This is a genomic window from Desulfofundulus luciae (assembly GCF_030813795.1).
Lineage (GTDB): Bacteria > Bacillota > Desulfotomaculia > Desulfotomaculales > Desulfovirgulaceae > Desulfofundulus > Desulfofundulus luciae.
This window is the reverse complement of sequence record NZ_JAUSUX010000007.1, coordinates 57,672-115,342: the sequence shown is the minus strand read 5'-3', so window position 1 is coordinate 115,342 and position 57,671 is coordinate 57,672. Positions and strand designations below refer to the sequence as shown.

Sequence of the window (57,671 nt, the reverse complement as noted above, 5' to 3'; positions counted from 1 at the left end):
CGCCGTGAGGGTATCAAGCTTTACTTGAAAGGGGACCGCTGCTACACGGGCAAGTGTGCCATTGACCGGCGGCCCTATCCACCGGGCGCCCACGGGCAGGCGCGCCGCAAGATCAGTGAATACGGTCTGCAGTTGCGGGAAAAACAAAAGGCCCGGCGTATCTACGGGGTGCTGGAAACCCAGTTTCGCAATTACTTTGAGCGTGCCGAGCGCCAGCCGGGGATTACCGGCGAAAACCTGCTCCGTTTGCTGGAAAGACGCCTGGACAATGTGGTCTATCGCCTGGGACTGGCCACGTCCCGCATGGAAGCCAGGCAGCTGGTACGCCACGGCCACTTTACCGTTAACGGCCGGAAGGTGAATATCCCTTCCTACCTGGTACGGGTTGGCGACGTAATTGCGGTACGGGAAAAGAGCAAGGACTCCCCGCGCATTAAGGAATTATTGGAGCGGGCGGCCGACAGGACACCCCCACCCTGGCTGGAGTATGAAGAAAATCAGGCACAAGGTCGCGTGGTGGCCCTCCCAACCAGGGACCAGATTGACACTCCCGTGCAGGAACACCTGATTGTGGAGCTGTACTCCAGGTAATGGCCTTGGTAAACTCTTACGGCCGGAACCGGCACTTGAGGGGGTTGCCGTATGCTGGAAATTGAGAAGCCCAAAATTGAGTGCGTGGAAAGCAGTCCCGATAACACCTACGCCAAGTTTGTGGTGGAACCCCTGGAGAGGGGATACGGGATCACGCTGGGTAATTCCCTGCGCAGGATCCTGCTTTCATCCCTTCCCGGGGCGGCAGTCACCTCGGTAAAAATCGAGGGTGTGCTACACGAGTTTTCCACCATTCCCGGCGTGCGGGAAGACGTAACCGACATCATCCTCAATCTGAAGAACCTGTGCCTGAAGCTGCATACCGATGAGGAAAAAATCCTGCGGATTGAGGCCAAGGGGGAAGGTGAGGTCAAGGCCGGCGATATCATCCACGACCAGGATGTGGAGATTTTAAATCCCGACCTGCATATTGCCACCCTTGCCCCCAACGGCCGTCTGTTCATGGAAATTACCGTAGCCAAAGGGCGGGGCTATGTACCGGCGGAAAGGAATAAAAAGGGAGAGCATATCATCGGCGTGATCCCCGTGGATTCCGTGTTCACCCCGGTACGTAAGGTCAACTACACGGTGGAAAACACCCGCGTGGGTCAGCGCACCGACTACGACAAGCTCACCCTGGAAGTATGGACCGACGGCAGCATAAGGCCTGATGAAGCCACCAGCCTTTCGGCCAAAATCCTGGGTGAACACCTGCGCCTGTTCATCGGTCTCACCGAAGCAGTCAAAGATGTAGAGATCATGGTTGAAAAAGAGGAAGAAAAGAAGAACAAGATCCTGGAAATGACCATTGAAGAGCTGGATCTCTCCGTCCGTTCCTACAACTGCCTGAAGCGCGCCGGCATCAACACGGTGGAGGAACTGATCCAGCGCAACGAGGAAGACATGATGAAGGTGCGCAACCTGGGTAAGAAATCCCTGGAAGAAGTAATCAACAAGCTAAGTGAGCTGGGCCTGTCCCTGCGCAAAAGTGATGAGTAAGGGGGGAGTAAAAAATGGCGTATCGGAAGCTGGGACGTAACACCGGTCACCGCCGGGCCATGCTCAGGAATCTGGTTACGTCCCTTTTCCGCGAAAACCGTATCCAGACCACCGAACCCCGGGCTAAGGAAGTTAAAAGCATTGCCGATAAAATGGTTACCCTGGCGAAAAGGGGTGACCTGGCAGCCCGGCGCCAGGCTCTGGCTTACATCTACGATGAGCGGGTGGTACGCAAGCTCTTTAACGACCTGGCTCCCAGGTATGCCGACCGTCCGGGCGGCTATACCCGCATTGTCAAGATGGGTTACCGCCGGGGCGATGCCGCACCCATGGTGATCCTGGAACTTGTGTAAGGCAGTGATTTCCATCCGGGGGTTGAGCCATGTTTATCACCCTGGCCAGCCCGGGGAAAGAGTTGCCCTGCAAGATATTAACGGTGATATTCGCCAGGGGGAATTGCTGGCCGTCATTGGCCCCAATGGTTCGGGCAAATCTACCCTGGCCCGTCACTTTAATGCCCTGCTCCTGCCGACCCGGGGAACCGTAACGGTGAACGGGCTATCTACAGCCGATCCGGCCAACCGGTGGGAGATCCGGTGCCGGGTGGGGATGGTCCTGCAAAACCCGGACAACCAGCTGGTGGCGGCGATGGTGGAGGAAGATGTGGCTTTTGGCCCCGAAAATTTAGGCCTGCCTCCGGAAGAAGTGCGGCGGCGGGTCGACCGGGCCCTGGCCCTGGTTGGGCTTGTGGACCAGCGGCTGCGCCCTCCCCATTTGCTTTCCGGGGGACAGAAGCAGCGGCTGGCCATTGCCGGTGCCCTGGCCATGAAGCCGTCCTGCCTGGTACTGGACGAGCCTACGGCCATGCTGGACCCTGCCGGCAGGCGGGAGGTTCTTCAGACGCTCTTGAGTTTGAACCGGGAAGAAGACCTGACCGTAGTCCTGGTTACCCATTTTATGGAAGAGGCTGTCCTTGCGGACAGGGTCTGGGTCCTCTCCGGGGGCCGGCTGGTGCTGGAGGGGACACCGGCACAGGTTTTCAGTCAACGGGAAATCCTGCGAAAAATTGGCCTGGCCCTGCCCGGACCGGCGGAACTGGCCTGGCGTTTGCGTGCCGCCGGGTGGCCCATCCCAGCCGGTATTCTGACTTTAGACGACCTGGTTGCCTGTCTGGCAGATTTGTTGTCTGAAACTGGATGGGGGCAGCAGTAATGATCGTGGTGGAACACCTTACCCATATCTATGCCCCCGGTACTCCCCTTGCTCTGACGTCCCTGGAGGATGTTTCCCTGCGGATAGAGGAAGGGGAATTTGTCGTTCTGGCCGGGGCTACCGGTTCGGGCAAAACCACCCTGGTCCAGCACTTCAACGGGCTGCTTTTGCCCACCGCCGGCCGGGTGCTGGTCGACGGCCGGGATACCCGGGATAAACGGGTGCGCCGGGATTTGTGGCGCACGGTTGGTTTGCTTTTTCAAAACCCGGAACAGCAGCTCTTTGAGGAGAACGTTTTTGCCGAGGTGGCCTTCGGGTGCCGCAATCTGGGCCTGGATGAGGGGGCGATCGCGGTCCGGGTTTACCGGGCACTGGAAATGGTGGGCCTGGACCCGGCCAGGTTTGACAAGCTGTCGCCCTTTGTCCTGAGCCAGGGCCAGCGGCGGCGGGTGGCCCTGGCCGGCGTGCTGGCCTACCGCCCCCGGGTGCTGGTCCTGGATGAGCCCACCTCCGGTCTGGACCCGGCTGCCAGGGAACAGATCTGGCAAATGCTCAAAGTAATGCAGCAGCACGGCCATACGATTGTGGTGATCACCCACCACATGGAAGATGCCGCCCGGTATGCCGACCGGGTGGTGGTACTCCACCGGGGAAAAATATTCCGCCAGGGGACCCCGCGCCATGTCTTCGGCGATCCCGAAGACCTGCGGGCGGTGGGGCTGGATGTCCCCATGCCCGGCGAACTGATGTATCGCCTGCGGCAAAGGGGCCTGCCCGTTAATACCGGTGTCCTGACCCTGGACGAGGCTGAGACGGAGCTGAAAAAACTGGCACCGCCCGGTAGAGCATGCCCGGTGATATAATATGATGTTAAGCGGTATTACCCTGGGACAGTATATCCCGGGCCGGTCCTTTATCCACCGCCTGGATCCCCGGACCAAAATCCTGGCCTGTGCCGTGATGATCATGGCCGTGCTGGTGTGCAACCGGCCGGTAGGATATGCCATATTAACCCTGGGTACACTGCTGGCCCTGGGGCTTGCCGGCACGTCCCCGCGCCTTCTGGTGGGCATCCTGCGCCCCTTTTGGATTATCCTCACGCTAACCCTGATTTTGCAGCTTTTTTTCACTCCCGGGCAGGCCCTGCTGGCCCTGGGACCCCTCCATGTAACCAGGGAGGGGCTGGTCCTGGGGGGACAGATTCTGTGGCGCCTGACCCTGTTGATTGTTTTCAGTTCACTTTTAACCCTGACCACCTCTCCTTTGATGCTGACTGCCGCCCTGGAGAGCCTTTTGAAACCACTGCAGCGGGCAGGGGTGCCGGTTTTCGACCTGGCCATGATGATGACCATTGCCCTGCGCTTTGTGCCCACGCTGCTGGAAGAGGCCCAGCAGATCATCAAGGCCCAGCAGTCCCGGGGGGCGGTTTTTACCCGGGGCGGCTTGCTCCAGCGCGTCCGGGGGCTGGTGCCGTTGCTGGTGCCCCTTTTTGCCGGGGCCTTTCACCGGGCGGAGGAGCTGGCTACGGCCATGGAAATTCGCTGCTACCGGGCGGGGGCAAACCGCACCCGCATGCACCAGCTCCGCTATGAGCGGCGGGATTACGCCGTGCTGGCCGGGGCGGGGGCGTTGTTTCTGGCTACTTTGGCCTTGCGCTGGTGGGGGTAACCTTGCGGAACATTAAGCTGACCATTGCCTACGACGGGACCAATTACCACGGGTTTCAGGAGCAGCGGGGTACGGGCCTGGTGACCATCCAGGAGGTTCTGGAAAAGTGCTTGCGGCGCCTAGCCGGCAGGGAAATACGGGTGACCGGTGCCGGGCGTACCGATGCCGGGGTCCATGCCCGGGGCCAGGTAGTGAATTTTGATGCCTGCGGGTGGAGTATTCCCACGGATCGCATTGTCCTGGCCTTAAACGGCATGCTGCCCCGGGACATTGCCGCCCTGAAGGCGGAGGAGGTGGGCCCGGAGTTCCACGCCCGCTATTCGGCCCTGGCCAAGACCTACCGCTACACCATTTACAACAGCCGCATCCCTTCACCTTTCTGGCGGTTGTACAGCCACTTTGTGCCCCGCCCCCTGGACGTGGAAGCCATGGCGCAAGCAGCTCAAAAGCTGGTGGGGACGCACGATTTTGCCTCCTTTCAAGCTGCGGGCTCGCCAATAAAAAATACTGTACGCACCCTGTTCGCTGTGGATGTCTTCCGGGAAGGAATAGAGCTGGTCCACTTAACCTTTCGCGGCAACGGCTTTCTTTACAATATGGTGCGGATCATGGTTGGTACGCTGATCGAAGTGGGGCTGGGAAAACGGGACCCGGATGACATACCGGCTATTCTGGCCGCCCGGGACCGCACCCGGGCCGGTCCCACCGCGCCGCCCGAAGGTTTGTGCCTGGAGCGGGTGGAGTACTGAAGGGACTGCGGTCGGCGCAGGGCAGCGCACCGCAAAGAACGCGTTCTTGACACTGGCAAAGCGAGGCATTAAAATACTATTATGTGGGTTTTTGCCCCGGCCCGACGAGCCCCGGGGTTGGGGGCAGAAAGAATGGAAGCTCCTTTTACTTCCGGTTCTTTTTCACCCGGGTTTTGTGCCCTCTAGCCCGGGATCCGGTATTTAAACAACAACCGGGTCTCCCCAGTGTGCCGCCCACGCAAAAGGGGTGGGCAAATCCAGCCGAAAGGAGCGAAAACCTGGTCAGGGGGAGGCCGCCTGTATGCTAGGCTGTACCAGGTGAGCTGGCATGAATAAAACTTATATGGCCAAGCCAGGTGAAATAGAGCGCAAGTGGTACATTCTCGATGCCACGGATAAGCCCCTGGGGAGGCTGGCCGCCGAGGCCGCCCGTATTTTACGGGGTAAACACCGCCCCCAGTTCACGCCCCACGTGGATACGGGGGATCACGTCATTGTGATCAATGCCGAAAAGGTGATCCTTACCGGCAACAAACTCAAGAAGAAAAAGTACATCCGCCACTCCGGTTACCCCGGCGGCTTAAAGGTGACGGGATACGATGAGCTCCTGGCCAAACGTCCCGAACTGGCCGTACGTAAGGCCATTGTGGGGATGCTGCCTCACAACCGGCTCGGCGCCAGAATGGCCAAAAAATTGCGGGTGTACCGGGGAGAGAATCATCCCCACCAGGCCCAGAAACCAGAAGTTTGGTCCATGTAGCGAGGGGAAGGAGGTCAGCAATGGCTGTCATAAAGTTTTATGGTACCGGGCGGCGTAAGAATGCCGTGGCACGGGTTTACCTTGTTCCCGGCGAAGGCCGGATAATCATCAACGACCGGCCGGTGGAAGTCTATCTGGGGCGCAAGACCCTGGAGGTGCTGGTGCGGCAGCCCCTGGAACTGACAGGAACGGAAGGGCGTTTTGATGTGCTGGCCCGGGTCAAGGGCGGCGGTGTCAGTGGCCAGGCCGGGGCGGTAAGGCATGGCATTGCCCGGGCACTGGTCCAGGCCGATCCCAACCTGCGTCCCGTGCTGAAAAAGGCCGGTTTCCTCACCCGGGATCCGCGGATGAAGGAGAGAAGGAAGTACGGCCTGAAGAAGGCCCGCCGGGCGCCTCAGTACTCCAAGCGATAATGCCTGTACGGAGTTAAGATTAGTAAAGGAAGGGCAGGTTCCCTTCCTTTTATCATTTTTTGGCGCGAAAACGGGCGAAGAGGGCGGATAAAACCACGGCCGTGCCTACGCCCAGGGCCATACCGGCACTATCATTCAATCCCAGGAATACCGACCAGAAGTAATACACCCCCACTGATGCAGTTACGGTCAGCATCATGGGCAAAAAGCTTTTGCTCATGCGCGAACCTCCCGGTACAATCTGTCCCTTCTAGCATAGCAGGGAAAGAAGTCCCCGGCAAGTTAAAAGGGCCCTTTGGGAAAAAGGGCCGGGAATGGAGGTTAGAGGTTGGTTCAGGCCGTGGCCTGGTCGATGATCTTGCGATAGGGATTGCCAGCGTCATCGCCGGCCTCGAGCAACTGGTATATCCTGCCGGCAGTGTTTTCGTCAATACCCGCTTCCCCCAGCAGGGCCAGCACTTCCTCCCGGGACCAGCCCTTTACCCGGGCGGCCGGACCGACCAGGCTGGCCGCCACTGGAATGAGGGGATCTGCTTTTTCGGCCAGGGCCGTTGCTTCCGCCTTTCGGGCCGCATTCAAGGACCGGTTCAACAAGTCATGGTCCTCCGGCCTGAGTTTTTTGCGCAGCGCTACTTCCAGGCGGTTCCGGATGATCTGGGGCTGGCTTTGAATTGTTTTGGCCATTTCGCCAAGACATTTGCTGGCATAGGAGCACCAGGCGGCACAACCGGGATCGAACCTGGGATTGCCCACCAGTTGCTTGCAATTGGGGCAGCGCAAGGTTATATCATCTTTCCAGAACTCGATGCTGTAGCCGCAGTGGGGGCAGGGAGACTCAAATATATCTTCAGGTTTCCAGAAGCTGCGGTCCTGTCCGGGACACTTCCAGATGGCCATGGGACACTCCTCCTTTTTCCGGTGTTGAATTGATCATAATATTTCAGGGCAATAGAAATCTGTGAGTATGGTCACACTATCTTGGTGAATCAGGGAAAATATCAAAGATAAAAGAAAGGTGGATGCTGAAATGAAAATTGCCGTTCAGGACAACCTGGAAGAAGTAAGAAATTTTCTGGCTTCTCAGGGGTACGAGGTGGTCAGTCCTTCCAATGCCCTGGGTGCGGCCGCCATGGTCGTTACCGGGGACATCGATGCCAGGGAGGAAGAACACACCCTGGCTCTGGCCACCAACCCGACCATTACCACCTATGCTCCGGTAATTAACGCCGCCGGGAAGTCCCCGGAAGAAATCCTGCAACGCATCCGGGAAGTGACCGGGGAAAGAAAAGCCTGATCATACCTTACGTAAAGTTAAAGCCCGTTCCGGGGAAGGTGCCTGTTTAAATAGTCCCTTACCTGCACCTGATCGATTGGCCCGGGACGGGCTATCTTTTTATAGAAAATTTGCAGGATTTTCCTCCCTCCCCGTCGAAGGGAAACAGGCAAAATGAACCAAGGGGAGGGGTGGTTTTGTTGCCCATGAAGTTGCGCTTAACGTCCCTGTTATCGGCCGTGGTGGTTTTACTCTCCGGCCTGTTTTCTGGAAATGCGGCTCTGGCAGCGGGAGGGCCGTTTAAAGATATCCGGGGTCACTGGGCGGAAAAGGTCATGCTGGAAATGAACGCTTACGATATTGTGCACGGGTATCCCGGGGAGGAATTTCGTCCCAACAATAATGTAACCCTGCTGGAAGCGGTGGTGATGATCCTCAACACGCTGGGGTTAAATGAAAAAGCCGGCGGGGCAAACCTTTCCGGCCTGCAGTTTCACCCTTCGGTGACCTGGGGTAAAGGGCACCTGGCTCTGGCGGTGGAAAAGGGCATGCTTACCCGGCAGGGCCTGCCGCAAATAGCTAACCGGCGGCTGGCCAGCCGGGTGGAAGTGGCGGCCCTGGTTTGCCTGGCCCTGGGCTTGACCCCCGATTCCAGCTATGTAACCTTTTTTGACACCGGTGAGATACCCGAGAAATACCGGGGCTACGTGGGAGCCGTAGTGAAACACAACATCATGCGGGGGATGCCCGGCAACATGTTTTTACCCAACGAGCCCGTTACCCGGGCCCAATTATGCGCCATTTTATCCCGGTTGATTGACCAGAAACTGGTGCCCCCGCCGGCACCCATGAACCTGGTGGTGGGCCGGGTTGCCTCCATAGATATGGATAAACAGAAAGTCGTCTTACGCAACCTGGAGGGAGAAAAAACCGTCTATTTGCCCGTGGATATGACCGTGTTCACCGCCTCCGGGACCACTACCCTGGGGTCCCTGAATACCGGCGACCGCCTGAAGTGCATTACCGATGGACAGTACCGTGTCCGTTATGCATCTTTAGTGGAGGGTTCCGCTTCTATAAAGACCACGGTGGAAGGGGTGGTCGTTTCCTTTGCCAGAGGCAGCCGGGGTTACTCCCTCACCCTGGAAACCAGTGAGGGGAACCGGCTCACCTACCCGGTGGAGGACGATGCCCGGTTGATCAGGGCGGGCAGGGAAATCGCCGCTTCCGCGGTGGTGGAAAATGACTACGTGGAAATCGGCCTGGACGAGAACAACCGGATTGTCAGGATAGAAGTATACGCGCCGGAGAGAATCAGCGGTACCGTGGTGGAAGCGGGGAGCTCTACCTTAACCCTCAAAAGACAGGGTAAAGAGACGGAATACAAAGTGAACCCCCGGGTGCAGGTAACCAGGAACTTCATCCGCGGGATGAGCTACGGCGAATTAAAGCGCGGCGACCGGGTGGAAGTTGTGGTCATGAACAAGACCATATTCCAGATTAATCTCCTTTCCGATGTGCTTACCGGGCAGAGCGGCATGGTTTCCCGGGTGCACAGTAAGGCCATATACCTGTACGTGGGAGATGAGGAAAAACGCTACGAGCTGGATGAAAGGGTGGAAGTGATCAAGGACGGGCGCCCGGTGAGCCTGGATGAACTGCGCCGGGGGGATTACGTAAACTTTGAGGTGGACAGCCGCGGTTATATAATTACCATTGAAGTTCTGGACGAGAAAAAGGGCGATTTTGAGGGCACGTTGAAATACTTTGTTTTGTATCCCCGGCCGTGGGTAACCATTGTCACCACCGGCGGCCTGGAAATGGAATACGAAGTTTCCACAAGCGCCACCGTTTTGCGGGATGGGGATAAGATTAACTTGAGCGACATCGTTCCCGGCTCGAGGATCAGCATCCGGGTTGAAGACGGCCGGGTAACGGAAATAGAGGTGCTGGACGATCAAAACCTCACCGTGCAGTGCCGGGTGTCCAGCGTAAACCAGGAGCGCCGGCGGGTCACCCTGGAGATCAACAGCCGTTATTTCACCTATTCCCTGGCATCCCGGGCCACAATTCTAGACCGCAACGGCAAGCTGGTGGCTTTGGAGGATGTCAAAGGGTACCAGGTGGAGGTGCGCTTGAAAGACGGGGAAATAGACAGCATCACGGTACTTTAGTGTTCCTGCCTGCTGTCCCGGTCAACCCGGGATTTTTTTCTTTTCTTCCCGGCATTTGTATCGTATAATTGCGATATATAGATATTTCTCTGCCTGGAAGCCTTGCGGTTCTCCCGGCAATGAGCATCTTCTTCCCGGGGAGCCCTGGTACGGTGCGGGCAGGGGTTAAGGCAAATACTGGAACAGGGGGGGGTTGTTGTTGCCGGAAGTAGACGTTTCCCTGGGGGCGGCCTTTCTCGCCGGGCTGGTTTCGTTCCTATCCCCGTGCGTACTGCCTTTAATACCCACCTACGTGGCGTATTTAACCGGAGTTTCGGTAACGGAGTTAACGGCACCGGGGACGGTGCGCCTGCGTTTTTGGCTCCTGACCAACGCCCTTTTGTTTGTGGCCGGCTTCAGCCTGGTTTTCGTAGCCCTCGGGCTTTCCGCCAGCGCCCTGGGCAAACTGTTGCTCCGCCACCAAAACTTGCTGCGGCAGGTGAGCGGATTGTTGATTATCTTCTTCGGGCTGCACATGGCAGGCCTGTTGCGCCTTAACTGGCTGATGAGGGAAAAGAGGGTTCATTTTGTACCCCAAAAAGCAGGCTGGTTAAACTCGCTGCTCATGGGCATGGCTTTTTCCGCCGGCTGGGTGCCCTGCATCAGCCCTATTCTCGCTTCGATTTTACTGCTGGCCGGCCAGAGCGAGAGCCTTATCCAGGGAGCCTACCTGCTGGTAATCTATGCCCTGGGCCTGGCCCTGCCCTTTTTAATAGCCGCCCTGGGCGTGGGCCACCTGGTGCAGGCTTTGCGCCGCCATGCTTCCCTTTTGCCCCTGGTGACCAGGGTGGGCGGCTGGTTGATGATTGGTGTGGGTTTGCTGGTGCTTACCAATTCCTTCGCCCGCCTCTCGGGCTATGTTCCATTTTCTCTTTGATGATAGGAGGAGGCTCTGAAGGTGAATAAGAGGCTGTTTTTTGTGGTCATCCTCTCTGTGGTGATTTTAAGCCTTATTGCTGCTTACGTTTGGTCCTTTGGCAAGGAAAGGGGGAAGGACGTCACACCACCCGGCGCTGCCGTAAAAGAGGAGACCGGAGTTCAAACGGGCACGGAAGTGGGCCAGCGGGCCCCCGATTTCACCCTCACCGCCACCGGTGGGAAGGCGGTTTCCCTTTCTTCCTTTAGAGGCCGGCCGGTAGTGCTCAATTTCTGGGCCACCTGGTGTCCTCCCTGCCGGGAGGAGATGCCCGCCATCCAGAGTTTCTATGAAAAAAGGGGCCGGGAAATTCAGGTGCTGGCAGTTAACCTCACGGCCAGCGAAAAATCTGCCGCCCATGTAAAGGACTTTTTGAAAGCCGGCGGCTACACCTTCCCGGTTTTGCTGGACACCCACAACATTACGGCCCAGGAATACCTGGTGCGGGCCATTCCCACCACTTTCTTTATTGACCGGGAAGGCATCATCCGGGACATACACACCGGGCCCATGACCGTGGAGATGCTGGAGAAGGCTGTGGAAAAATTAAGCAACCAGAATAAAACTAAACTTAATTAATCCGGAGAAAACCGGATATGACCCCCTGGCCGATGGCCATTGCCGACTGCTCCTGGTAGGTTAGCTAGCCGCCCCTCCTACTCGATGCAATTGGCTCAACAATCTACCGAGCTTTTCAAACGCCGGTTAAAAACAGATAATAACCGGCATTACCTATTTAACCGGGTAATTTTTTAATAGTGTTGCTGATTCATCATTATAAAAAACAACACTGTTGTGATGCTTCATTAGTTCAATTAACTGGCCAAAACAATCAGACCTGATATCCTCAAAAATATAAGGACAGATACCAACTACAGGTAGCTTCTTCAGTACATCGTCCAAAGAACGTTCAAATTCAACCAGGTTCGGAAAATGTCCCCCGCAGGATAATAGATGCGGTGAACCTGAACCCCACATAGTTGTATAACCTAGCCCAACAGTTTTCTCAATTTCATTGGCCCATATTTGAACAGGGCCGTTTTTTCCGGAACGGTTGTATTGTGCTAATAAATCAACTATCACCAGGGAATTTTTTGCTTCAAGGTCTTCAACGGGTAATCCTCTTTGTGTCAACTCCTGCCTAACGTCATCGGGATTTTGCCACCAACATCCTTTGAACAAGCGATATCCCTTAGACAACCCTTTTTTAAAAAATTCCGCTTCTAGATTGTAAAGGTTATCTTTACTGTTTGTGATAGCCAATACATGGTCATGCTGGGGGTTAATGATATCCAGAAAACTCCGGCTCAACTGATTGACCTGGTTGTTTTCATTGAGTTTTAATTCCAAGGCTTCTTTTTTTATGCGCCATTCTTTGCCCAATTTAATACCGGGCAGTTTTCCGGCTCTTAGCCACCGGTAGATCGTATTAGTTGTTGTTCGCAAGATCTGAGCTACTTCATCGACAGTTAATAATTCTTCATTCATAACAAACGGCCTTCTCCCACTCCATTTAATGAGTTATTGTGAAAAACTTGCAATATTACCGATGTATGCTTTTAAATTAATCATACCACAGCTTATCGTACTTGGCAAGGTCAATAGACTAAAAAGGCATTTGCGTTATGAACAACTTTTTCATTCACTACAAAGAGATAATGCAGTTTCAAAGTTAAAAAATAAGCTGGAAATTACTTTAATAATAAGATATGATATATAGTTCTGTTTTAGGGCAGACTACCCCTGATTGTTTTTTAGATCATTCTTCAAACTCTATTATAAAATTTCCTTAGTTAGTTTAATCAGGCCGGCAACGAAAAGAATGACTGTTCCTATAACGTGGCCAGTATTTAACATGAGACCTCACACTCCTCGGCGGAATGCAAGGCTCGCGCTGGAGGGGTGTTTGATGAAAAGTGCCCTATATTGGTAAATCAACCATTGAATGGAAGAAAAATTTTCAATTAAAACCTTGACAAATTTGGGTAGATACTATACACTGTAATACAATATAATACAATAGAATACAATAACATTCTATGATATACATTATTATATTTTGAATGATCCTACAATAATTTGCACCCGATCGGGGCGGTGGTCTTTAGCCTTAATGATTCAATTTTGCAAAGACTTAAAAACCTGTAGTTACCAAAAAAATATTAAGACTTCTTTTAGTAGGCTGAAAAATGTTACATTCATTGCAATTAGGGGGCGATTTTCGAAAAACCCAAAGAACAGTTGTTCTAATTATCGATAAACAAAATTTAGGAAAAACAAAAAAGTCCAAGGTGCAAAACCTTGAGCATAAAGGAAGCTTTATTTCCGAGAGACTTAATTCTATAAGAAGGAGGAATTGATGTTGGTAGACTGTCATGTACTTAAGATTGGTGACGCTACGATAGGGGGACCACTGGGCTCAACAACCGGCCTGGTGGTAGGAAGTATTTTCTACGACAAACACTCTATTGTTTCCGATCCTTTTGCCGGTGAGTTTGATAAATCCCGGGCGGCAGAATTGGTGGACCGTGTAAATAAACTCAGTAAGCGATATGGGGTCCAAATGGCCTTTGACATCATTGCCGCTTCATCTAAAGCTATGGAACGTTTTTTGGAATTTGTTAGTGCGCGTACAAGCCTCCCTTTATTAATAAATGCTACTGAGGCTGAGGCCCGTATAGCTGGGCTTGAGGCGGCTGCTAAACTTGGCATTCTAAATCGCTCTATTTATGCTTCACTTAATGAGGATACCGAAGACGAAGAATTGGAAGTACTTGGTCGGCACCGCCCGGCTGCCGTCATGATTCTTGCCAGCGATGTTGGTAATCCTACCCCTGAGGGAACTTGCGAAATGATTGAAAACTATTATCACCCTATGTTAAAGGAGATTGGTGTAGCAGCTCCGATTGTTGATGTGGGCACCATGGACCCACCTTCGATAGGTTTAAATATCCGCCAAATTCAGGCTGTACGGGAACGTTTCGGTTATCCTGTGGGTTGTGCCTTTTCTAACTGTTTTCCACAATGGACCAGCGTGAAAAAGTTAGGCCGGGAATGGGTAAACCTGTCTTTAGCAACGGCCCTTGCCGTCTGTCGTGCAGCCGGTGCAGACTATTTGCACTACGGCATCATTGAGAAGGCTGCAATAGCAGCCCATGTGTCGGGGACTGCAGAAGTATTTTATGGATTTGCGGCTAAGGAACTGGACGGGCATAAACTGCCGGAAAGTCATCCCCTATGGAATATGTTCAAGCTATCAGGGGAGATGGAGTAATGTCACTCCGGATAAAGTTAGCAGAATTGCTTTCCGGAAACTGGAATGGTCCACCACTAATTGACATTGGAACAACATCCCTCACCGGCATTCGGGCCAGTGCACTTCCGCATTTGCGAAAAGACAGTTCGGTGGCACATCCTATTTACGAAACTCTGCCTTTGGCACCAATGGAGTGTATCCGTTTGGGCTCTGATTTCATCCGTACCGGTCTGTTATTTGACCCCCCGGTGATAACCGATAAACCTTTTACTGATGCTTTTGGCGTTCAATGGCAAAGAGACGAAGGTTTTTTATCACCAATTAGCCATCCTTTGGAAACTGCAGGGCTTAAGGATATTTTACATTACCCTAAACCCCAATGGCGTAACCAAGTACAGCTTGTTGAACCGGAATTTAGAAACGCTGGCATTTTAATTGCAGATGCTCCTTGCCCAGGCCTCTTAGATCTGAGCTTTATGCTGCGTAACCCCTGGCGGTTTATGGAAGACATTGCTGATAAAAACTGGCAGATCGCCACAGCCCTCCTTAATTGGTCATTGGAAACTATTCTTGATGCCTATAACTACATGTTGAGTTCGCTTCCTGAACAACCGGATATCATCATTTATAACGATGATCTGGGCTACCAGGACGGTATGTTTTTTTCTCCATCGGATTTCCGTAATCTTGTCCGTCCGTATATGCATTCGTTGCTGACCCGGCTTAGACAGTTAACCCCGGCATCGATCTGTTTTCACAGTTGTGGAGCTATTCGACCCATTCTGAGGGATATAGCAGAATTGGGTATCGAGTTAATTAACCTGGACACCAATGCTAAAGGGATGAATGTTATGGAAGTGCGGCGGGAACTGCCTGCTTCTATAATATTGCATGGATCAAACGACCTGTGTGCTTTGGGCGAAGCCGTAACGAATAAGGACAAGGCTGGAATAGCCTTATTAATTACAGAGTTGGCTCAAAGTGCACCGGTCATTGCCGGGCCCCTGGACAATATGTCTTCAGCAGAAGAAGTGCTTGCGGCTATCCGCGGGGCTGCATTTATCCGCAATTTCTCCAGCGATGATTTTGAAAAATTGCGTCACATTGGTCCGGTTCGAAACATTATTGAAGAGGCAATAGAGAAAACATTTTCAACAGGATTGCCCGTCCTTTAATATAAAGCGCATTTTTTCAAGGTCATAGCCAAACTTGCAAGGACAATTTATTCTGGAAAAAGGTGGTGAGGTGTATTCGAATAAGTCTAAAAAACTGCTTATAATTCACGAATAATGCAAAAAGTTTAAGGAGGGAGTAAGTATGCCCAAGATGACCAGCCGGGAAAGAGTTTTTGCGGCAGTTACTATGAAAGAGCTGCCGGATCAGGTACCCGTAAACCCGTTGTTAATGACAAGGGGCATTCGCGAGGGGGGAGTTAGAGTTGATGAGGTTCTGTTCGATGGTGAGGCCATGGCCAAAGCTAAAATTAAAGCTCATCAAAAATTCGGTGGAGACGTGGTGATTGCCGGAACCGACTTGTTTACCCCGGTAGAGAACCTGGGTGCCATATTAGAATACCTGCCCTATGCACAACCCTCGTTAGTTGAACATCCCGCGCCTACAAAAGAAGCTTTTTACCGTTTAAAAGATAACTACCTAAAGAATGGCTTTAATCCGGAAAAAGGCCGTTTGAGAGCAATTCAAGAAGAAATAAGAACCTTTATTAGAGAAGGCTGGAAAGATACCCACGTACTGGCTACCCCCGTTGGCGGTCCGATTACTACCGCCCAGATGGTTACCGGAACAGACAACTTTTTTACTTATTTGGCTGAAGATCCAGATTTCGCTAAAGAGGTTATAGAATTATCTCTTGACGTTGTTAAAAATGTCTGTCGAATGATGTTTGAAGCTGGTGTTGATGTCGTCAATATCCTTGACCCATTCTGCTCCTGTGATATTTTGCCACCAGAAATGTATAGAGAATTTGGCTTGCCTTACCAGCAGAGGTTATTCGCTTATATTAAGGAAATTGGCGGTATCGGGCTCCTTCATACATGCACCTTTACCCAACCCATCTGGTCCGACATTGCCAATAGCGGCGCCTTTAACTTTAACGGCGATATGTACCCTGGAGCAGACCATGCCAAGCGTGCTATAGGAGAAAAAATTTCACTGATGGGTACGGTCTGTCCCTACTCAACGTTAGTCCATGGTACTCCCGAGGATGTTGCCAGGGAAGTAAAGAAGCTGGCTGTTGAAGTGGGGTATAACGGCGGATTTGTCTGCATGCCCGGTTGTGATATTGACTGGACTGTTCCAGAAGAAAACTTACGCGCGTTGATTGAAACCTGCGCGTCAATCAAGTACCCGATAGACATCGAGGCCCTTGGTGACCTGAGCGATGTTTATTTGCCCGGCCACCCCAAACACCCGGGTATGCGCAAAATATCAACGGATAACGATCAAATGGTTAGAATGGGAATACAAAAGACTCAGGTAAAGAAAACTCCTGAAGAAGAGGTTTACTTTAACCTGGCCGATGCGATTATGGAACATGATGATGATAAGGTTGTAGAGTGGACTAAAAAAGGTTTGGAAATCGGTTTGACCCCTCAGCAAATTATATTCAACGGTTTATCCCTTGGAATGAGAATGGTCGGTGATTTGTATGAGCGTAACGAACGTTTCGTGACCGATTTGCTTAAATCTGCCAAGACAATGGAAAAGGCTATGGCTATTCTTGTTCCACTGCTGGAAGCGTCGGGTTCAGGAGGTGGCAAGAAAGAAACTGTCGTAATAGGTCTGGTACGCGGCAACACCCAGGACATTGGCAAAAATCTCGTGGTTCTTATGTTGAAGGCAAATGGTTATAATGTTATAGACCTTGGCAAGAACGTTAAACCTGAAGAGTTTATAGAAGCAGCAGAAGCTAATAATGCTGTAGCCATTGGTATGTCTGTAATGACTAACTCATCTGTTACCTATGCAGAGAAAACTGTGGAATTACTTAAAGAGAAAGGTCTAGCCGACAAGTATCTGGTAATGACCGGTGGAGCAGCGATGAATGAGCAGATTGCCGCGCAAATAGGTGCCAGATATGGTTCGGATGCCAACGCAGCTGTTTCCTTAGTAAAAGAGTATCTTGCAGCAAGAGAAAGGCCTAGCTGACATGTATCTGGTGATGACCGGCGGAGCAGCGATGAATGAGCAGATTGCCGCGCAAATAGGTACCAGCGGCAAAATGATTACGTTTTTTTACAGGGGTGACCACAATGGTACACCCCTATACTGCCATCTAGCAAAGGAGGTTGATTATGCCTATATACGACTTTGTTTGTAGTGAATGTGATGCCAGTCGCCCGGTGTTAGTAGATTATGAAGCCAAGGAGGGATTGGAACTCATATGTGTTCACTGTGGAGGAGTGATGAGAGCTGCCCCGGTAGCGATGTTCACTGTTATTAGATCGACAAAAGTAGAACAGTCCACCAATCGGAAAAAAATTAAGCCTTGCGGGCACGCTCATCATTGTCGCTGTGCCGCCATAAAACAAAAGGCACCTATTCCTTTTCAAAAACAAATTGACGAAGCCCTGGGGGCTGGCGAGCACCAGTAAAAGCGTGCCTGGTTGCTATAATGACTACCTGTTATACAACATTTGATTTACGGGTTAAAACTGATCCCGGATTAGTCCGGGGTCAGTTTTTGTGTGCGCCCGGCATGGGCGTGGAGCGAGTGCGGGGCGAAGGTTAACGCGTTAGCCGTGGAAACCTGCCGGATAGACAGGGAGAGCTGGTAACCCGGGGCCCCACCCTCAATTTTGCCGGAGTGGCGGTGCTGGCCTGGACGGCTGGGAAAATGCTGGCCCTGCTACGATCCTCCTGCGGGCAGTGAGGGCAACAAGTAAGGGGGGCGTTGAACCCCCCTTTTACTTTTCCTCAAGGGAGCTGGCCAGCAGCTCAACCGTGTGTACCACTTTCTGGGGCATTTGCTTCTTGACTAGCCCGTCGGTCAGGTGCATCCGGCAGGCGGGACAACCGGTCACTACCAGTTGTGCCCCGGTGTCTTCGATATCCTTTAACTTGCGGGTGAGAATCTGATAGGACAAATCGTAATGGGTCAGGCTGAAAGAGCCGGCGTTGCCGCAGCACCGGGCCGGTTCCATCAGGGGCAGGTAATTGACCCCGGGAATGCTCCGGATGATGGAGAGGGGCTCTTGTACCACGCCCAGGCCGCGGCCCAGGTGACAGGGCTGGTGGTAGGTGACGGCCAATTCCGGCGCCCTGAACAGTTCCGGGTTAAAGGGCAGCTTGTGCAGGAACTGGGTTATATCAAGGATTTTAGCGGCCACTTCCCGCGCCCTTTCACTATATCCGGGAACATCCTCCAGCAGTTCCGGGTACAGGTGTTTGAAAGCTTTCCCGCATGTCCCGCACACGGTGATAATGGCATCGGCCTGAATACTGCTGAACAAATCCACGTGGGACCTGGCCATTTTCAGGGCCATATCCGCCGCCCCGCTATAAAGGATGGGAGCGCCGCAGCAGTGTTGCAGACGGGGGATAATCACGTCCACCCCGTGGGCTTTCAGGACGCGCAGGGCGGCCAGTCCGATCTCGGGATACAGGTAATTGGTCATACAGCCGGTAAAGAAGGCCACCGTGGCCACAGGCCGCTCGACCGCATGTTTTTCGGCCACCTGGTCCCGGAAAGGAACCGGTGCCAGAGGAGGGACGATCCGGCGCAGTTCCAGGCCGATAGGGAAGCGGGGCTGCATCTTTCCCGGCTCAATATTTTTAAATAAGAGTCCCTGTAGGCGGGCGGCGGTTTTTACCCCCAGATCAAAAAGGCGGGGGCGGCTGAGGCCGGTAAACACGGCCTTCTTTATGAAGGGTAGCCCCTTCTTTTGGGTCAGGGCCGTTCTGGCGGCCAGGATGATCCGGTCCACCTTCACGCCGGAGGGACACGAAGCTACGCAGGCCAGACAGGTGAGACAAAGGTCGAAGCGCTCGGCCAGCCCGTCCGTTGGTTCCAGTTTGCCCTCCAGAATCGCCGCGGCCAGGCGGATTTTTCCCCGGGCCACGGCCGGCTCCCGCCGGGATTCCTGGTATAAAGGGCAGACAGCCTGGCAGTTGCCGCATTTCATGCATTTAAGTATTTCTTCTTCTACCGCCGCCAACCCGTCAAAAATGCTCATGCTTGCTCCTCCTCAAGTTAGATCTACAATTTTGCCCGGATTGAGGAGATTGTCCGGGTCCAGGGCTTGCTTAATTTTCTTGAGTACCTGCACGCCCGAATTGCCCATCTCCCAGGGGAGAAATTGCTTTTTGGCGATGCCGATCCCGTGCTCCCCGGAAAGGGTGCCTCCCAGGCTCAAAGCCGCGCGGAAGATTTCCTCCACGGCTGCCCGCACCCGCTCCATCTCCTCCTCGTTGCGGGCATCGGCCAGGATGGTCGGGTGCAGGTTGCCGTCACCGGCGTGCCCAAAGGTGCCGATAACCAGGTTGTAACGCTTGCCGATGTCTTCCACGACCAGGAGCATATCCGTGATCTTGCTCCTGGGCACGGTTGCGTCCTCCAGGATGGTGGTGGGCTTGCGTTGGGCCAGGGCGGGCAGGGCGGCCCGGCGGGCGCTCCATAATTTTTCCCGTTCTTCATCATTTTCTGCCGTTTTGATCCACCCGCTGTTTTTGGCAATAACCTGCCTGACGGCGGCCGCCTCGGATTTAACCACTTCGGGAATCCCATCCACCTCGATGAGCAGGATGGCCGCCACATCGGTGGGCAAACCGACGTGGGCAAAATTTTCTACGGTTTCCACCGTAACCCGGTCCATAATTTCCAGGGTGGCCGGGATTACCTTTTGACCGATGATATCAGCAACGGCATTTCCCGCGTCGGCCAGGCGGCTGAAACCGGCCAGCATGGTTTCCCTGGCCTGGGGTGCCGGGATCAGGCGGACGATGATTTCCGTGATGATCCCCAGGGTGCCCTCAGAGCCGGTAAACAACCGGACCAGGTCGTAGCCCGTTACATTCTTAACCGTCTTTCCCCCGTACCGGATTACCTCACCGTCCGCGAGAACTACCTCCAGCCCCATCACGTAATGCCTGGTGACCCCGTACTTGAGTCCCCTCAGTCCTCCGGAACACTCGGCCACGCTTCCTCCCATGGTGGCGGTGGCCACCGTGCCCGGGTCGGGCGGGTAAATCAAACCGTAGGGGGCCACGGCGTTATTCAAATCTTGAATGATCACCCCGGGTTGCACTGTGGCCGTCAGGTTTGAAGGATCTATTTCCAGAATGCGGTTCATTTTTAAGGTACTGAGCACAATTCCCCCTTTGATGGGAACTGTGCCACCGCTTAAATTTGTTCCCGAACCGCGGGGGTAAATGGGCAAACGATACTGGCGGGCAATTTTGACCACTTTCACCACTTGATCCACGTTTTCCGGGGTAACCACCACATCCGGCTTTTGCTCGGGCAGGTCGGCCGTGGCGTCGTAGGAATAACAGAACAAATCTTCGGTTGCGGTAATGACGTTTTCTTTGCCCAGTTCCCGGCGTAACGCTTCGATGGCCTGTGCGACGGACATATAATTCCCCCCTCGAAGAGAAAGTAGTCTGATGGTATGACCACCATACGTTTAAAATATTCGCTCTTTTACTGGCGAGTTCCTCCTGTGATTCGGCATGTGACCAAAAATTTTTTAGGCATTTCTGTGATCAGGAGTAATGGGTGTTGGGGGTAAGAAAAAAAACCTGGTGTAAAGATAGAAACCCGGTTTCGCAACCGGGTCAGGCGTTACACCATATTAACTACCTTTCCGTACTTTCTGAGGAACCGCATGCCTTCGAAGAGCATAATATCTTCCTTGCCGACGCTTTTACCAAATCTGGCCATGAGCACATTGGCGGGATGCTCCAGAATGTCGGGGTCGTCGGTGGTTACCTTTTGCAGGCCCACTTTCCCGAAGAGCCTGGTGAGCATCTTTTGATAAGCCCAGATATCCAGGCCGGTGTTTCTGGTGTCCCAGTGCCAGCAGTACTCGGTAGTGATTACAATGAAGTCTTCTACGGCAGGATGGGAAAAGGCCAGTTTCATCAGGTTTTCCGCTACGCCACAACCACGCCATGCCGGGCTTACCTCAATGCCGCCCATTTCCAGCACCCGCGGATGCTTGGACCATCGGCTGAAATCGTCGGGGTGATGGAAGGTGACATAGCCGATTATTTCATTGTCATGGCGGGCAATGAATATCATGCCGTCAGGCAAATTGGTAATTTGCTTGAGGGCTTCTTTCTGGCGGTCCGGTGGGCGGAAATTGGCAAGACCCTCGTTCATGGAGAGCCCGTCAATGTAGCTGTCCGTTACCGGTCCTTCAAAGACCACCAGTCCTTTGGGAGTATTCAACTCCACCGGTTTCAACTGCACTGGTTTGGCCATCGACCCCACCTCCCGGGCTGACCATTCGGGTGTCATAATCGACCGTTTATCCCTGGAATGCAACCGTTTAGCTATCTTTATTATAGGTGACCCTGCCAATATATTCAATCCTGCCACCTGAAATAGATATATTAAAAATATTCGCATATTTAGTTTGCCGTGGACTCCTGGATTTATTCCCGGGTTCTGCACCAGCGGCGCAATCACGACGAGGTATGACGATTCGAATTCCGCTTACGTGATCAGGAATAATCGAGCGTTTACGATAATTACGCTAATAACCGGCATCTTTGTAATGTAATTAAAAATTAAAGTTAGGATTTGACGAAACTGGGCATTATAGATTATAATACCATCAAAAATAAAAAGGAGATGTGATGTATGGCTTTTGAAGTTTACAAACCTCGTGGTGAAAGGGCAGAAAAAGCACCCATGGTTTCTTTCTTCAAAAGTTCAATTGTGTTGAATAATGTGGCCAGGGAAAAACTGGGTGCGCAGCATGTGGAATTAGCCTATGATCGGGATGCGCGTGTTATCCGGATCCGGGCGGTGGAAGAAGGGGGCATGCAGATCAAGAAAACAAAGGTTTTTGGTAAGGGCTTTTTTAAGCACTTTAACATCAGCCCCCGCGGAAAGTATGAAGCCAGGTTCGATGAGAATGAGCGGGCGCTTTATGTTCAACTGGATGCTACCGGGGAAAACTCTTAACCCGCATAATCTTGCGGGTTTATTTTATAGGGTTATCTTTTTATGAAGAGCAGTTTAACCGTGCATGCTTTTTCTTGAATGGTGTAACCAGAGTACGATTTAGCCCGTCATCAGCGTGAACATGGTGATAGAAATGGCTGCGGGGTGGATAAAACCGGCATCCTGAAGAACCACTCCGTTCCATTGATCGCATCAAGAGGTATCATTTTTGCCCCCCTCGAAGTTATGCCCCAGGTAGTGGCCAAAGCGAACAAAGCACACTCGATTAAAAAACAAATGCTGCCAGCAGGGGAGGACTTTTCCTGGTACCTGTCGAACTAATATTGTCAAAACATTTAAAGGGGGGCTCTTCACATGGAGATCTTTCAGAAAATAGGTGAAACGGCTAAGGGGCTGAGCGATAAGGCCAAAGAGGTGACCAAGCGTTCCAGTGAATTTCTGGAGGCCACCCGGCTGAAATTTGAGCTTTCGCGTCTGGAAAAAGAGTTGGAAAACAATTTTTTGAGTTTGGGAGAACTGGTTTACCGCCGTTATAAAGGTGAAGAAGGACTGGACGGGGAAATTGAACGCCTTTGTGAGAGCACGCGGAAGATAGAAACCGATATGTTATCCATCCAGGAGCAGATCAACAGGCTACAGCCAAAGCCCCTGGTGTGTCCCCAGTGCAAAATCGAGCTCCCGGCAGGAGGGAAATTCTGCAGCTATTGCGGCAACCGGGTGGCTTCGGAAAAACCGGCTGGAGAAAGTTAAGATGATAAGGTCGGGCAGTGGTGGATATAGATGTATAGTGACCTTTCTATAAATTGAAGGGAAGAATCAAAGCCTTTTAAAACCGTGCGCTGGTTATTGGTGGCCGGTCGTCCGGCACGGATGCGGCAAGGCCGGAGACGGCTGCCACTGAGATTTATCTAAATAATGCGAAACTTTCCTGCAGGAGGTGAGCGGCCATTTCTGCGTCCTACCAGGAGAAAATTCGTACCCTGGCCGAACTTTTGCGCCGCCACGACCGCAATTTTGCCCTGACGGGGGCCGGAGTAAGTACCGAGAGCGGTATTCCCGATTTCCGCAGCCCGGGAACGGGGTTGTGGACCAAATATGACCCCATTCAAACAGCCAGTCTGAGCGCCTTAAAGCGGGATCCGGCTGCTTTTTACAACATAAATCTCTCCCGCTGGACGGTCTTTAGCGGCGCCGAGCCCAACGATGCCCACCGGGCACTGGCCCGCCTGGAGGAGCTGGGTTACCTGGTGGGGGTAATTACCCAGAATATCGATGGCTTGCACCAGCGGGCGGGTTCAAAACGGGTGTGGGAAATTCACGGCCACCTGCGCACCTGCCACTGTATGAGCTGTGAACAGAGTTACCCCTTTTCTTACCTGGTGGAACAGTTTGAAAAGGGGCAGAACCCTCCCCTTTGCGGTATCTGCAGGGGAATTTTGCGACCGGATGTGGTTCTGTTTGAAGACCGGATGAGTGAGGACTTTTTCAAAGCCACCAGGGCCCTGTCCGGCTGCCAGTTGCTGCTGGTGGTGGGAAGCAGCCTGCAGGTTTACCCGGCTGCCGGATTGCCGCAGTTTGCCCGGCGGGTGGTGATCATCAACCGGGAGCCAACCCCCTGGGACGAACAGGCCGAGCTGGTGATTCATAACAGTGCGGGCCAGGTATTCCGGGATCTGATGGCGGAACTGGGGGAACCCCTCACCGGCCAGTAGAAATATTCAGTGAACCCGGTTGGATGCGGCCCAGCACTCACCTAAATATGACTCTGCTCCGGTGTTTCAGGTTTAATTGACACATCAGGTTTTGGGAAGAGCTAGTATTCCAGTGAGTGCTGGGTCCCCGCTCACTCCAGTGCTCCGCGTAAGATGCGCACCGCGGCTCGCTTCGGGCCGCCCAGCACTCACTGAAAAAGTTATACTGGAAAGCTCTGCACTTACTATTTTGTTACAGCAGGCTTAGAAAGAGCATCATGGCCAGTGAGTGCTGGGTCTTCTGCGGATTGCCCGCCACTAATCATTCTTCGTTGTTACCTCTTGAAACAATATGTCTTAAAAGGTCTTCTTCCGGGTAGTTCATCATGCGTCCTCGAGAGCCGAGCCGCCCAGCACTCACTGAATAAGCCATACTGCGAAGGCCAAATTTTCTACTGCCTTTTGCATTTGCCTTGGAATGAGCATCTTTGCCGGTGAGTGCTGGGTTCACCGGGTGCTGTTACCGGCGCTTCGCAAGTCGTTCGCTTCGGACAGTACCGCATCCTCCTCATAACGTTTTTCTGAATATTTCAGTTTGCCAGTACCAGCTCCACCAGCAGGGGCAAATGGTCGGAAGCGCCCGCGGAAGGGGTAAGAGCCTTGATGATGCGCCAGTGGCGCGACGCAAATATGCGGTCCAGCCCGAACCGGGGGCGGTATGAGGGAAAGGTTGGCAGGGTGTCCGGTGGGGTGACGGGCAGTTCGGGGAAGGTGAGCCGTTCCGTATTCATATCGCCCGCCAGGACCACCGGCCCATTCATAGAGCTGACGATCTCCCTTATTGTTTCCGCTTGTTTTTCCCTTTCCCGGTAGTTTAAGCCCAGGTGGGTGTTGAGCAGGAAAAACGTTCCTGCTTCGTGGTCCAGGCTGGCTGATAGCAGCCCCCGGGGTTCGTGAGTGCCGGGCAAAGGGTAGTATTGATGTTCTGATATGGGGTAACGGCTTAAAATGGCCAGGCCGTACTGGCAGATGCCCAGCCAGCTTAAGGTGGGGGCAAAAACAAAGTACATGTTCAGGTGCTGGGCCAGCGCCCGGGCCTGGTGGCGCAGGTAACTGCGGGGCAGGTGGCGGTCCACTTCCTGCAGGGCGACCGCATCGGGGTTATGCCGCTGCAGGACCGCCGCCACGCGCCGTAAACGCACTTTGCCGTCAACTCCCTTACCGTGGTGTATATTGTAGGTGAGCAGCCGCACAACGTGCCCCATCTTTTGTTCCCCCGGTGATTGCGTACCCTGGCAGTTATGCCGGGGTGTTTTTTGTGGTATTATTATAGTATTGTTACCTTGCTTTTGAGAGAGGTAGTGAGATGAGCGTTAAGATTCTGGCAATCGAAACTTCCTGTGATGAAACTTCCGCTGCCGTGGTGGCAGATGGTGTGAAAGTGCTTTCAAATATTATTTCCTCGCAGGTGGATGTACACAGGAAATTTGGCGGGGTCGTGCCCGAAGTAGCCTCCCGCAAGCACTTGGAGTTAATCAATCATGTTATTAAAGAAGCGCTGGACCAGGCCGGGCTGGTTTTTGGCAATCTGGATGCGGTGGCGGTCACCCACGGCCCCGGGCTAGTAGGGGCCCTGCTGGTGGGGGTAGCTGCGGCCAAGGCCGTGGCCTTTGCCCTGGATATCCCCCTCATTGCCGTGAATCATCTTGAAGGCCACATCTATGCCAATTTCCTGGTCCGGCCCGATTTGCCCTTTCCCCTCATCTGCCTGGTGGTAAGCGGCGGCCATACGGACCTGGTGCTGGTTCTGCATCACGGTGATTACCGGCTGCTGGGTAGCACCCGGGATGATGCCGCCGGGGAAGCCTTCGACAAGGTGGCCAGGGTGCTGGAACTGGGTTACCCCGGAGGGCCGGCAATTGAGCGCCTGGCCAGGGAGGGTAACGAAGAGGCCATTGATTTTCCCCGGGCCTACCTGGACGGCCTTGATTTTTCTTTCAGCGGCCTGAAGACGGCGGTGCTCCAGTACCTGCACCGCTGCCGGCAAAGGGGAGAAGAAGTAAACCCGGCCGATGTGGCGGCCAGCTTTCAAAAAGCCGTGGTAGACGTGCTGGTGGATAAAACCATGGAAGCTGCCCGCAATTACAACTGTCCGACCATAATCCTGGCCGGGGGAGTGGCGGCCAACGGCCGGTTACGGGCGGCCCTGGCGTCCCGGGCGCGTCAGGAAGGCCTGGAGGTATTTTACCCCCCGCCGGTGTTCTGCACCGATAATGCGGCCATGATCGGGTGTGCGGCCTATTACAAGTATCTGCGGGGCGATCTGGCATCCCTGACCCTCAATGCCATGCCCGGCCTACCCCTGCCGTCGTCTTAAGCAAACTTTGTCGAAGGAATTTTATCATTTTTTGCCTGTGGATTATTTCGAGTTATCCACAAAAAGTGTGGCCTTTGGGGAACAGCAAATCCGGCGGGCAAAAAGGAGTTGAAAAACGCGAAGCCTTGAAAATCAAGGCTTTCCGGGTTGAAATGGTTCCCTGTAAAAACCGGTTTCCGGTCGGGTGAATAGCGGTCCTGTGGATTTCGGGCTGTGGATAATGTGAATAAGTTTGTTAATAACTGACCAGTCAAAGGATCGGCCTGTGGGTGAAATTGTGGGTCGATTGATGTCCAATATTTCCGAAACAAATTTCTTTTTGTCCATCAACCTGCCAGATATTTACATCGGCTAATGACGAAGTACCGAAAAATTTTTTCTTCAGCAGGATGCTCGGGAGCGGTTGTTGAAGTATTCTTTAAAAATGAGTTTTGAGTTTATAGCAAAGGAGCAGTGAGCTTGTGTACTGGGATCGCGAGCATGAGACCATGTCCCGGGAGCAGCTTCGGGCGCTGCAGTTGGAGCGCCTGCAGCTAACCATCGAGCGTGTTTACCGCAACGTACCCTTCTACCGGCAAAGGTTTACCGAAATGGGTATCAAGCCCTCGTCCATCCGAACTTTAGAGGACCTGCGGCGACTGCCCTTCACCACCAAACAGGATTTGCGCGACAACTATCCCTTTGGCTTGTTTGCCGTACCCATGAGCGATGTGGTCCGCGTGCACGCTTCTTCAGGCACCACGGGCAAGCCCACGGTGGTGGGATATACTCAAAACGATATTAACACCTGGGCAGAACTGATCGCCCGTTCACTGGTTTGCGCCGGGGGCACCAAATTCGATGTGGTGCAGAACGCCTATGGTTACGGCCTGTTCACCGGCGGCCTGGGGCTGCACTACGGGGCAGAGCGTCTGGGTGCAGCAGTGGTGCCCGTTTCCGGGGGCAACACCCAGCGGCAGCTCATGCTGATGCAGGACTTCGGCACCACCATTTTAACCTGTACCCCTTCCTATGCCCTGTACATGGCCGAGGAAGGGCAAAAGATGGGCCTGGACTTTAAAAAGATGCCTTTAAAGGCCGGTATTTTCGGCGCCGAACCCTGGTCGGAGCGCATGCGCCGGCAGCTGGAAGAAAAGCTGGACTTAATGGCCCTGGACATATACGGCCTTTCGGAAATAATGGGTCCCGGTGTGGCCATGGAGTGCGCTGAAAAACAGGGCATGCATATCTGGGAAGATCACTTTATACCCGAAATTATCGATCCGGCAACGGGGGAAGTGCTGCCTCCCGGGGAAGAGGGGGAACTGGTGATTACCACCATTACCAAGGAAGCCTTTCCCCTCATCCGCTACCGCACCCGGGATATCACCCGGCTGGATACGGAACCTTGCCCCTGTGGCCGGACCCATTACCGCATCCGGCGGATTACCGGCCGCAGCGACGACATGCTCATCATCCGCGGGGTTAACGTATTTCCCTCCCAGGTGGAAAGCGTGCTCCTGGAGTTCGGCGAAACCGAACCCCACTATCTGCTGGTGGTGGACCGCAAGGCCAACCTGGACTACCTGGAAATCTGGGTGGAAGTGGCGGAGCACATGTTCAGCGATACGGTGCGCAAGCTGGAAGACCTGGAACAACGCCTGCGGGAGCGGATCGAAAGCGTTCTGGGTATTTCCGCCCGGGTGAAGCTGGTGGAGCCCAACACCATCCCGAGAAGTGAAGGCAAGGCGAAGCGGGTAGTCGACCGGCGGCAGATATAAATGGTCGGGCAGTTGTAGTTGCGGGCAGCTTCCGCGGCACATATATAAGGAAAGGGGGTTCTCCCATGAAAGTCAAGCAAATCTCCATCTTCCTGGAAAACAAAACGGGGCGTTTGGCCCAGGTGACCAGGGTACTGGGGGACAACGGCATCAACATCCGTGCCCTGGCCATAGCCGATACCACCGACTTCGGCATTTTGCGTCTCATTGTTAACGACCCGGACCGGGCTTACCGGGTGCTCAAGGAGGCCGGTTTTACCGTCAGCGCCACCGATGTCATTGCCGTGGAAGTGGTGGATGAGCCCGGCGGCCTGGCCGGGGTGCTGGCCGTTTTGCAAGAAGCAAACCTGAACATCGAGTACCTGTATGCCTTTTTGCAGAAAGCTTCCAAGGCCGCCCTGGTGGTGTTCCGGGTGGAACAACTGGACGGGGCCATTGCCGCCCTGCAGGCAAAGGGTATCCGTATCCTGAGCGGGGAAGAGGTTTACGCATTGTAAACAAATAGCCCGGCTTGGCCAGCAGCCGGGTTTGCTTTTGCAATTTAGCCGTGCCTTTACTGGTATAGGGCGATGGGGGCAAATAAACGCCCTTTTTCTTTGCAGCCAGGGGAGTGGACAAAACCATGCGCTTTTCAAGGCACGATATGATCTTCATCTTTGCCTTGCTGGTTGCTGCCGGGACCGGCCTGGCTACGCTGTATAACCTCGTAATTATCGAAATGCTGGTATCCGGCAACACCCGGCAGGTCGGCGGGGCCATACATTATGCTTTGGGGCTCAACCTGGCCTTCTGGGGATTGTCGGTGGTGCTTGGCGCCGCCGGCCTGTGGTTTTATTTGCGACAGAGGCAATCCCGGGATAACACCGGGCATGGCCATGCAGGGGAACACCCCGCCGAAAGGGTTGCAACGCCCTGTACCGAACAAATGACGGAGCTGATCCGGACGGTAAAGGAGACTTTGGAGGTTATCCAGCCGCTGGTTTTGCACCTCACTACCAGACAGGATACGGCTTCCGGTGCAACCACTGTCTGTGACCCGGTTTTCCAGCCAGGGGAGCATTTAAAAGCCGGCGATAACCGGCCGGAAGAGCAGATGGGGGAAGATGAATCCGAGCAGGAATTCTGGCCGGACTTCCCCAAAGGGCTCAATAAGGTGACTTTAAAGCAGGTTTTATCATATCTGGAGGAACATAACGAAACGGGGGTTTCTTCGGAGGAAATAGCCACAGGGGTGGGTATTTCCCGGGTTACCGTAAGGCGGTACATGGATTACCTGGAGCAGATTGGTTATGTTAAGGTGGAGTTGAGATATGGCACGGTGGGGAGACCTTTAAAAATCTACAGCCTGGTCAACTTGTTCAGTTCCTGATGACTCCCAAAACCCGCCACGGGTTTTTTTCTTTTTTAAAGAGATTTATGTGTTTTATGTTGTTTATTTAGCTTTCATTGTAGTATGCGGAAAAATCATTAAAATTTGAATCGGTAAAGTCTAAAACTTTTGAAGAATGGGAGGGGTTTGTATGGAGGGAACGGGCAGAAAGTTTGAAAAGTTGCAGGAAATTATCGCCCGTCACGAGGGTAAGGTGTCGCATTTGATTGCCATCCTGCAGGAAGTGCAGCAAGAATACCGTTACCTGCCCGAAGAAGTACTGACCTATATTGCCACGGCTTTAAATATTCCGCCAGCGGTGGTCTACGGGGTGGCCACCTTCTACGCCCAGTTTTCCCTGGTTCCCAAGGGCAAATATGTCATCCGGGTTTGTGACGGCACGGCCTGCCACGTGCGGGGTTCCGAACCGATCCATTTTGCCCTGCGCAAGGAACTGGGACTTGCGGAAGGCCAGCAGACAACCGATGACCTGCAGTTTACGGTGGAAACGGTATCCTGCCTGGGGGCCTGTGGGCTGGCCCCGGTGGTAACCATTAACGACCGGGAAGTGCACGGACAGATGACGACTGAAGATGTTTTAAGGGTGTTGCGGGTTATAAAAGCGGGGGAAAGCAAAGAAGAACGGAGGGAAGCCCATGCTTAAATCAAGGCAGGATTTTAAGGCGCTCACAGAGCGGGCCAGGGAGGCCCTGATTAAAGAAAAGTTGCGCATTTTAATCTGTGCCGGTACCGGTTGTGTGGCCAACGGCTCCCTGGGCGTATACGAAGCCTTCCGGGAGGAACTGGTCAAAAGAGGTTTACCTTATAAAGTAGAGCTGGTGCATGAGGAGGAAAATGCCGGGACTGCTTTAAATATCAGCGGCTGTCACGGGTTTTGCCAGATGGGTCCCCTGGTGCGATTCGAGCCGGAAGGAGTGCTCTATTTAAAGGTCAAAAAAGAGGACGTCCCGGAGATCATCGAAGAGCACATCTTGCACAACCGGCCGGTGGAAAGGTTGCTCTACCATCATCCGGTTACCGGCCAGGTGGTGGCCCGGGAAGAAGATATTCCCTTTTACCAGAATCAGGTGCGGGTGGCCCTGGAATTGTGCGGCCTGGTTAACCCGGAGGATATCAATGATTACCTGGCCCACGGCGGTTATCAGGCCCTGGAAAAAGCCCTATTTGAGATGACTCCCGAGGACGTAATTAAGGAAGTAATGGATTCGGGTCTACGCGGCCGTGGCGGAGCGGGTTTTCCCACCGGCCGGAAGTGGGCCTTTGCCCGGTCTGCCGCGGGGGACAAAAAATATGTCATTTGTAACGGCGACGAAGGTGATCCCGGGGCCTTCATGGACCGCAGCGTGATGGAAGGCGCTCCCCACCGGGTGCTGGAAGGGATGATGATTGCCGGCTATGCCATTGGAGCGGACGAAGGCTACATATACGTGCGGGCGGAGTATCCTCTGGCGGTAAAACGGTTGAAAAAGGCCGTGGCCGATGCCGGGGCTGTTGGCCTTTTGGGCGATAACATCCTGGGCAGCGGATTCGCTTTTCGCATCCACATTAAAGAGGGTGCCGGCGCCTTTGTCTGCGGCGAGGAAACGGCTTTGATTGCCTCCATTGAGGGCCAGCGCGGCATGCCCCGTCCCCGTCCTCCCTTCCCGGCCCAGAGCGGTCTCTGGGGCTGCCCGACCATCATCAATAACGTGGAGACCCTGGCCAACGTGGCTCCCATTATTTCCCGGGGGGCGGACTGGTTCAAGCAGTACGGCACTCCCAAGAGCCCCGGTACCAAGACCTTTGCCCTGGCCGGGCAGGTGGCTCACACCGGTCTGGTAGAGGTTCCCATGGGCATTACCCTGCGGGAAGTGGTGTTTTACATCGGCGGTGGCCTGCGGGAAGGCAAAAAGTTCAAGGCGGTGCAAATCGGAGGGCCTTCCGGAGGCTGCCTGACCGAAGAGCACCTGGACCTGCCCCTGGACTTCGATTCCCTGCAACAGGTGGGGGCAATGATCGGTTCCGGCGGCATGGTGGTCATCGGCCAGGACAGTTGTATGGTGGAAGTGGCCAAGTTCTTCATGACCTTCGTGCAAAATGAGTCCTGCGGCAAATGTGTTCCCTGCCGGGAAGGGACCAGGCGGATGCTGGAGCTCTTGACCAAAATAACCCAGGGTAAGGCTACGGAGGAAGACCTCCTCCTGCTGGAGGAGCTGGCGCTGGTGGTCAAAGACGGTGCCCTGTGCGGCCTGGGCAAGACCGCTCCCAACCCCGTGCTCACCACCCTGCGCTACTTCCGTGATGAATACGAAGCCCATGTGCGGGAGAAAAAATGTCCGGCGGGAGTCTGCAAGGCACTGCTCAGTTACTTTATTGACCAGGAAAAATGCAGGGGCTGCGGTTTGTGTGCTAAGAACTGCCCGGTGGAAGCCATCAGCGGTGAGAAAAAACAGCCCCACACCATTGACCTGGTTAAATGCATTAAGTGCGGCACCTGCATGGAGAAATGCAAGTTCGGCGCCGTTTACACCGCCTAATATCATGATGAAAGGAAGTGCCAACGAGTATGTCTGCAGGGAAAGTTACCGTAGATGGTCATGTGGTGGAAATAAATGATGCCAGGAACATCCTGGAAGTAGTGCGCCGGGCCGGTATCAAACTGCCTACCTTTTGCTATCACTCTGAATTGAGCGTTTACGGGGCCTGCCGCATGTGCATGGTGGAAGTGGAGGGCCGGGGGCTGGTGGCCTCCTGTTCAACGCCTCCAGCCGACGGCATGGTTATTCACACCAGCACCCCCCGCACCCGCCGGTTGCGCCGCATGATTATCGAACTGCTCCTGGCCAACCACGACCGGGAATGCACCAGTTGCGGGCGCAGCGGAAGCTGCAAACTGCAGCAACTGGCCCGCCAGATGGGGGTGACGGAGGTCCGCTTCGGTCATCTGGATAAAAAGATGCCGGTGGATAATACTTCCCCGTCCCTGGTAAAGAATCCCAACAAGTGTATCCTCTGCGGCGACTGCGTGCGCATGTGCAAGGAGGTCCAGGGGCTGGGGATCTGGGACTTTGCCTTCCGGGGTTCCAAAACCCGGGTAACCACCGCTTTTGGCAAACCCCTGCAGGAAGTGGCCTGTGTCAATTGCGGTCAATGCGTGGCCGTGTGTCCTACCGGTGCCCTGACGGTCAAGTCGGAAGTGGATAAGGTTTGGGACGCCATCCAGGATCCCGGCAAAGTGGTGGTGGTGCAGGTAGCTCCGGCGGTAAGGGTGGCCATCGGCGAGGAGTTTGGCCTGCTGCCCGGGGAAAAGGCGACCGGGCAAATGGTGGCGGCCCTGCGGAAAATAGGTTTTGACCGCGTGTTTGACACCCTGTTTACTGCCGATATGACCACCATCGAGGAAGGGATGGAGCTGCTGGGCCGGCTGGAAAAGGGCGGCAGGCTGCCCCTGTTCACCTCCTGCTGCCCGGCCTGGGTGAAATATGCCGAGCAGTTCCACGCCGACCTCCTGGAAAACCTGTCCACCTGCCGGTCTCCCCAGCAGATGTTCGGTTCCCTGGTGAAGAAATATTACGCCCGGGAGATTGGTAAGAATCCGGCGGAAGTGGTCTGCGTGTCGGTAATGCCCTGTACGGCTAAAAAGTTTGAAGCCAGACGGCCCGAATTTACCACCGGGGGTGTCCCCGATGTGGATTTCGTCCTCACTACCATGGAGCTGGCCCAGATGATTAAGGAAGCGGGCATTGTCTTTAACGAGCTGGAGCCGGAAGTGTTTGACAATCCCCTGGGGATGGGCTCAGGCGCGGCGGTCATTTACGGTGCCTCGGGCGGGGTGATGGAATCGGTGGTGCGCTTTGTTGCGGCCCAGCAGTCCCCCGGTGATGTGGGGCGGGTGGATTTTTACCCGGTGCGGGGTATCCAGGGAATTAAGGAGACAGAACTGGAGATCGGCGGGCAAAACCTCAAGCTGGCGGTGGTAAACGGCCTGGCCAATGCGGAGAAGCTCATCAACCGCATCAAGTCGGGAGAAGCTTTCTACCACGCCGTGGAAGTAATGGCCTGTCCCGGCGGCTGCCTTGGCGGCGGCGGTCAGCCTTACCCCAACAATACCGCTTCTCGGCTGGGACGCATGAAGGGCCTTTACGCGCTGGACCGGGCGGAACAGTTGCACAGGCCCCAGGACAACATTTTTGTCACCAGGGCCCTGGAACGGTGGTTTGGCGGCCCGGCCAACGCCAATACCCATCAGGCCCTGCATACCCGCTACTACCCGCGGCGGCGCATCAGCGGCAAGCCCGTAGAAGTGAGCGGCCGCCGGGACGAGCGCCCGGTGGAGGTAGCGGTTTGCGTGGGTACCAATTGTTACCTCAAAGGTTCCTATGACATTTTAAATAAATTCATGACCCTGGCTCGGCAGATGGGCATCGCCGATTACGTGCAGCTGAAGGGAACCTTCTGCCTGGAGCACTGCGACCGGGGTGTGAGCATTAAAGTCAACGATGAAATCATTACCAACGTAACCCTGGATAACGCCGAAGAAGTCTTCAAGACTAAGATTGCCATCAAGGCCGAGCCGCCCTGGGTGGTTTAAGGAAGGGCGGTGCGACAAGGGACGGGGCAGGAACCCCGTCCTTTATCGTAGAAATGTTCATAAGCTGTGAGGGTAAATATTCAGTAAGCCCTATTTGGCTGCGGCGCTGTCCCCGCTCACTCCGGTGCTTCGCGCCGACAGCACCGCGGCTCGCTTCGGGCCGCCCAGCACTCACTGAATAAGCCATACTGCGAAGGCCAAATTTTCTACTGCCTTTTGCATTTGCCTTGGAATGAGCATCTTTGCCGGTGAGTGCTGGGTTCGCCGGGTGCTGTTATCGGTGCTTCGCAAGTCGTTCGCTCCGGACAGCGCCGCATCCTTGTCATAACGGTTTTTCTGAGTATTTACGCTGTGAGCAATACATTGTCACCCAGGTCATATAAGCCGAACTATTTTCGAGGGGGCACTTTAAGTGGGTGAACAGGCATCCTTTCCCATCACCACCGTGGCCGACCGCTGCCGGGACTGCTACCGCTGCATCCGTTCCTGTCCGGTCAAGGCCATCCGCATCGAAGCGGAAAACGACAAGCTGCGTGCCCGCATTGTGGAAGATCTGTGTGTCCTTTGCGGCCGGTGTGTTTTGACCTGCCCCCAGGGGGCAAAAAAGGTATCCTTAAGCCGGGAGCGGGTGAAGGAGTTGCTGGCCTGCGGCGGCCCGGTGGTGGCCAGCGTGGCCCCATCCTTTGCGGCCGTGCTGCCCCCCGGGTATGCCCTGACCCTGCCCGCCATGCTCAAAGCTCTGGGATTTGCCCTGGTACAGCAAACTTCCTGGGGGGCCGAACTGGTCTGCCGGGCGCAAAAGCAATTGCCCAAAGACAGATCGTACATTTCCACTGCCTGTCCGGTGGTGGTGAACCTGGTGGAAAAATACTACCCGGAGTTAATTTCCAGGCTTGCTCCCCTGGTGTCTCCCATGGTCGCCCACGGGCGGTGGATCAAACAAAACTACCCGCAGAGCCGGGTGGTCTTCATCGGACCCTGTATCGCCAAAAAAGAAGAAGCCAGGCAATTTCCCGATGCCGTTGATGAGGTGCTGGGATTTGATGAACTCTGGCAGTGGCTTGAAGCGGAGGGACTTTCCCCCGGCCAGTTTGTTCCGGGGGATTTTGATCCTCCCCACCCCCAAAGGGCCATCCTTTTCCCGGTGGAAGGCGGCGAGCTGCACACCCTGTCTTTGAGCACCGATATGCTGGATACCCGGGTGGTGGCCATATCGGGGCTGGTCAACTGCATTGATTTTCTTTCCCAGCTGCAGCGGGGGTATATCAAACACCCCCCGGCCTTCATGGAATTGCTGGCCTGTAACGGTGGGTGTATTGCCGGCCCCCTCATGGAGACTGCCGGGGATATCTTCGTGCGCCGCCAGAGGATCATTGAATATTTCCGGGCCAGATCCTCCGCCGCCTCCCTCACACGGGAGGAGGAGGGCCGGCCCCTGCCCTTAAACATGCTCCAGAGGCGCTACCGGGAACGCAAGATTTACCGGCCCGAACCGCCGGCGGAAGCCATCAAGCAAATACTGGCGCAAACGGGTAAGTACACTCCCGAAGACGAATTGAACTGCGGTGCCTGCGGCTACAACTCCTGCCGGGAAAAGGCTGCGGCGGTCTACTGGGGGATGGCCGAGGTGCAGATGTGCATCCCCTACATGCGCCGCCGGGCGGAATCCATGTCCAACCTGGTGATCAATGCCATGCCCAACGGCTGTATTATTGTGAACCGGCACCTGGAGATCCTGGAAGTGAACCCGGCGGTCCGGGAGATGTTTGGCTGGCAGGGGAAAGAGATCACCGGGCAGAAGCTGGATCAACTGATCGATGCCACCAACTTCCGCCGGGTGCTGGCTACCGGGGAACCCTTGAATGTCTTGCATACCTATGACGAATACGACCGGATCATCCGGGAAGTAATCTTTCCCCTGGAAAAGGGGGAGGTTGTGGTGGGCATCCTGGTGGACATCACCCATGAGAGGCGGCAGCAGGAAGAGTTAAAGCAAATGAAGACCCAAACTATCAAGCGGGCCCAGGAGGTCATTAACAAGCAGATGAAGGTGGCCCAGGAAATTGCCGGGCTTTTGGGGGAAACCACGGCGGAAACCAAGGTTTTGCTCAGCCAGTTAATTCGCCTGATGCAGGAGTAGTGGCTGTAGATAAGGGGGGTGAGCCGCTCTCTTCCCTCGAATAAAATCGGGGGTATTCCAGCGGCAAGTTTTCATGAAAATTTCCCTTGACATTGGGAGGGCTCAGCTAAATAAGGCCGGGGAAGAGCTCTGCGGCGACAGCATTGAGGTGGTTCGAACCCGCTCTTCCACCATCGTGGTCCTTTCCGACGGCCTGGGCAGCGGGGTGAAGGCCAATATTCTCTCTTCTTTGACCACCAAAACTGCAGCCACCATGCTGCGCATGGGCGGGGAAATCGAGGAAGTCATTGAAACCCTGGTGCAGACCCTGCCCACCTGCAGGGTGCGCAAGCTGGCTTACAGCACCTTCTCCATCCTGCAGGTCATGGCCGCCGGTCGGGCTTATCTGGTGGAATACGACAACCCCAGGGCCTTCCTGGGCCACGGGGATCGGTTGAGGGAAATCAGCCGTATCCGGCGGGTGATCAATGACAAAGAAATTACGGAAGCTTTTTTCGATTTCCGGGAAGGGGACTGGCTGGTGCTGATCAGCGACGGGGTGGTGCACGCGGGTATTGGCGGCGTCCTTAACCGGGGCTGGGGCTGGGACGGGGTACGCACCTTTCTTTTGGAGCTGGCCGCCAGAAACCTGGACGCGACAGCCTGGGCAAAGGAATTAATCCAGCGGTGCCACCAGCTTTATGCCGGCCGGCCGGGTGACGATACCAGCGTGGTGGTAGTGAAAGCTCTCGTCCCCCGTAAGGTGACGGTAATGATCGGGCCCCCCATGGACAGGTCCGCCGATGCCCTGGTGGTGGAAAAACTGGTGCGCTCGCCCGGAGTGAAGGTGGTCTGCGGGGGTACCACGGCCAGCATTGTGGCCCGCGTTCTGGACAGGAAAATAGAGGTGGACCTTTCCACCCGCAGCGACCGGGTGCCACCGGTAGGCTTCATTGCCGGCATTGACCTGGTTACCGAGGGTACCCTGACCGTGCTTTACGCCCTGGAACACCTGCGCCAGGAGTTGCTCCCGGAGGATTTGCAAAAGGCCCGGGACGGCGCCAGCCGGCTGGCGGCCACCCTGCTTTGGGCGGACGTGATCCATTTTATCGTGGGGCTGGCCGTCAATCCGGCCGGAGATTGCGCCTACAAGCACCGGACCATCGAACAATTAATCCGTTTGCTCAGGAAAAAGGGGAAGGAAGTCACAGCGGAATACCGTTAAGAAGTGGAAAATGAACTTTGCCAGGATTGTCATTTTAAGATACAGAAGCTGGAGGATTTTCACAGGAGATCGGTTATTCCTGGAGCACACATCGTAAGAATGTGTGCTCTTAGATTTTAACGGGAGATATTTAACTCAGTGGACCTGAATGGCCATTCTTACCCCCTTTGCTTATAAATATTACCTTATAAGGGTTATTATTAACCGGTATTTCCCTTATTACCCTTTCCAGTGGTAAACTTTAAAAAAAACGACAAGGGGAGATGGCCGTAAGTGAGGGTTGAAATTCTTCAGCGTAAAGTTTTTTTTCACGGTGGCATTCAAGGGCTCATTTTAACCATAGTAGTGGGGATTCTTGCTCATAATATTGCCACACTACCTTTTTTTTCTGTATCCGGACCTATGGTTATTGCAATTTTAATTGGTATTTGCTGGCGGGGCGTTATGGGGATCCATAAACATGCTAATGTAGGGATAAATTTCGCCAGTAAGAGACTTTTGCGTTATGGTATCGTTTTGATGGGTGTTCGACTCAACCTCGATGCCATAGTTGCTACAGGTCCCAAAATTATTCTTCTCGATGCTGCGGTTATTTTATCGGCCATTGTTATTATTTGTTTTCTGGGACGATTATTTGCTGTAGAGGAACGGTTGGCTTTACTAACAGCGGTAGGAACTGGTGTTTGTGGAGCTGCTGCTGTAGCTGCCGTTGCGCCAACGGTTAAGGCCAGCCAGGATGAGACAGTTGTATCAGTGGCAAGTGTTGCCGTTTTGGGTACCATTGGTAGTGTTTTATATGTCTTACTACAGCCGTTTTGGGGCCTGGATGCAAGTTCTTACGGCGTTTTTGCAGGAGCAACCTTACATGAAATAGCACACGTGATAGCTGCAACCCAGTCGGCAGGAAGCTCTGCGGCTAACATGGCCCTTTTAACCAAACTCGGCCGGGTGGCCCTGCTGGTTCCCGTTACCCTGGGAATAAGCCTCTGGTTTAATTTGAAAAATGGGGAGAAAGAACAAATTAGCGGGTGGCGTAACCTATCATTTCCCTGGTTTCTTCTGGGTTTTCTCGGGATGAGTTGCCTTAGAACCACTGGTTTAATACCAGATGAGCTTGCTTCTTTAATCCTGCAAATTAGTAATCTTTTTTTGATTATGGCCATGGCGGGCATGGGACTTAACGTTGATATTGTAATGTTTAAACGTATGGGCTTAAAATCATTTTTCGTCGGTTTGCTCGGATCCCTGGTCATTTCGATTGCTGGATTTGCTGCTGTTCGCATTGTTCATTTTTAGGCTTTGGAGGTATTAAGATGGTTAGCGGGCTGGCAGAGCAACTTTTAAGAGGATATCAACTGGAAGTAGCAAGTATTTCCATTAACAGGATTATTCTAGCGGTGGATGGTTCGGCTCCGGCTGTTGAAGCAACTAAATATGCCGTAGCTTTAGCCAGGTGTCACGGTGCAAAAATAACTGCTGTGTTTGTAGACTCCGACGGTGAAGAGGCCGTTGTTCCAGAAGATCAGTGGGAATACCTGGCAAAAAAGAGTAAAAGGATCCGTTATGGGCTGGCTGGCCTGGAGCTTGTTCAGAGGTACGGTAAGGCATACTGTTTAGATGTTAACCGGCTTCTTTTAAGGGGCAATCCTGTTAAACAGATTGTAGATACTGCTGAGAAAGAAGAGGCCGACTTAATTGTTGTAGGGGATACCGGCTTAACGGGAATTAAAAGAATAGCATTGGGGAGCGTTGCAGAAGCAGTAGTTGAAGCATCAGAGATCCCCGTTCTGGTTGTTAAGGGTAGGTAGCGATCGCCGTGAACTTTCACCAGTTGTATATTTTCAAGATAGTAGCTGATAAAAAGAGCTTTTCAAAGGCTGCACAGGTCCTGTTTATTTCCCAGCCGGCCATCAGTATGCAGATTAAATCCCTGGAAGATCACTTCGGCACACGGTTATTTGAGCGTAACACCCACCAGGTGAATCTAACAGAGGCCGGCCGTATCCTGTATAGCTATGTAGAGAAGATCTTGTCCCTGGTAGATGAAGCAGAGAAAGATATCTCTGCCCTTACAGGATGTATGAGGGGTACACTGTCCATTGGAGCAAGTTTTACTCTGGGTGAGTATGTAATTCCCCAGGTAATTGGCCGTTTTAAGAATCAGTATCCACAGGTAAAAGTGTTTCTACAGGTAACCAATACAGAGCAAATTGCGAAACGGGTATCAAAAAACATCCTGGATTTAGGACTGGTGGAGAGTCATGTAGACGATCAGGAACTGGCTGCCAGCCCTTTTTTGCAGGACGAGTTGATGGTGGTACTTCCGGCTGGGCACCCTTTAGCTGGAAGAAAATATATCTCGCTGAATGAATTCGTTGCGCTCCCCCTGGTGTTGCGGGAACAGGGGTCGGGTACAAGGAAAGTTACCGAAGAGCGGTTGAAGGAAGCGGGGGTGGAATTGTCTGCATTAAACGTTGTCATGGAACTGGGGAGTACCGAAGCAGTAAAAAAGGCTGTAGAAGCTGGTTTTGGAGCCAGTATCATTTCCATGTGGGCGGTTCAAAAGGAATTAAAACTATGTACGCTTGTACCTGTGAGGATTAAGGGATTTTCCTTGCTTCGAAACTTTTATTTAATTTATAAAAAAAACAGGTCCCACACATCTGTGGTAAAAGAGTTCGTTTCTTTTATAAAAGAAGCCAGTGGAATCGCCGGCTCATTAAAGCTCAGGTAAAGGCAACCGGGGAGGAACTTTTTAATTGCCGGCGAATTGTTTTTTCAAGAACTAATTAAAAATTTTTATTGAAATCTGACAGATGGAGGATTTCTGGTGGGCAAGGGCGAATTAAGAAAGGATGTCTTAAAAGCACGGGGCAGTCTTTCTCCGGAAGAAATAGCCGAAAAAAGCGGGCGGATTTTGCGCCGCGTGCTGTCCCTGGAGGAGTTTCAAAGGGCCCGGACTCTCATGGCCTATGTTGACTTCCGCAACGAGGTGCAGACCGGCGCTCTGATTGCAGAATCCATGGCCCGGGGGAAAAGGGTGGCCGTGCCGGTGACCGATGTGGCCGGCAGGCGGCTCACCCCCTCCTTGTTGCTGGAATACCCGGGCGATTTGGCGCCGGGAACGTGGGGCATCCTGGAACCCCGCCCGGAGTGCCTGCGTCCCCTGGAGCCCCAGGAACTGGATCTGGTGGTGGTGCCGGGGGTGGCCTTTGACCTGAAGGGCAACCGGCTGGGTTATGGCGGCGGGTTTTACGACCGCTTCCTGCCCCGCACCAGGCCCGACACCGTCTGGCTGGCCCTGGCCTTTGAGCTGCAGATCCGCCCGCAGGTTTACGCCGGCCCCCACGATTGCCCGGTGCACATTCTGGTTACCGAAGAGCGGGTTGTTTACACCCGCTGGTAAAGCCTGTGCACCCGTAATGCGCAGGCTGTTGGCTGTATTAATAAGCGGGTTTGTTTGCACCTGCGAGGGAGAGCAATGGGAGGAGGGAAATTCTGGTGAGCTGTCAGTGTGGATGTCAGGATGAAGCGGCCAAAAGAGAAGCCCTGGAGAAGGTTTTTGAGCAGTACCGGGGCACTAAAGGGGCGCTCATCCCGCTGTTGCAGGAAGCTCAGGAGATTTACGGGTACCTGCCCGGGGAAGTGATGCAAAGGATAGCCGCCGAGCTGAAGGTTCCCTTCAGCAAGGTCTTCGGGGTGGCCACCTTTTACGCCCAGTTCCACTTAAAACCCCGGGGGCGGAATATTATCAGAGTCTGCCAGGGGACGGCCTGCCACGTGCGGGGGGCGGCCCGGGTATTTGCATCGGTATCGGAGAAGCTTGGCGTGGGCAGAAACGAAACCACCGCCGACCTGCGCTACACCCTGGAGACGGTGGCCTGCCTGGGTGCCTGCGGCCTGGCGCCGGTGATGATGGTCAACGACGATACCCACGGCCGTTTGACCCCGGAGCGGGCGGCCGAAGTTCTCGAGCAGTACGAATAGAAAGGGGGCGGCGAAAGAAATGAAGTCATTAATGGATAAATGCTGTGAAAAGTGTTTCCATTCCCCGGCCAGCCCCTGCAAAGACTATATCAAATGCCGCCGGCAGGGGCCCCTGTGCCACGAGGATGAAAGCTGCCGGGCCAAATACAAGGCATTTCTGGAGGATATCCACCTGCCTGAAGATAGCTCCAGGCGGCAGATTCTCATTTGCGCCGGTACCGGCTGTACCTCCTCCGGTTCCCGCAAACTGGTGGATGCCCTGGTGGAAGAGCTGCAAAAGCAGGGTTTGCAGGATAGAGTATCGGTCAAAATCACCGGCTGCCATGGTTTTTGCGAGCAGGGCCCCCTGATGATTGTGGAGCCCCAGAAAATCTTCTACACCCGGGTGCAGGTAGAGGATATTCCCGAGATTGTGGCCGGCCATCTGGTGGGGGGCCAGGTGGTTGAGCGCCTGCTCTACGTTGATCCCGCCACCGGTGAAAAATCCCTCACCTACGAGACCGTTCCTTTCTACGCCAAGCAAAAGCGCCTGGTGCTCGCCAATTGCGGGCACATCAATCCCGAAGAAATTGCCGACTATGTGGCCAATGACGGTTATCTGGCCCTGACCAAAGCACTGTTTGAAATGACCCCCGAGCAGGTAATTGAAGAAGTCAAGATCTCCGGCCTGCGGGGCAGGGGCGGCGCCGGTTTTCCCACCGGGATGAAGTGGAGCTTTGTCCGTGCCGCGGAAGGGGACAAGAAGTATGTAGTCTGCAACGCCGACGAAGGGGACCCGGGAGCCTTTATGGACCGCAGCGTCCTGGAAGGGGATCCCCACGCGGTGCTGGAGGGAATGCTGATTTGCGGCTATGCCGTTGGCGCCGATGAAGGCTATATTTACGTGCGGGCCGAGTATCCCCTGGCCATTCACCGGCTCAAGATAGCCATTGCCCAGGCCGAGGAATGCGGGCTCATAGGGGATAACATTCTCAATTCCGGCTTTAACTTCCATATCAAGATCAAGGCTGGCGCCGGCGCCTTCGTATGCGGCGAAGAGACGGCCCTTTTAACTTCCATTGAGGGCAACCGGGGCATGCCGCGGCCGAGACCGCCCTTCCCGGCGCAAAAAGGTTTATGGGGCAAGCCCACCAATATCAATAACGTGGAAACCTTTGCCAACGTGCCCCTGATCATCCGCAACGGCGGCGCCTGGTATGCCGCCATGGGCACGGAAAAGAGCAAGGGCACCAAGATTTTCGCCCTGACCGGCAAGGTGAATAACACGGGCCTGGTGGAAGTGCCCATGGGCATTACCATGCGGGAGATCATCTTTGGCGTGGGCGGCGGCATCCGGGACGGCAAGAAGTTCAAGGCCGTGCAGATCGGCGGGCCTTCCGGCGGCTGCCTGCCCGAGGAACAGCTGGACCTGCCCATCGACTATGAATCCCTCACTTCCGCAGGAGCCATCATGGGTTCCGGCGGCCTGGTAGTCATGGATGAAACCACCTGCATGGTGGATGTGGCCCGGTTCTTCTTAAACTTCACCCAGGCCGAATCCTGCGGCAAATGCACTCCCTGCCGGGAGGGCACCAAGCGCATGCTGGAAATCCTCACCCGCATCTGCGAAGGCCAGGGTAAGGAGGAAGACATCGAGACCCTGGAGCGGCTGGCCCGGGTGGTCAAAAGCACGGCCCTTTGCGGCCTGGGACAGACCTGCCCCAACCCGATCCTGTCCACATTGCGCTATTTCCGGGACGAATACGAAGCCCATATCAGGGATAAACGCTGCCCGGCCCGCGTTTGCCAGGCGCTTTTGGTGTACACCATCAACGCCGAAAAGTGCACCGGTTGCGGCAGTTGTGCCCGCGCCTGTCCGGCCGGAGCCATCAGCGGCGAAAAGAAACAGCCCCACGTCATCGATATTTCCCGGTGCATCAAGTGCGGCAACTGCATGCAGAAGTGCAAGTTCGGCGCCGTGGAAAAGGCGTAAGCAAGCGCTGGCCGTTGGGGTGATACCATAAGGAACGGTTAAAGGGGGGAAAGTTTTCAGTGGCCAATGTCACTTTAACCATAGACGGGCAAAAGGTGACCGTACCGGCCGGCACCACCGTGCTGGATGCGGCCCGGTCGGCGGGGATTTTCATCCCCACCCTGTGCCACGACCCGGCCATTCCGGGGTTTGGGGCCTGCCGCCTGTGCATCGTGGAGATACCTGGAATGCGCAACCTGCCGGCCTCCTGCGTGACCACCGTGGCCGAGGGGATGGTGGTCCACACCGCCTCGGAAGCGGTAATTGAGGCGCGGCGTACCATTATCGATTTGCTGCTGGCCAACCACCCCCAGGACTGCCTGACCTGCGAAAAAAACGGCGACTGCCGTTTGCAGGATTATGCCTTCATGTACGGGGTTCGACAGACCAGCTTTCACGGCGAGAGGAAAAATTACCCCCTGGATGATTCCAACCCCTATATCATCAGGGATCAAAATAAGTGCATCCTGTGCGGCAAGTGCGTGCGTACCTGCCAGGCTGTGCCCGGACGCAGCGTGATTGACTTCGGTTACCGGGGCTTTAACACCAGAGTGGTTACGGCCATGGACGTACCCCTGGGCGAGTCGGACTGTGTTTATTGCGCCCGCTGCGTGGCCGTCTGCCCGGTAGGCGCATTGACCTACAAGCCCATGGCCGGCAAAGGGCGCACCTGGGAAATTCAAAGGAAACCCGTCACCTGCACTTTTTGTGAAAGCGGATGTACCTTTGAGCTGAACATCAAAGACGGGAAAGTGATCGGCATTACAGCAAAAGAACCCGGCCCCGGCCGGCCTCTGTGCCTCAAAGGCCGCCTGGGTCTGGAGCTGCTCTACGTGGAAGAACCAATGACCCCCATGCTGAAAAAGGACGGCCGGTTTGTGCCCGTTTCCTGGGCTGAAGCCCTGGGATTGGAGGGCGTCGTGGCCAGGATGAAGGAAGTGGAAGGGAAATAAATAAAAGATGGTAATAAGAAAGGTAATCAGGCAGGAAGGAGGTACAATTACGTGGCGGAAGTCACCTTAACCATAGACGGGAAACAGGTTACCGTACCGGCCGGCACCACCGTGCTGGATGCGGCCCGGTCCGCGGGGATTTTCATTCCCACCCTGTGCCACGACCCGGAGCTCACCCCGTGGGGCGGCTGCCGCCTGTGCGTGGTGGAAATCGAGGGCATGCGCAACCTGCCGGCTTCCTGCGTCACCACTGTCACCAGCGGCATGGTGGTGCATACCGCCTCACCGGCCGTGGTGGAAGCCCGGAAAACCATCATTGAGCTGCTGCTGGCTAACCACCCGCAGGACTGCCTGACCTGCGGTAGAAACGGCGACTGCCGTTTACAGGACTACGCCTACATGTACGGCGTGCGGGAACCCGGTTTCACCGGTGAGCGCCACAGTTACCCCATTGAAGATGATAACCCCTTCATAGTGCGGGACTTGAATAAATGCATCCTGTGCGGTAAGTGCGTTCGGGCCTGTGCTGAAATACAGGGTAAAAACATAGTGGACTTTGCCTACCGGGGGTTCAACACCAAGGTTACCCCGGCCATGGACAGTACCCTGGCCGGTTCCGACTGCGTTTTTTGCGGCAACTGTGTGGCCGTTTGCCCGGTGGGGGCCCTGCAGGAAAAGAGACTGCGTGCGGCGGCCCGCACCTGGGAAGTTAAGAAGGTGCGGACCACCTGCCCATACTGCGGCACCGGTTGCACCTTTGATCTCAATGTAAAGGACGGCCGTGTGGTGGGGGTAACATCCTGTGACGGTGAAGTCAACGGGCGTGCCCTGTGCGTGAAAGGCCGTTTTGGTTACGGCTTTATTCACCACCCCGACCGCCTCACCAAACCCTTGATCAAGCGCAACGGTGTCTTTGAGGAAGCCGGCTGGGAAGAAGCCATCAACCTGGTGGCCGGGAAGCTGGGGTCCATTAAAAAAGAATACGGCTCCGACGCTCTGGGGGTCCTGAGTTCGGCCCGGTGCACCAACGAAGAAAACTACTTGATGAGCAAGTTCGCCAGGGCCGTACTTGGGACCAACAACATCGACCACTGTGCCCGTCTCTGACACTCGCCTACTGTCGCCGGTCTGGCGGCAGCATTTGGCAGCGGGGCCATGACCAACCCCATCGGTGATATTGGGGGAGCCGACTTTATTCTGGCCATAGGGACCAACACCACCGAGTCACACCCGGTTATCGGCCTTCAGGTGAAAAAGGCCGTGCGCAACGGCGCCACCCTGGTGGTGGTGGACCCCCGCAGGACAGAGGTGGCCGGTCTGGCCCACCATCACCTGCAGTTGAAATCGGGCACGGACATCGCCCTTTTAAACGGCCTGGCCAATGTGATTATTTCCGAAGGCCTGGTGAACAAAGAATTTGTGGACACCCGCACCGAAGGGTTTGAAGCCCTCAAAGAGGCGGTGGCCAAATACACCCCCGAATATGTGGCGGAAATTACCGGTATTAGCCCCGATGTGATCCGGGAAGTGGCCCGGGGTTACGCCACGGCCAGAAACGCCACCATTATTTATACCATGGGCCTCACCCAGCACATCTGCGGCACCCATAACGTCTTTGCCGTGGCCAACCTGGCTATGCTCTGCGGGCACATCGGCAAGCCCCACAGCGGCGTGAACCCCCTGCGGGGTCAGAACAACGTCCAGGGAGCCTGCGACATGGGCGCCCTGCCCAACGTCCTCACGGGCTACCAGAGCGTTACCCTCGAGGATGTGCGGTCCAAGTTTGCCGCGGCCTGGGGGGTAGACGAGCTGCCGGCTAAGCCCGGGCTTACCGTGGGCGAAATGATCGAAGCCGCCGCCCGGGGAGAAATTAAAGGGATGTACATCATGGGCGAAAACCCCGTGCTCTCCGACCCCGATGCCGATCACGTAGTTCACGCTTTAGAAAAGCTGGACTTTTTGGTGGTGCAGGACATCTTCCTCACCGAGACGGCCAAATTGGCCGATGTGGTTTTGCCCGCAGCCAGTTTTGCCGAGAAGGACGGCACCTTTACCAACACCGAGCGCCGGGTTCAGCGGGTGCGCAAGGCCATTGAGCCGTTAGGGGAAGCCAAACCCGACTGGCAGATCATCTGCCTGGTGGCTACGGCCATGGGTTACCCCATGCAGTACAGCTCGCCTGCGGAAATCATGGAGGAAATTGCCCGCCTCACCCCTTCCTACGGCGGTATTTCCTACCAGCGCCTGGAGAGTCGCAGCCTGGTCTGGCCCTGTCCCGCCCCCGATCACCCGGGAACGCCAATCCTGCACGTGGGCAAGTTTGTCCGGGGGCTGGGCAAGTTCCACCCGGTGGATTACATCCCGCCCGATGAAGAGCCGGATGAAGAATATCCCTTGATCCTGAATACGGGTCGCCGTCATTTCCACTACCACACCGGCACCATGACCCTGCGTACCGGTGCCCTGGAGGAGTACTACGGCCGCGAGCACCTGGAGATTAATCCCGCCGACGCCCGGGCCCTGGGCATCGCCGACGGGGACCGGGTGCGGGTTATCTCCCGCCGCGGCCGGGTGGAAGTGACTGCCAGGGTAGTAGATACCGTGCCGGAGGGAGTGGTCTTCACCTCCTTCCACTTCCCGGAGGTGGCCATCAACAAGCTGACCAACACCGCCCGCGACCCCGTGGCCAAAATACCGGAGTTAAAAGTCTGCGCCGTGCGGGTGGAGAAGATCGCCTGAGGGCATTTAAATACGGGACCCAGCTTAGCCAGAGCTGGGTCGTTTCCTTCATGCGCCGCTTCCAGGCGGCTAAGCGTACCGCCTACCAAGCCTTAGGGCGCTGAGAAGAAACCGGGGAAGTAGTAAAAGATTTCTATCATAAGTTCCTTCCTACCGCCCGCTGGTGCCAGTGGGCGGTGGAGGACGCTAAGGCTACCATCGAGAGCCAGAAAGAACAGGTCAGTCTGCACGTTGCGGACCTTCCTCCACTGCACCCCCGCCGGGGGGTGTTTTTTTGCCAAAAGGAATTTTCCCGGTGATACAGAATTAAAACAATTAGAAAAAATATTCTGGAGAGAAAGCCCATGCGGATGATCAGCAAATTTGTGGCTCCCGAAATTATTTTCGGTCTGGGGGCTTTGAGCCAGGTGGGTGAAAGCGCCCTCCGCCTGGGAGCGACCAAACTCTTTGTGATCAGTGACCCGGGGGTGGTGGCCAACCGGTGGGTGGACAGGGCTATCGACCGGCTCAAGGAGGCCGGCCTTTCCTTTGAGGTATGGTTTGAGGTGACCAGCAACCCGAAGGATTACGAGGTGATCGAAGGGGTCAAGCGTTACCAGGACACGGGTTGCGATGCCATTCTGGCCGTGGGAGGAGGCAGCCCCATCGACGTGGCCAAGGCCGTGGCCATCCTGGCCACCAACGGGGGAGTTATCCAGGATTATGAAGGGGTCAACAAAATCACCCGCCCCCTCCCGCCGTTGCTGGTTGTGCCCACCACGGCCGGTTCGGGGTCCGAGGTCACCCAGTTTGCCATTATCGTCGATACCCGGCGCAAGGTCAAAATGACCATTATTTCCAAATCCCTGGTGCCCGACATAGCCATTATCGACCCCGTGGTACTCCAGACCAAGGACGCCAGGCTGACGGCCGCCACCGGGCTGGATGCTTTAAGCCACGCCATCGAGTCCTTTGTATCCCTGGCCGCAACCCCCCTTACCGACGTAAATGCCTTGAATGCCATACGCCTGGTTGCCAGGTACCTGCGTCCATCGGTTGCCTGCCGCTCCAACCTGGAGGCCAAGTCAGCCATGGCCATGGCAGCTTTACAGGCCGGTCTGGCCTTCTCCAACGCCATTTTAGGGGCCACCCATGCCATGGCCCACCAGTTGGACGCGCAGTTGGATTTGCATCATGGAGAAACCAATGCCATCCTTTTGCCATATGTAATGGAATTTAACATGATCGCCTGTGTGGAAAAATTTGCCCGGATAGCCGAGGCCATGGGCGAAAATATTGCAGGACTGAGTACATGGGAGGCGGCGGAAAGGGCCATCCAGGCGGTACGCAGGCTGGCCCGGGATCTTGATATACCGGATAAAATTACCGTGGAGAACCTGTCGGAGGAGCGTATAAACAATCTTGCCCAAAACGCCCTGAAAGATGCCTGCATTATTACCAACCCGCGGGATGTAACAGAAAGGGATTTGCATAACCTTTTTGCTCTGGCGTTGAAGAGAGGGATTCAGGTTGATTGACGACAAAACCAGGCTGATCGAAAATTTGACTGGGGTCAGATCATCCAAGCTGAATTATTACGTGGAGTTGAAAAAACGCAACCGGGAAATTGTTATTCAGAACCGCCGCCTGGAGATCATCCACCAGTTGAGCCGGGATATCAATATTGATATGTCCCTGGAAATGATCGTGCAGAGGGTTTATGAAAACCTTCCCCTGGTTATTCCGTGTGATTTTCTGGGCCTGATCACGGTGGAAGGCAGTGAGCTGCGCCTGGTGGCCACGCAGCCTCCGTTGCCGTGCAACGGCCTGGTGGTGCCCCGGAATTCGGTGCTCTGGGAGATCATTAGAAAACAGCAAGAACAGGTATATCTGTGTATTGCCGGCGACGGGAAACTTCTTGATGAGCTTCCCGTGCGGCAGTTCGAGCTCAACTGCCTGATCTTGGACCCCCTGAAGGTGAAGCAAAACATCATTGGTATGCTGGTAATCGGCACCCGGGAAAAGAATATCTACTCCCAAAATGATTTAACTTTTGCCCGGCAGCTGGCGGATCAGCTGGCCATCTGCATCCAGAACCGCCGGCTTTACGAGGAAGTGGTCCAGGCCAAGCGGGAATGGGAGGAAGCCTTCCGGGCGCGGGTGCAAATGCAGGCTCAGCTGATCCAGTCGGCCAAGCTGGCGGCCATAGGTGAAATGGCCGCGGGAGTGGCCCACGAACTGAACAGTCCCATGACCGTGATCATTGGCAACGCCCAGATGCTGCAGCGTGAGCTGGGGCCTGAGCACCCGGCTTCCCAGTTGCTCAGGGATATCGTTACCTGCGGCCTGCGCTGCAAAAAGATAATCCAGAACCTGCTCACCTTTGCCCGCCAGGAACCGCCGGTGGTAGCCCCCACCGACCTCAATGAGGTGGTGGAAAGAGTGCTGAGCCTGGTTAAATATCAGATTAACCGGAACGGGATAAATGTCTGCACCGACCTGGCCCCGGACCTGCCCAGGGTGGCTGCCAACGGGCAGCAGCTCGACCAGGTGTTGATCAACCTGTTGCTCAATGCCCGGGATGCTTTAGAAGGGGTGGAAAAGGAAAGGTATATTCGTATCGGCACCGGGGTGCGCAGGGATGAAAATGGGCGGCGTTATGTAGTCGTGGCTGTTCAGGATAACGGGCAGGGAATTTCCCCTGAAAATATGAGCCGGGTTTTTGATCCCTTTTTTACGACGAAAGAAGCTTCCCGGGGTACCGGGCTGGGGTTGAGCGTGAGCCTTGGCATTGCCCGGGCCCACGGGGGGACCATCGAAGTAGAAAGTCGCCCGGGTAAGGGAAGCACCTTCACGCTGGTCCTCCCTTTGGAGGAGGGCCGGTCCTAGATTTTCCATGCTTTAGTTCTAAATTCAGCCTGTTCCCGGAGGGATTATTTTGTCTTTACAGGCACGTATCCTGGTGGTAGATGATGAAGTGGAGGTAGGCACCTTTTTCCGTTGCCTGCTGGAAAGAAAAGGGTACCGGGTAACCGTAGCTACAAGTGGCCAGGAGGCCCGCGAGGCCATTAACGACCAGAAGTTTCACGTGGCGGTGGTTGATTTAAAGCTGCCCGATTTCGATGGCCTGTCCCTGCTCCAGGAGGTAAAAAAGGTGCAGCCCGGCTGTGAAGTCATAATCATGACGGGGTACAGCACCACCAGGACTGCTGTGAGGGCCATTCAACTGGGGGCTTACGATTACATTGAAAAGCCCTTCGAGGACATTTCGCAGATCGAGGCCTTGATCGATAAAGCCCTTGATTTTGCCGGTGGTGCTGAAGAGAGGAAAAAAAGGCTTTCCACCGCCGAATGGGGTCATATTGCCGCCCGGGCGGGAATAATTGTCGGGAACAGCCGGGCCATGAACCAGCTTCTTTCCGTGGCTTTTAAAATTGCCCGCAAGGATGTTAATGTCCTGATCCAGGGGGAAACCGGCACCGGCAAAGAAGTGCTGGCCCGCTTCATCCATGCGGCCAGCCACCGGAGCGACCGCCCCTTTATTCCCGTTAACTGCGGTGCGCTGCCGGAAAATCTTCTGGAAAGCGAGTTGTTTGGTCATGAAAAGGGTGCGTTTACAGGTGCCACCGGCCAGCGCAGGGGTATTTTCGAGCTGGCCAACCATGGTACACTGTTCCTGGATGAAATTGGTGAGGCCAGCCTGTCCATCCAGGTAAAGCTCCTCCGGGTACTGGAGACCGGGGAGTTCATGCGGGTGGGGGGAGAAAAGCCCATTAAAACCGATGTGCGCGTAATTGCCGCCACCAATGTGGATCTGGAGCAGGCCGTCAGGGAAAAGAACTTCCGGGAAGATTTGTTTTACCGGCTTGACGTGGTGCGGCTGCATCTTCCCCCTTTAAGGGAACGCAAAGAAGATATTCCGGTGCTGGTCAATCATTTTTTAAATGAGCTTGCCGGACAAGGAACAGGTCAGAGTATAAAAATCTCCCCTGAAGCAATGAAAATCATGATGCAATATTCCTGGCCGGGCAACGTGCGGGAACTGGTTAATGCCATCCACCAGGCCGCGGCCCTGTGCGACGGCACGGTAATTTTACCCGGGCACCTCTCCAACCGCATAACCGGTGCCCTGAACCGTTTCAAAAAACCGGGGTTGGCGTCCCCGGATGATCAACCGGGAGGCTCACCTTTTTTAGCGCAACTGCAAAACCTGGTGCGTTCAAAGGATTTCCTGTCCGGCCTCGAGGACGGGGAACTGCCACGGGTTTTTCATTTGTTAAAGGTACTGGAAAAAAAGGTGCTGGAAGTGATGTCCCGCAGGGGCCTGTCCTGCCCGCCTCCCGCAACCATTGAGGAAATGGAAAGGGAAGCTATCAATCAGGCCCTGGTTTATTCCCGCGGCAACATTACTCTGGCCGCCCGTATACTGGGTATCGGCCGGAATACCCTCTACCGAAAATTAAAAGAAATGCAGGGCGAAGCAGGAAACAGCTAATTACAGGGCACGTCGTTAGACCCTCGCTCCGGCGTTCCGCGCAAGATACGCACCTTGCGTCCGGTACCCACCGGCAAGTTCGGTTTTTCACATACGGCAGGTCAACCGCTTTCCCGCCGGAAGCGGTTTTTTTTTGATAGGGCCGCTTCTAAATTTCTAAATTGAAACTCCCCGCTCCAAATTGGCTAAGCTTTTGTCCCGTAATGGAACGCTGTCAACAATGGGTTGCCTTAAACGTAGCGAATTTCAAGATTTTTATCTCTGGCATGAATATTGCCTTACTTTGAATAATCGAAAAATATAAATTCTTGCAAGGAGAGGAATAAATATGATTGTTTATTCCTCTCCCAGAACATTAAGTACAGGAGGCGGTTTTAATGGCATTGGGTGAACAGGTTTACGGGTATTACATCCCTACGGTGAACCTCATGGGTATTGGGGCTCACAAAAAGGTCGGCGAACAGGTGAAAATTCTCGGCGGCAGGAGGGTGCTCATTGTAACAGATGCCTACCTGGCCAAGTCCGGCATGGCCGACCAGATTAAGGCGCAGGTAGAAGAGGCCGGCGCCGAGGCCATTATCTTTGCCGGGGCCGAGCCCAACCCTACCGACATCAACGTCCATGACGGCTTAAAAGTGTTCCAGGAAAACCAGTGCGACATGATCATTTCCCTGGGCGGCGGCAGTTCCCACGACTGCGCCAAGGGTATCGGCATTGTAGCCACCAACGGGGGCAACATCCGGGATTATGAAGGCGTGGACAAGTCCAGCAAACCCATGCCCCCCTTCATTGCCGTGAACACCACCGCGGGGACGGCCAGCGAAATGACCCGTTTCTGCATCATTACCGATACCGACCGGAAGGTGAAAATGGCCATCGTGGACTGGCGGGTTACCCCCAACGTGGCCATAAACGACCCCCTGCTCATGGTGGGCATGCCCCCGGCCCTGACGGCCGCAACGGGGATGGATGCTTTAACCCACGCCGTGGAAGCGTATGTTTCGACCATGGCCACCCCGGTTACCGATTCGGCGGCGCTGATGGCCATGAAGTTAATTGCCGGCAACCTGCGCCAGGCCGTGGCCAATGGCCAGAACATGGAAGCCCGGGATAAGATGGCCTATGCCGAATTCCTGGCCGGCATGGCTTTCAATAACGCCAGCCTGGGTTACGTCCACGCCATGGCCCATCAACTGGGCGGCTTCTACAACCTTCCCCATGGCGTATGCAACGCCATCCTGCTGCCCCATGTCTGCCGCTTCAACCTGATTGCCTGCCCGCAGCGGTTTGCCGACATTGCGGTGGCTTTGGGCGAAAACATTGAGGGGCTTTCCGTGCGTGAAGCTGCCGAAAAGGCTATTTTCGCCATTCAGAAACTGTCGGAGGATGTGGGTATTCCTTCCGGTCTCGCCGGTCTGGGAGTGAAGGAGGAAGACCTGACCGTCATGGCCGAAAACGCCATGAAAGATGCCTGCAGCCTGACCAACCCGCGCCTGGCCACCCTGGACGATATAATTGACATCTACCGGCAGGCAATGTAAAATGTAATCATTGGCTAATGATAGGAGAGTCAAATCTCTCCTATCATTATTTAGTAAAAGTGTCCTGTTGTGATGCTGGTGCCCTGTAATGGAGCAGGTATGGCGTATCAAAATGGCGCGTTACTTTTGTATATGGTGAAGGTATACCGCAGGATTTATGCAGAGTGGCATAGAAATTGTAAGATAAAAAATTGTAGTTTGGGAAAACAAAAAGATCTTGGAAATAAAAAACAATCATAGAAAGAAAAAACAAAAAGATCAAAAAGGGGGAAAAAGCGGTGTCCAAGTTCCTGCGGGTTAATACGACCACCGGGGAAGTCAAGTTTGAAGAAGTACCGGAAAAGTACCTGACACTTGGAGGCAGGGCGCTCACGTCCCAACTGGTTTTAGATGAGGTGCCGCCCGCCTGTGATCCTCTCGGTCCCTACAACAAACTGGTTATCGCCCCGGGACTGCTCTCCGGCACCAACGCACCGTCGTCGGGACGGCTGTCCGTGGGAGGAAAGAGTCCCCTCACCGGAGGGATTAAGGAAGCCAATGCCGGCGGTATTGCCTCTCAAAAGCTGGCCAACCTGGGCATCAAGGCCATCATTCTTGAGGGTAAGCCCGCAGGCGGCGATTGGTACCTGCTCAAGGTAACTGCCGATGGGGCGGAGTTGCTGCCCGCCAACGATCTGGCCGGCAAGGGTACCTACGAGGTTACGGCCATCTGCCGGGAGCGTTACGGTAATAAGGTCGCCGTGATTACCATTGGTCCTGCCGGCGAAATGCTCATGCCGGCCGCAGGGGTGACCAACAACGACAGCGACGGCAACAGCAGCCGTTATGCCGGCCGGGGGGGCCTGGGGGCCGTAATGGGTTCCAAGAAAATTAAGGCCATCGTCGTGGACAGCCCCACCACCTTTGATGCCCCGGTCAAAGAACCCGAGCGGTTTAAGGCGGCAGCCAGGAAGTTTGCCCAAATTTTACAAAACCACCCCGTAACCGGGCAGGGCCTGCCCAGCTACGGCACCAATGTGTTGATGAACATTATCAATGAGGCCGGTGCCCTTCCCACCAGAAACTTCCGCTTCGGCCGTTTTGACAGGGCCAGCGAGGTCAGCGGGGAGAAACTGGCCGAAGTGGCCGTGGCCCGGGGAGGAAAGGCCACCCATGCCTGCCACCCCGGTTGCGTCATGCGGTGTTCCAACGTCTATCCCATGCCCGACGGCAAGGTTTGTGCCCCCATTGAATATGAAACCGCCTGGTGTTTCGGCCCGAACCTGGAAATCGGCGACCTGGATGTAATCGCCAAACTGAACTACATCTGCAACGACGTGGGCCTGGACACCATTGAGACAGGGTGCACCCTGGGTGTGCTCATGGAGGCCGGGGTGATACCTTTTGGCGATGGTGAAGCTGCCGTTAAGGCTTTAGAAGAGGTGGCCAAGGGTACACCTCTGGGGCGGATTATCGGCGGCGGTTCGGCCAACGCCGGCCGGGTTTACGGTGTAACCCGCGTGCCCGCTGTGAAGGGCCAGGGCATCCCCGCCTATGACCCGCGGGCCTGCAAAGGCAACGGCGTTACCTACGCCACCACGCCCATGGGCGCCGACCATACCGCCGGTTACGCCGTAACGGCCAACATCCTCAAGGTAGGCGGCTATGTGGACCCGCTGAAATCCGACGGACAGGTGGAGCTTTCCCGGAACCTGCAAATTGCCACCGCGTTCATAGACAGTACCGGATTGTGTCTCTTTGTGGCCTTTGCCGTTCTGGACAACCCCGAGGGAATGCCCACCATTGTGGAATTGCTTAACGCCAAGTACGGCCTCAATTTAACTGTGGATGACGTGCTCAACCTGGGCAAACAGGTATTGAAGGCGGAGAGGGAGTTCAACCTCAAGGCCGGGTTCACCAGCGCCGACGACCGGTTGCCCGAGTTCTTCAGCCTGGAAGAACTGCCGCCCCATAACACGGCCTTTGATGTTAAGGAAGAGGAATTGGACCAGGTATTCAACTTTTAATCAGGTGGCCGGCAAGGCACCCCGGGGGGTGTCTTGCCGCCTTTCGTAATAACGGGGGTATGTTGTTTGCGGCTGGAAGTGCGCGTTTTCAGCGGACTGGAGAAATATATACCCGGGGCCCGTTTTGGCCAGAGTATAGAGGTGGAGCGTCCGGAAGGAATTACCGTGGCCGGACTTGTGGACAGCCTGGGCATTCCCCGGAGCCAGGTTTTTACAGCCCTGGTCAACGGGCGTCACGCGGCCATGGATGCCGTTTTACAGCCCGGCGACCGTGTTTCCCTGTTCCCGCCGGTAGGTGGGGGATAAGAGAAATCAAGAGGTGTTAGGGAATAATGAAAGAGCTTTCCCGGGAACAACAGAAGCGCTACCAGAGGAACATCCTCCTCCCCGGCGTGGGCATTGAGGGGCAGAAGAAGCTGTTGCGCGGCGGGGTACTGGTGGTGGGGGCCGGCGGGTTGGGTTCACCGGTAGCCTACTACCTCGCCGCGGCCGGAGTAGGGCGTTTGGGTCTGGTGGATGCCGACGTGGTGGATTTGTCCAACCTGCAGCGGCAAATCCTGCACCGCACCGGCGATATCGGCCGGCTCAAGGTGGAATCGGCCAGGGATAAGCTGGTGGCTCTTAACCCGGACGTGCAGGTGGAGGTTTTCCCTGAACGTTTGAGCGCCGCCAGTGCCGTGTCCTTGATCGAGAGGTATGACATTGTTGTTGACTGCACCGATAATTTTGCCACCCGTTTCCTGCTCAACGAAACCTGCCTGCGCCTGGGGAAACCCTTTATCTACGGCGGTGTGCTGGCCTTTGCCGGGCAGGTGATGACCGTGATGCCGGGGGCGGGTCCCTGCCTGCGCTGTATTTTCCCGCACGAACCGGATCCGCACGTCCCCGGCTGCGCGGAACTGGGGGTCCTGGGGGCCGTGCCGGGTGTTATCGGTACCATCCAGGCCACGGAAGCCATCAAGTACCTCCTGGGGCTTGGCGATTTGCTGGTCGGCCGTTTGCTTACTTATGACGCCCTGTCCATGACCTTTTATGAAGTTTCCATAGATCGGGACTCCGGATGCCCGGCCTGTGGCTAAAAGGCGAGGTGACGGCGATGGCCAGAATAGAACTGCGGGCCTTTGGCCCGTTGATGAAGATTTTTTCCCACCGGGGCTGGCCTTTCCCCCTGCATGTGGAAATCGCTCCCGGTGATACTCCCGGGACTCTATTAAAGCGTCTGGAAATACCTGAAGAACAGGTGGAAGTGGTCTTTATCAATGGCCGGGTGGAAAAAAAGAGCCATCCTATGCAAGACGGCGACCGGGTGGCTTTTGTCCCGCCGGGCATACCGTCCATTCACAGGGTCATGCTGGGTTTTTACGGGAAAAAGCAATGATGAACTCCCGCTTTATCAAACACCTTCACGGTGTTTTTTGTTTGCGTACGGCAGGTTATCGGGGGCTGACCGGAGAAATTTTTAGTTGACGTCATTTTCGGGGGGTACGTTCATGGCAAAGGAACTGGCGGTCAACCCCGGCAAACGTATCGGCTGTTGCACCTGTGCCCTGACCTGTGCCATTACCCACCATGGGGAGTTCAACCTTACAAAAGCCTGTATCCAGATCACCAGGCATGAGTTTGACGGGACATTTGCGATTACCTTTTCATCCTGTTGCCGCGGCTGCAAAAAATGTGCCCTGGCCTGCCACGCGGGGAGCCCTGCGGGTGGTTGAAGCAGCCGGGGCGGCGAAATAGAGAGGGGGTAGTGTACGGTTACAGCGGCAAAATCCCGGATATCGACCTCACTGCCGGGAAAATAGGGGAACGCCCGGTGGAGCAGGATTGGGCCGGGGAGTATATATTGGTGTGATATGGATAATAGCTATTAAAGGAGTTGAATGAGTTTGGAAATCTTCTGGCAGGGTCTTGTGGAGGCCGTTCGTTTGCTGGCGACAGGCGATCCTGAAGTTCTGGATATTACCTTACGCACTTTAAAAATCTCCGGTTTGGCCACACTGATCAGTGTGCTCATTGGCGTTCCCCTGGGGACCCTTCTGGCCCTGACCAATTTCCCCGGCCGCCGTTTTCTGGTCAGTGTGGTTAACTTTGGCATGGGCCTGCCGCCGGTGGTGGTGGGACTGGCGGTCTGGCTTACCTTTACCCGGTACGGGCCCCTGGGTTTTCTCGATCTCCTTTACACCCCTGCGGCCATGGTGGTGGCCCAGGCCATTATTGCTTCCCCTATAGTGGCGGGTTTTACCGTGGCTGCCATGCAGTCTTTAAACCCGAAGATTCCCCTGCAGATCCTGGCCCTGGGGGCTTCCCGGTGTCAATTGCTGTGGCTTCTGGTGCGGGAGGCCCGGCTGGGCCTGCTGGCCGCGGTTATGGCCGGGTTTGGCGGCGTGATTTCCGAGGTGGGCGCCTCCATGATGGTCGGCGGCAACATCGCCGGAAGCACCCGGGTGCTTACGACGGCCACGGTACTGGCAGTGGGCCAGGGCAAGTATGAGCTGGCCACCGCCTTAAGCATCATTTTGCTCCTCCTGGCCTACGGTATTACCGCCTTTTTAACCATGGCCCAGCAGCGCGGCAGCCATGCTTAAAGATCGGAGCGATGAGGGCGACGGGGGCGACCGCCGCCATGACA

Annotated in this window: 54 protein-coding genes (1 of these 54 only partly in view); 47 read left to right on the top strand and 7 right to left on the bottom strand. The window is 54.9% G+C overall.

Annotation, left to right across the window (positions count from 1 at the left end; all coding sequences use genetic code 11):
• The 9 genes from rpsD to rpsI form a co-directional block, all read left to right on the top strand.
• A protein-coding gene (gene rpsD / locus J2Z49_RS06090) for a 30S ribosomal protein S4 (protein WP_307400849.1) crosses the window boundary here: on the top strand, positions 1–591 show its 3' portion. It extends 36 nt beyond the left edge of the window; 591 of the gene's 627 nt are visible here — the last part of the coding sequence; its start codon lies off the left edge, out of view; the stop codon is at positions 589–591.
• A gap of 51 nt (positions 592–642) precedes the next feature.
• A complete protein-coding gene (locus J2Z49_RS06085; RefSeq protein WP_307400846.1) occupies positions 643–1,590 on the top strand; it encodes a DNA-directed RNA polymerase subunit alpha in 948 nt (315 codons plus the stop codon).
• A gap of 14 nt (positions 1,591–1,604) precedes the next feature.
• Complete coding sequence (rplQ, locus tag J2Z49_RS06080) at positions 1,605–1,943, top strand: 50S ribosomal protein L17 (protein ID WP_307400844.1); 339 nt, start codon at positions 1,605–1,607, stop codon at positions 1,941–1,943.
• Positions 1,936–2,802, top strand: a complete 867-nt coding sequence (locus tag J2Z49_RS06075) for an energy-coupling factor transporter ATPase (protein WP_307400841.1) — start codon at positions 1,936–1,938, stop codon at positions 2,800–2,802. Before rplQ ends, J2Z49_RS06075 begins: the two co-directional genes overlap by 8 nt.
• Positions 2,802–3,665, top strand: coding sequence for an energy-coupling factor transporter ATPase (locus tag J2Z49_RS06070; protein WP_307400837.1), 864 nt, complete (start codon positions 2,802–2,804; stop codon positions 3,663–3,665). Before J2Z49_RS06075 ends, J2Z49_RS06070 begins: the two co-directional genes overlap by 1 nt.
• A 1-nt stretch (position 3,666) precedes the next feature.
• On the top strand, positions 3,667–4,470 hold the full coding sequence (locus J2Z49_RS06065; protein ID WP_307400835.1) for an energy-coupling factor transporter transmembrane component T family protein: 804 nt from the start codon (positions 3,667–3,669) through the stop codon (positions 4,468–4,470).
• Between the two features lie 2 nt (positions 4,471–4,472).
• Complete coding sequence (truA, locus tag J2Z49_RS06060; protein ID WP_307400832.1) at positions 4,473–5,219, top strand: tRNA pseudouridine(38-40) synthase TruA; 747 nt, start codon at positions 4,473–4,475, stop codon at positions 5,217–5,219.
• A gap of 328 nt (positions 5,220–5,547) precedes the next feature.
• On the top strand, positions 5,548–5,979 hold the full coding sequence (gene rplM / locus J2Z49_RS06055; protein WP_307400829.1) for a 50S ribosomal protein L13: 432 nt from the start codon (positions 5,548–5,550) through the stop codon (positions 5,977–5,979).
• A gap of 20 nt (positions 5,980–5,999) precedes the next feature.
• The gene (gene rpsI, locus J2Z49_RS06050) at positions 6,000–6,392 is read left to right on the top strand and encodes a 30S ribosomal protein S9 (RefSeq protein ID WP_307400825.1); all 393 of its coding nucleotides are present in this window, start codon (positions 6,000–6,002) and stop codon (positions 6,390–6,392) included.
• Between the two features lie 52 nt (positions 6,393–6,444).
• On the opposite strand, the gene J2Z49_RS06045 is transcribed toward rpsI, so the two are convergent.
• Both J2Z49_RS06045 and J2Z49_RS06040 read right to left on the bottom strand, forming a co-directional pair.
• Positions 6,445–6,612, bottom strand: a complete 168-nt coding sequence (locus tag J2Z49_RS06045) for a hypothetical protein (RefSeq protein ID WP_307400822.1) — start codon at positions 6,610–6,612, stop codon at positions 6,445–6,447.
• Positions 6,613–6,725: 113 nt separating this feature from the next.
• Positions 6,726–7,289: a hypothetical protein gene (locus tag J2Z49_RS06040; RefSeq protein WP_307400819.1), complete on the bottom strand. Its 564-nt coding sequence runs from the start codon at positions 7,287–7,289 to the stop codon at positions 6,726–6,728.
• A gap of 130 nt (positions 7,290–7,419) precedes the next feature.
• On the opposite strand from J2Z49_RS06040, the gene J2Z49_RS06035 reads away from it, so the two are divergent.
• From J2Z49_RS06035 to J2Z49_RS06020, 4 genes are all read left to right on the top strand, one after another.
• Entirely contained in the window at positions 7,420–7,686 is a 267-nt protein-coding gene (locus tag J2Z49_RS06035) for a YkuS family protein (protein ID WP_307400816.1), read from the top strand.
• A gap of 185 nt (positions 7,687–7,871) precedes the next feature.
• Complete coding sequence (locus J2Z49_RS06030; RefSeq protein WP_307400918.1) at positions 7,872–9,839, top strand: S-layer homology domain-containing protein; 1,968 nt, start codon at positions 7,872–7,874, stop codon at positions 9,837–9,839.
• A gap of 199 nt (positions 9,840–10,038) precedes the next feature.
• The gene (locus tag J2Z49_RS06025) at positions 10,039–10,755 is read left to right on the top strand and encodes a cytochrome c biogenesis CcdA family protein (protein WP_307400814.1); all 717 of its coding nucleotides are present in this window, start codon (positions 10,039–10,041) and stop codon (positions 10,753–10,755) included.
• Positions 10,756–10,776: 21 nt separating this feature from the next.
• Entirely contained in the window at positions 10,777–11,373 is a 597-nt protein-coding gene (locus tag J2Z49_RS06020) for a TlpA family protein disulfide reductase (RefSeq protein WP_307400811.1), read from the top strand.
• 153 nt (positions 11,374–11,526) lie between these two features.
• On the opposite strand, the gene J2Z49_RS06015 is transcribed toward J2Z49_RS06020, so the two are convergent.
• Complete coding sequence (locus J2Z49_RS06015) at positions 11,527–12,282, bottom strand: MEDS domain-containing protein (RefSeq protein ID WP_307400808.1); 756 nt, start codon at positions 12,280–12,282, stop codon at positions 11,527–11,529.
• 871 nt (positions 12,283–13,153) lie between these two features.
• Between J2Z49_RS06015 and J2Z49_RS06010 the strand changes: the two genes are divergently transcribed.
• The 4 genes from J2Z49_RS06010 to J2Z49_RS05995 all read left to right on the top strand — a co-directional run bounded on the left by J2Z49_RS06010 (position 13,154) and on the right by J2Z49_RS05995 (position 17,661).
• Complete coding sequence (locus J2Z49_RS06010) at positions 13,154–14,068, top strand: tetrahydromethanopterin S-methyltransferase subunit H family protein (RefSeq protein ID WP_307400915.1); 915 nt, start codon at positions 13,154–13,156, stop codon at positions 14,066–14,068.
• Complete coding sequence (locus J2Z49_RS06005) at positions 14,032–15,225, top strand: uroporphyrinogen decarboxylase family protein (RefSeq protein ID WP_307400805.1); 1,194 nt, start codon at positions 14,032–14,034, stop codon at positions 15,223–15,225. The genes J2Z49_RS06010 and J2Z49_RS06005 overlap by 37 nt, the downstream gene beginning before the upstream one ends.
• A 142-nt stretch (positions 15,226–15,367) precedes the next feature.
• Complete coding sequence (locus tag J2Z49_RS06000) at positions 15,368–17,215, top strand: MtaA/CmuA family methyltransferase (protein WP_307400799.1); 1,848 nt, start codon at positions 15,368–15,370, stop codon at positions 17,213–17,215.
• Positions 17,216–17,361: 146 nt separating this feature from the next.
• The gene (locus J2Z49_RS05995; protein ID WP_307400798.1) at positions 17,362–17,661 is read left to right on the top strand and encodes an FmdB family zinc ribbon protein; all 300 of its coding nucleotides are present in this window, start codon (positions 17,362–17,364) and stop codon (positions 17,659–17,661) included.
• Positions 17,662–17,973: 312 nt separating this feature from the next.
• Here the strand turns inward: J2Z49_RS05995 and J2Z49_RS05990 are convergent, their stop codons facing one another.
• The 3 genes from J2Z49_RS05990 to J2Z49_RS05980 form a co-directional block, all read right to left on the bottom strand.
• Complete coding sequence (locus tag J2Z49_RS05990) at positions 17,974–19,242, bottom strand: (Fe-S)-binding protein (protein WP_307400795.1); 1,269 nt, start codon at positions 19,240–19,242, stop codon at positions 17,974–17,976.
• 12 nt (positions 19,243–19,254) lie between these two features.
• Positions 19,255–20,640 carry an FAD-binding oxidoreductase gene (locus tag J2Z49_RS05985; RefSeq protein ID WP_307400792.1) on the bottom strand — a complete coding sequence of 462 codons (1,386 nt, stop codon included), beginning with the start codon at positions 20,638–20,640 and terminating at the stop codon, positions 19,255–19,257.
• Positions 20,641–20,849: 209 nt separating this feature from the next.
• Positions 20,850–21,491 carry a GNAT family N-acetyltransferase gene (locus tag J2Z49_RS05980; RefSeq protein ID WP_307400789.1) on the bottom strand — a complete coding sequence of 214 codons (642 nt, stop codon included), beginning with the start codon at positions 21,489–21,491 and terminating at the stop codon, positions 20,850–20,852.
• Between the two features lie 381 nt (positions 21,492–21,872).
• Between J2Z49_RS05980 and J2Z49_RS05975 the strand changes: the two genes are divergently transcribed.
• From J2Z49_RS05975 to J2Z49_RS05965, 3 genes are all read left to right on the top strand, one after another.
• A complete protein-coding gene (locus J2Z49_RS05975; RefSeq protein ID WP_307400786.1) occupies positions 21,873–22,199 on the top strand; it encodes a hypothetical protein in 327 nt (108 codons plus the stop codon).
• A gap of 354 nt (positions 22,200–22,553) precedes the next feature.
• Positions 22,554–22,949: a zinc ribbon domain-containing protein gene (locus tag J2Z49_RS05970; RefSeq protein ID WP_307400784.1), complete on the top strand. Its 396-nt coding sequence runs from the start codon at positions 22,554–22,556 to the stop codon at positions 22,947–22,949.
• Between the two features lie 197 nt (positions 22,950–23,146).
• Positions 23,147–23,911, top strand: coding sequence for an SIR2 family NAD-dependent protein deacylase (locus J2Z49_RS05965; RefSeq protein WP_307400912.1), 765 nt, complete (start codon positions 23,147–23,149; stop codon positions 23,909–23,911).
• 569 nt (positions 23,912–24,480) lie between these two features.
• Here the strand turns inward: J2Z49_RS05965 and J2Z49_RS05960 are convergent.
• Complete coding sequence (locus J2Z49_RS05960; protein WP_307400781.1) at positions 24,481–25,155, bottom strand: endonuclease/exonuclease/phosphatase family protein; 675 nt, start codon at positions 25,153–25,155, stop codon at positions 24,481–24,483.
• Between the two features lie 101 nt (positions 25,156–25,256).
• Here J2Z49_RS05960 and tsaD point away from each other — a divergent pair, with 101 nt between their 5' ends.
• From tsaD to J2Z49_RS05825, 27 genes are all read left to right on the top strand, one after another.
• Positions 25,257–26,267, top strand: a complete 1,011-nt coding sequence (tsaD, locus tag J2Z49_RS05955) for a tRNA (adenosine(37)-N6)-threonylcarbamoyltransferase complex transferase subunit TsaD (protein ID WP_307400778.1) — start codon at positions 25,257–25,259, stop codon at positions 26,265–26,267.
• 461 nt (positions 26,268–26,728) lie between these two features.
• Positions 26,729–28,027: a phenylacetate--CoA ligase family protein gene (locus J2Z49_RS05950; protein WP_307400775.1), complete on the top strand. Its 1,299-nt coding sequence runs from the start codon at positions 26,729–26,731 to the stop codon at positions 28,025–28,027.
• A 65-nt stretch (positions 28,028–28,092) separates the two neighbouring features.
• Positions 28,093–28,524 carry an ACT domain-containing protein gene (locus tag J2Z49_RS05945; protein ID WP_072870768.1) on the top strand — a complete coding sequence of 144 codons (432 nt, stop codon included), beginning with the start codon at positions 28,093–28,095 and terminating at the stop codon, positions 28,522–28,524.
• A gap of 125 nt (positions 28,525–28,649) precedes the next feature.
• Positions 28,650–29,396: an HTH domain-containing protein gene (locus tag J2Z49_RS05940; RefSeq protein WP_307400773.1), complete on the top strand. Its 747-nt coding sequence runs from the start codon at positions 28,650–28,652 to the stop codon at positions 29,394–29,396.
• Positions 29,397–29,547: 151 nt separating this feature from the next.
• A complete protein-coding gene (gene nuoE / locus J2Z49_RS05935) occupies positions 29,548–30,060 on the top strand; it encodes an NADH-quinone oxidoreductase subunit NuoE (protein ID WP_307400771.1) in 513 nt (170 codons plus the stop codon).
• The gene (gene nuoF / locus J2Z49_RS05930) at positions 30,053–31,933 is read left to right on the top strand and encodes an NADH-quinone oxidoreductase subunit NuoF (protein ID WP_307400770.1); all 1,881 of its coding nucleotides are present in this window, start codon (positions 30,053–30,055) and stop codon (positions 31,931–31,933) included. Before nuoE (J2Z49_RS05935) ends, nuoF (J2Z49_RS05930) begins: the two co-directional genes overlap by 8 nt.
• Positions 31,934–31,962: 29 nt before the next feature.
• Entirely contained in the window at positions 31,963–33,987 is a 2,025-nt protein-coding gene (locus J2Z49_RS05925; protein ID WP_307400768.1) for a [FeFe] hydrogenase, group A, read from the top strand.
• Between the two features lie 412 nt (positions 33,988–34,399).
• Positions 34,400–36,127: a [Fe-Fe] hydrogenase large subunit C-terminal domain-containing protein gene (locus tag J2Z49_RS05920; RefSeq protein WP_307400765.1), complete on the top strand. Its 1,728-nt coding sequence runs from the start codon at positions 34,400–34,402 to the stop codon at positions 36,125–36,127.
• Between the two features lie 73 nt (positions 36,128–36,200).
• Positions 36,201–37,331 (top strand): SpoIIE family protein phosphatase, encoded by a 1,131-nt coding sequence (locus J2Z49_RS05915; RefSeq protein ID WP_307400762.1) that lies wholly within the window; start codon positions 36,201–36,203, stop codon positions 37,329–37,331.
• Positions 37,332–37,604: 273 nt separating this feature from the next.
• Positions 37,605–38,627, top strand: coding sequence for a YeiH family protein (locus J2Z49_RS05910; protein WP_307400759.1), 1,023 nt, complete (start codon positions 37,605–37,607; stop codon positions 38,625–38,627).
• A 17-nt stretch (positions 38,628–38,644) separates the two neighbouring features.
• Positions 38,645–39,139: a universal stress protein gene (locus J2Z49_RS05905; protein WP_307400757.1), complete on the top strand. Its 495-nt coding sequence runs from the start codon at positions 38,645–38,647 to the stop codon at positions 39,137–39,139.
• 8 nt (positions 39,140–39,147) lie between these two features.
• On the top strand, positions 39,148–40,065 hold the full coding sequence (locus J2Z49_RS05900) for a selenium metabolism-associated LysR family transcriptional regulator (RefSeq protein WP_307400754.1): 918 nt from the start codon (positions 39,148–39,150) through the stop codon (positions 40,063–40,065).
• 96 nt (positions 40,066–40,161) lie between these two features.
• Positions 40,162–40,737 carry a 5-formyltetrahydrofolate cyclo-ligase gene (locus tag J2Z49_RS05895; RefSeq protein WP_307400751.1) on the top strand — a complete coding sequence of 192 codons (576 nt, stop codon included), beginning with the start codon at positions 40,162–40,164 and terminating at the stop codon, positions 40,735–40,737.
• Between the two features lie 95 nt (positions 40,738–40,832).
• On the top strand, positions 40,833–41,318 hold the full coding sequence (gene nuoE / locus J2Z49_RS05890) for an NADH-quinone oxidoreductase subunit NuoE (protein WP_307400748.1): 486 nt from the start codon (positions 40,833–40,835) through the stop codon (positions 41,316–41,318).
• A 19-nt stretch (positions 41,319–41,337) separates the two neighbouring features.
• Positions 41,338–43,290, top strand: a complete 1,953-nt coding sequence (gene nuoF / locus J2Z49_RS05885; protein WP_307400746.1) for an NADH-quinone oxidoreductase subunit NuoF — start codon at positions 41,338–41,340, stop codon at positions 43,288–43,290.
• A 59-nt stretch (positions 43,291–43,349) separates the two neighbouring features.
• Positions 43,350–44,282, top strand: coding sequence for a 2Fe-2S iron-sulfur cluster-binding protein (locus J2Z49_RS05880; RefSeq protein WP_307400743.1), 933 nt, complete (start codon positions 43,350–43,352; stop codon positions 44,280–44,282).
• A gap of 51 nt (positions 44,283–44,333) precedes the next feature.
• On the top strand, positions 44,334–47,021 hold the full coding sequence (gene fdhF / locus J2Z49_RS05875) for a formate dehydrogenase subunit alpha (RefSeq protein ID WP_307400741.1): 2,688 nt from the start codon (positions 44,334–44,336) through the stop codon (positions 47,019–47,021).
• Positions 47,022–47,365: 344 nt separating this feature from the next.
• A complete protein-coding gene (locus J2Z49_RS05870; protein ID WP_307400739.1) occupies positions 47,366–48,538 on the top strand; it encodes an iron-containing alcohol dehydrogenase in 1,173 nt (390 codons plus the stop codon).
• Positions 48,531–49,889 (top strand): sensor histidine kinase, encoded by a 1,359-nt coding sequence (locus tag J2Z49_RS05865; RefSeq protein ID WP_307400736.1) that lies wholly within the window; start codon positions 48,531–48,533, stop codon positions 49,887–49,889. Before J2Z49_RS05870 ends, J2Z49_RS05865 begins: the two co-directional genes overlap by 8 nt.
• A gap of 49 nt (positions 49,890–49,938) precedes the next feature.
• Positions 49,939–51,495, top strand: a complete 1,557-nt coding sequence (locus tag J2Z49_RS05860; protein WP_307400733.1) for a sigma-54-dependent transcriptional regulator — start codon at positions 49,939–49,941, stop codon at positions 51,493–51,495.
• 377 nt (positions 51,496–51,872) lie between these two features.
• Positions 51,873–53,036: an iron-containing alcohol dehydrogenase gene (locus J2Z49_RS05855; protein ID WP_307400731.1), complete on the top strand. Its 1,164-nt coding sequence runs from the start codon at positions 51,873–51,875 to the stop codon at positions 53,034–53,036.
• 278 nt (positions 53,037–53,314) lie between these two features.
• Positions 53,315–55,042, top strand: coding sequence for an aldehyde ferredoxin oxidoreductase family protein (locus tag J2Z49_RS05850; RefSeq protein WP_307400728.1), 1,728 nt, complete (start codon positions 53,315–53,317; stop codon positions 55,040–55,042).
• Positions 55,043–55,108: 66 nt separating this feature from the next.
• Positions 55,109–55,348, top strand: coding sequence for a MoaD/ThiS family protein (locus tag J2Z49_RS05845; RefSeq protein WP_307400724.1), 240 nt, complete (start codon positions 55,109–55,111; stop codon positions 55,346–55,348).
• Positions 55,349–55,374: 26 nt separating this feature from the next.
• Positions 55,375–56,121, top strand: a complete 747-nt coding sequence (locus tag J2Z49_RS05840) for a HesA/MoeB/ThiF family protein (protein ID WP_307400721.1) — start codon at positions 55,375–55,377, stop codon at positions 56,119–56,121.
• A 17-nt stretch (positions 56,122–56,138) separates the two neighbouring features.
• On the top strand, positions 56,139–56,420 hold the full coding sequence (locus tag J2Z49_RS05835) for a MoaD/ThiS family protein (RefSeq protein WP_307400717.1): 282 nt from the start codon (positions 56,139–56,141) through the stop codon (positions 56,418–56,420).
• Between the two features lie 112 nt (positions 56,421–56,532).
• A complete protein-coding gene (locus J2Z49_RS05830; RefSeq protein ID WP_307400715.1) occupies positions 56,533–56,757 on the top strand; it encodes a 4Fe-4S dicluster domain-containing protein in 225 nt (74 codons plus the stop codon).
• Positions 56,758–56,928: 171 nt separating this feature from the next.
• Complete coding sequence (locus tag J2Z49_RS05825) at positions 56,929–57,627, top strand: ABC transporter permease (RefSeq protein ID WP_307400909.1); 699 nt, start codon at positions 56,929–56,931, stop codon at positions 57,625–57,627.
• The last annotated feature ends 44 nt before the right edge of the window (positions 57,628–57,671 follow it).

Bases quoted from the DNA above. Each gene is read 5' to 3' on its own strand.
- J2Z49_RS06085 (WP_307400846.1), top strand. From the start codon at position 643: ATGCTGGAAATTGAGAAGCCCAAAATTGAGTGCGTGGAAAGCAGTCCC.
- rplQ (WP_307400844.1), top strand. From the start codon at position 1,605: ATGGCGTATCGGAAGCTGGGACGTAACACCGGTCACCGCCGGGCCATG.
- J2Z49_RS06070 (WP_307400837.1), top strand. From the start codon at position 2,802: ATGATCGTGGTGGAACACCTTACCCATATCTATGCCCCCGGTACTCCC.
- J2Z49_RS06065 (WP_307400835.1), top strand. From the start codon at position 3,667: ATGATGTTAAGCGGTATTACCCTGGGACAGTATATCCCGGGCCGGTCC.
- rplM (WP_307400829.1), top strand. From the start codon at position 5,548: ATGAATAAAACTTATATGGCCAAGCCAGGTGAAATAGAGCGCAAGTGG.
- rpsI (WP_307400825.1), top strand. From the start codon at position 6,000: ATGGCTGTCATAAAGTTTTATGGTACCGGGCGGCGTAAGAATGCCGTG.
- J2Z49_RS06045 (WP_307400822.1), bottom strand. From the start codon at position 6,612: ATGAGCAAAAGCTTTTTGCCCATGATGCTGACCGTAACTGCATCAGTG.
- J2Z49_RS06040 (WP_307400819.1), bottom strand. From the start codon at position 7,289: ATGGCCATCTGGAAGTGTCCCGGACAGGACCGCAGCTTCTGGAAACCT.
- J2Z49_RS06035 (WP_307400816.1), top strand. From the start codon at position 7,420: ATGAAAATTGCCGTTCAGGACAACCTGGAAGAAGTAAGAAATTTTCTG.
- J2Z49_RS06030 (WP_307400918.1), top strand. From the start codon at position 7,872: ATGAAGTTGCGCTTAACGTCCCTGTTATCGGCCGTGGTGGTTTTACTC.
- J2Z49_RS06015 (WP_307400808.1), bottom strand. From the start codon at position 12,282: ATGAATGAAGAATTATTAACTGTCGATGAAGTAGCTCAGATCTTGCGA.
- J2Z49_RS06010 (WP_307400915.1), top strand. From the start codon at position 13,154: ATGTTGGTAGACTGTCATGTACTTAAGATTGGTGACGCTACGATAGGG.
- J2Z49_RS06005 (WP_307400805.1), top strand. From the start codon at position 14,032: ATGGAATATGTTCAAGCTATCAGGGGAGATGGAGTAATGTCACTCCGG.
- J2Z49_RS06000 (WP_307400799.1), top strand. From the start codon at position 15,368: ATGCCCAAGATGACCAGCCGGGAAAGAGTTTTTGCGGCAGTTACTATG.
- J2Z49_RS05995 (WP_307400798.1), top strand. From the start codon at position 17,362: ATGCCTATATACGACTTTGTTTGTAGTGAATGTGATGCCAGTCGCCCG.
- J2Z49_RS05990 (WP_307400795.1), bottom strand. From the start codon at position 19,242: ATGAGCATTTTTGACGGGTTGGCGGCGGTAGAAGAAGAAATACTTAAA.
- J2Z49_RS05985 (WP_307400792.1), bottom strand. From the start codon at position 20,640: ATGTCCGTCGCACAGGCCATCGAAGCGTTACGCCGGGAACTGGGCAAA.
- J2Z49_RS05980 (WP_307400789.1), bottom strand. From the start codon at position 21,491: ATGGCCAAACCAGTGCAGTTGAAACCGGTGGAGTTGAATACTCCCAAA.
- J2Z49_RS05975 (WP_307400786.1), top strand. From the start codon at position 21,873: ATGGCTTTTGAAGTTTACAAACCTCGTGGTGAAAGGGCAGAAAAAGCA.
- J2Z49_RS05970 (WP_307400784.1), top strand. From the start codon at position 22,554: ATGGAGATCTTTCAGAAAATAGGTGAAACGGCTAAGGGGCTGAGCGAT.
- J2Z49_RS05960 (WP_307400781.1), bottom strand. From the start codon at position 25,155: ATGGGGCACGTTGTGCGGCTGCTCACCTACAATATACACCACGGTAAG.
- tsaD (WP_307400778.1), top strand. From the start codon at position 25,257: ATGAGCGTTAAGATTCTGGCAATCGAAACTTCCTGTGATGAAACTTCC.
- J2Z49_RS05945 (WP_072870768.1), top strand. From the start codon at position 28,093: ATGAAAGTCAAGCAAATCTCCATCTTCCTGGAAAACAAAACGGGGCGT.
- J2Z49_RS05940 (WP_307400773.1), top strand. From the start codon at position 28,650: ATGCGCTTTTCAAGGCACGATATGATCTTCATCTTTGCCTTGCTGGTT.
- nuoE (WP_307400771.1), top strand. From the start codon at position 29,548: ATGGAGGGAACGGGCAGAAAGTTTGAAAAGTTGCAGGAAATTATCGCC.
- nuoF (WP_307400770.1), top strand. From the start codon at position 30,053: ATGCTTAAATCAAGGCAGGATTTTAAGGCGCTCACAGAGCGGGCCAGG.
- J2Z49_RS05925 (WP_307400768.1), top strand. From the start codon at position 31,963: ATGTCTGCAGGGAAAGTTACCGTAGATGGTCATGTGGTGGAAATAAAT.
- J2Z49_RS05915 (WP_307400762.1), top strand. From the start codon at position 36,201: ATGAAAATTTCCCTTGACATTGGGAGGGCTCAGCTAAATAAGGCCGGG.
- J2Z49_RS05905 (WP_307400757.1), top strand. From the start codon at position 38,645: ATGGTTAGCGGGCTGGCAGAGCAACTTTTAAGAGGATATCAACTGGAA.
- nuoF (WP_307400746.1), top strand. From the start codon at position 41,338: ATGAAGTCATTAATGGATAAATGCTGTGAAAAGTGTTTCCATTCCCCG.
- J2Z49_RS05870 (WP_307400739.1), top strand. From the start codon at position 47,366: ATGCGGATGATCAGCAAATTTGTGGCTCCCGAAATTATTTTCGGTCTG.
- J2Z49_RS05855 (WP_307400731.1), top strand. From the start codon at position 51,873: ATGGCATTGGGTGAACAGGTTTACGGGTATTACATCCCTACGGTGAAC.
- J2Z49_RS05840 (WP_307400721.1), top strand. From the start codon at position 55,375: ATGAAAGAGCTTTCCCGGGAACAACAGAAGCGCTACCAGAGGAACATC.
- J2Z49_RS05835 (WP_307400717.1), top strand. From the start codon at position 56,139: ATGGCCAGAATAGAACTGCGGGCCTTTGGCCCGTTGATGAAGATTTTT.
- J2Z49_RS05830 (WP_307400715.1), top strand. From the start codon at position 56,533: ATGGCAAAGGAACTGGCGGTCAACCCCGGCAAACGTATCGGCTGTTGC.